Source organism: Providencia sp. Me31A (genome assembly GCF_050487165.1).
Lineage (GTDB): Bacteria > Pseudomonadota > Gammaproteobacteria > Enterobacterales > Enterobacteriaceae > Providencia.
Map to the genome: position 1 here is coordinate 1 of NZ_JBKQGZ010000023.1, position 54382 is coordinate 54382.

General features: G+C 38.8%; 67 protein-coding genes, 1 other RNA gene and 1 pseudogene (1 of these 69 cut by a window edge). 41 read left to right on the top strand and 28 right to left on the bottom strand.

The window, feature by feature from the left end; translation table 11 throughout:
* Positions 1 to 93, top strand: a pseudogene (locus tag ACLPIE_RS17580) (IS481 family transposase); the annotation flags it as partial.
* A gap of 171 nt (positions 94 to 264) precedes the next feature.
* Here the strand turns inward: ACLPIE_RS17580 and ACLPIE_RS17585 are convergent.
* Together ACLPIE_RS17585 and ACLPIE_RS17590 are read right to left on the bottom strand one after the other, a co-directional pair.
* Complete coding sequence (locus ACLPIE_RS17585; RefSeq protein ID WP_430263077.1) at positions 265 to 576, bottom strand: helix-turn-helix domain-containing protein; 312 nt, start codon at positions 574 to 576, stop codon at positions 265 to 267.
* On the bottom strand, positions 569 to 913 hold the full coding sequence (locus tag ACLPIE_RS17590) for a toxin (RefSeq protein WP_430263078.1): 345 nt from the start codon (positions 911 to 913) through the stop codon (positions 569 to 571). Before ACLPIE_RS17590 ends, ACLPIE_RS17585 begins: the two co-directional genes overlap by 8 nt.
* A 205-nt stretch (positions 914 to 1118) precedes the next feature.
* Between ACLPIE_RS17590 and ACLPIE_RS17595 the strand changes: the two genes are divergently transcribed.
* From ACLPIE_RS17595 to ACLPIE_RS17610, 4 genes are all read left to right on the top strand, one after another.
* Positions 1119 to 1754: a recombinase family protein gene (locus ACLPIE_RS17595; protein WP_430263009.1), complete on the top strand. Its 636-nt coding sequence runs from the start codon at positions 1119 to 1121 to the stop codon at positions 1752 to 1754.
* A 137-nt stretch (positions 1755 to 1891) separates the two neighbouring features.
* Positions 1892 to 3036, top strand: a protein-coding gene (locus ACLPIE_RS17600; RefSeq protein WP_430263010.1) for an IS3 family transposase whose coding sequence is annotated in 2 segments (ribosomal slippage) — positions 1892 to 2138 and positions 2138 to 3036 — 1146 coding nt in all. Because the reading frame shifts where the segments join, the coding sequence is not laid out codon by codon here.
* Positions 3008 to 3454, top strand: coding sequence for a hypothetical protein (locus ACLPIE_RS17605; protein ID WP_430263011.1), 447 nt, complete (start codon positions 3008 to 3010; stop codon positions 3452 to 3454). The genes ACLPIE_RS17600 and ACLPIE_RS17605 overlap by 29 nt, the downstream gene beginning before the upstream one ends.
* Positions 3455 to 3533: 79 nt before the next feature.
* Positions 3534 to 4646: a DUF3800 domain-containing protein gene (locus tag ACLPIE_RS17610; protein WP_430263012.1), complete on the top strand. Its 1113-nt coding sequence runs from the start codon at positions 3534 to 3536 to the stop codon at positions 4644 to 4646.
* Positions 4647 to 4804: 158 nt separating this feature from the next.
* Here the strand turns inward: ACLPIE_RS17610 and ACLPIE_RS17615 are convergent, their stop codons facing one another.
* Positions 4805 to 5602: an AraC family transcriptional regulator gene (locus ACLPIE_RS17615; RefSeq protein WP_430263013.1), complete on the bottom strand. Its 798-nt coding sequence runs from the start codon at positions 5600 to 5602 to the stop codon at positions 4805 to 4807.
* A gap of 119 nt (positions 5603 to 5721) precedes the next feature.
* Between ACLPIE_RS17615 and ACLPIE_RS17620 the strand changes: the two genes are divergently transcribed.
* Positions 5722 to 6441: a type 1 glutamine amidotransferase gene (locus ACLPIE_RS17620; RefSeq protein WP_430263014.1), complete on the top strand. Its 720-nt coding sequence runs from the start codon at positions 5722 to 5724 to the stop codon at positions 6439 to 6441.
* 221 nt (positions 6442 to 6662) lie between these two features.
* Here ACLPIE_RS17620 and ACLPIE_RS17625 read toward each other — a convergent pair whose 3' ends face one another.
* From ACLPIE_RS17625 to smpB, 3 genes are all read right to left on the bottom strand, one after another.
* Positions 6663 to 7871 (bottom strand): integrase domain-containing protein, encoded by a 1209-nt coding sequence (locus tag ACLPIE_RS17625; protein ID WP_350025198.1) that lies wholly within the window; start codon positions 7869 to 7871, stop codon positions 6663 to 6665.
* Between the two features lie 165 nt (positions 7872 to 8036).
* Positions 8037 to 8400: a transfer-messenger RNA gene (ssrA, locus tag ACLPIE_RS17630) on the bottom strand.
* 48 nt (positions 8401 to 8448) lie between these two features.
* Positions 8449 to 8931: an SsrA-binding protein SmpB gene (smpB, locus tag ACLPIE_RS17635; protein ID WP_004265004.1), complete on the bottom strand. Its 483-nt coding sequence runs from the start codon at positions 8929 to 8931 to the stop codon at positions 8449 to 8451.
* A gap of 153 nt (positions 8932 to 9084) precedes the next feature.
* On the opposite strand from smpB, the gene ACLPIE_RS17640 reads away from it, so the two are divergent.
* Together ACLPIE_RS17640 and ACLPIE_RS17645 are read left to right on the top strand one after the other, a co-directional pair.
* Complete coding sequence (locus ACLPIE_RS17640; protein ID WP_430263015.1) at positions 9085 to 9519, top strand: type II toxin-antitoxin system RatA family toxin; 435 nt, start codon at positions 9085 to 9087, stop codon at positions 9517 to 9519.
* Positions 9503 to 9814, top strand: coding sequence for an RnfH family protein (locus ACLPIE_RS17645; RefSeq protein WP_430263016.1), 312 nt, complete (start codon positions 9503 to 9505; stop codon positions 9812 to 9814). Before ACLPIE_RS17640 ends, ACLPIE_RS17645 begins: the two co-directional genes overlap by 17 nt.
* Before the next feature lie 148 nt (positions 9815 to 9962).
* Here the strand turns inward: ACLPIE_RS17645 and bamE are convergent, their stop codons facing one another.
* From bamE to nadK, 3 genes are all read right to left on the bottom strand, one after another.
* Positions 9963 to 10355 carry an outer membrane protein assembly factor BamE gene (gene bamE, locus ACLPIE_RS17650; RefSeq protein ID WP_430263017.1) on the bottom strand — a complete coding sequence of 131 codons (393 nt, stop codon included), beginning with the start codon at positions 10353 to 10355 and terminating at the stop codon, positions 9963 to 9965.
* A gap of 112 nt (positions 10356 to 10467) precedes the next feature.
* Positions 10468 to 12129: a DNA repair protein RecN gene (recN, locus tag ACLPIE_RS17655; RefSeq protein ID WP_430263018.1), complete on the bottom strand. Its 1662-nt coding sequence runs from the start codon at positions 12127 to 12129 to the stop codon at positions 10468 to 10470.
* An 85-nt stretch (positions 12130 to 12214) separates the two neighbouring features.
* Entirely contained in the window at positions 12215 to 13114 is a 900-nt protein-coding gene (nadK, locus tag ACLPIE_RS17660) for an NAD(+) kinase (protein WP_430263019.1), read from the bottom strand.
* A 101-nt stretch (positions 13115 to 13215) separates the two neighbouring features.
* Here nadK and grpE point away from each other — a divergent pair, with 101 nt between their 5' ends.
* Entirely contained in the window at positions 13216 to 13809 is a 594-nt protein-coding gene (gene grpE, locus ACLPIE_RS17665) for a nucleotide exchange factor GrpE (protein WP_430263020.1), read from the top strand.
* 114 nt (positions 13810 to 13923) lie between these two features.
* On the opposite strand, the gene ung is transcribed toward grpE, so the two are convergent.
* Positions 13924 to 14604: a uracil-DNA glycosylase gene (gene ung, locus ACLPIE_RS17670; RefSeq protein WP_430263021.1), complete on the bottom strand. Its 681-nt coding sequence runs from the start codon at positions 14602 to 14604 to the stop codon at positions 13924 to 13926.
* A gap of 379 nt (positions 14605 to 14983) precedes the next feature.
* On the opposite strand from ung, the gene grcA reads away from it, so the two are divergent.
* Together grcA and ACLPIE_RS17680 are read left to right on the top strand one after the other, a co-directional pair.
* Positions 14984 to 15367, top strand: a complete 384-nt coding sequence (grcA, locus tag ACLPIE_RS17675; protein WP_430263022.1) for an autonomous glycyl radical cofactor GrcA — start codon at positions 14984 to 14986, stop codon at positions 15365 to 15367.
* A gap of 159 nt (positions 15368 to 15526) precedes the next feature.
* Positions 15527 to 16972: an ankyrin repeat domain-containing protein gene (locus tag ACLPIE_RS17680; protein ID WP_430263023.1), complete on the top strand. Its 1446-nt coding sequence runs from the start codon at positions 15527 to 15529 to the stop codon at positions 16970 to 16972.
* 33 nt (positions 16973 to 17005) lie between these two features.
* Here ACLPIE_RS17680 and srmB read toward each other — a convergent pair whose 3' ends face one another.
* The 4 genes from srmB to ACLPIE_RS17700 all read right to left on the bottom strand — a co-directional run bounded on the left by srmB (position 17006) and on the right by ACLPIE_RS17700 (position 21684).
* Complete coding sequence (gene srmB, locus ACLPIE_RS17685; RefSeq protein WP_430263024.1) at positions 17006 to 18346, bottom strand: ATP-dependent RNA helicase SrmB; 1341 nt, start codon at positions 18344 to 18346, stop codon at positions 17006 to 17008.
* Between the two features lie 176 nt (positions 18347 to 18522).
* Positions 18523 to 19728, bottom strand: a complete 1206-nt coding sequence (gltS, locus tag ACLPIE_RS17690; RefSeq protein ID WP_430263025.1) for a sodium/glutamate symporter — start codon at positions 19726 to 19728, stop codon at positions 18523 to 18525.
* A 304-nt stretch (positions 19729 to 20032) separates the two neighbouring features.
* Positions 20033 to 20950, bottom strand: coding sequence for a formimidoylglutamase (gene hutG, locus ACLPIE_RS17695; protein WP_430263026.1), 918 nt, complete (start codon positions 20948 to 20950; stop codon positions 20033 to 20035).
* Between the two features lie 2 nt (positions 20951 to 20952).
* Positions 20953 to 21684, bottom strand: a complete 732-nt coding sequence (locus ACLPIE_RS17700) for an IclR family transcriptional regulator (protein ID WP_430263027.1) — start codon at positions 21682 to 21684, stop codon at positions 20953 to 20955.
* A gap of 159 nt (positions 21685 to 21843) precedes the next feature.
* Here ACLPIE_RS17700 and trmN point away from each other — a divergent pair, with 159 nt between their 5' ends.
* Positions 21844 to 22578, top strand: coding sequence for a tRNA(1)(Val) (adenine(37)-N(6))-methyltransferase TrmN (gene trmN, locus ACLPIE_RS17705; RefSeq protein ID WP_430263028.1), 735 nt, complete (start codon positions 21844 to 21846; stop codon positions 22576 to 22578).
* A gap of 32 nt (positions 22579 to 22610) precedes the next feature.
* On the opposite strand, the gene nadB is transcribed toward trmN, so the two are convergent.
* Positions 22611 to 24206 (bottom strand): L-aspartate oxidase, encoded by a 1596-nt coding sequence (nadB, locus tag ACLPIE_RS17710; protein WP_430263029.1) that lies wholly within the window; start codon positions 24204 to 24206, stop codon positions 22611 to 22613.
* A 391-nt stretch (positions 24207 to 24597) separates the two neighbouring features.
* Between nadB and rpoE the strand changes: the two genes are divergently transcribed.
* From rpoE to acpS, 11 genes are all read left to right on the top strand, one after another.
* Positions 24598 to 25176, top strand: coding sequence for an RNA polymerase sigma factor RpoE (rpoE, locus tag ACLPIE_RS17715; protein WP_430263030.1), 579 nt, complete (start codon positions 24598 to 24600; stop codon positions 25174 to 25176).
* Positions 25177 to 25238: 62 nt separating this feature from the next.
* On the top strand, positions 25239 to 25862 hold the full coding sequence (gene rseA / locus ACLPIE_RS17720; protein WP_430263031.1) for an anti-sigma-E factor RseA: 624 nt from the start codon (positions 25239 to 25241) through the stop codon (positions 25860 to 25862).
* Positions 25862 to 26812, top strand: a complete 951-nt coding sequence (rseB, locus tag ACLPIE_RS17725; RefSeq protein WP_430263032.1) for a sigma-E factor regulatory protein RseB — start codon at positions 25862 to 25864, stop codon at positions 26810 to 26812. The genes rseA and rseB overlap by 1 nt, the downstream gene beginning before the upstream one ends.
* Before the next feature lie 3 nt (positions 26813 to 26815).
* Positions 26816 to 27283: a SoxR-reducing system protein RseC gene (gene rseC, locus ACLPIE_RS17730; RefSeq protein WP_430263033.1), complete on the top strand. Its 468-nt coding sequence runs from the start codon at positions 26816 to 26818 to the stop codon at positions 27281 to 27283.
* Positions 27284 to 27679: 396 nt separating this feature from the next.
* Entirely contained in the window at positions 27680 to 29473 is a 1794-nt protein-coding gene (lepA, locus tag ACLPIE_RS17735) for a translation elongation factor 4 (RefSeq protein ID WP_430263079.1), read from the top strand.
* Positions 29474 to 29490: 17 nt separating this feature from the next.
* A complete protein-coding gene (gene lepB / locus ACLPIE_RS17740) occupies positions 29491 to 30456 on the top strand; it encodes a signal peptidase I (protein WP_430263034.1) in 966 nt (321 codons plus the stop codon).
* 306 nt (positions 30457 to 30762) lie between these two features.
* Positions 30763 to 31443 (top strand): ribonuclease III, encoded by a 681-nt coding sequence (gene rnc / locus ACLPIE_RS17745; protein ID WP_430263035.1) that lies wholly within the window; start codon positions 30763 to 30765, stop codon positions 31441 to 31443.
* Positions 31440 to 32348, top strand: coding sequence for a GTPase Era (gene era / locus ACLPIE_RS17750; protein ID WP_430263036.1), 909 nt, complete (start codon positions 31440 to 31442; stop codon positions 32346 to 32348). The genes rnc and era overlap by 4 nt, the downstream gene beginning before the upstream one ends.
* Positions 32349 to 32359: 11 nt before the next feature.
* Positions 32360 to 33088 carry a DNA repair protein RecO gene (gene recO, locus ACLPIE_RS17755; protein WP_430263037.1) on the top strand — a complete coding sequence of 243 codons (729 nt, stop codon included), beginning with the start codon at positions 32360 to 32362 and terminating at the stop codon, positions 33086 to 33088.
* A 298-nt stretch (positions 33089 to 33386) separates the two neighbouring features.
* Positions 33387 to 34118 carry a pyridoxine 5'-phosphate synthase gene (gene pdxJ, locus ACLPIE_RS17760; RefSeq protein ID WP_430263038.1) on the top strand — a complete coding sequence of 244 codons (732 nt, stop codon included), beginning with the start codon at positions 33387 to 33389 and terminating at the stop codon, positions 34116 to 34118.
* Complete coding sequence (gene acpS, locus ACLPIE_RS17765) at positions 34118 to 34510, top strand: holo-ACP synthase (RefSeq protein ID WP_430263039.1); 393 nt, start codon at positions 34118 to 34120, stop codon at positions 34508 to 34510. The genes pdxJ and acpS overlap by 1 nt, the downstream gene beginning before the upstream one ends.
* Before the next feature lie 245 nt (positions 34511 to 34755).
* On the opposite strand, the gene ACLPIE_RS17770 is transcribed toward acpS, so the two are convergent.
* On the bottom strand, positions 34756 to 35202 hold the full coding sequence (locus ACLPIE_RS17770; RefSeq protein ID WP_430263040.1) for a hypothetical protein: 447 nt from the start codon (positions 35200 to 35202) through the stop codon (positions 34756 to 34758).
* A gap of 333 nt (positions 35203 to 35535) precedes the next feature.
* Positions 35536 to 35796: a YfhL family 4Fe-4S dicluster ferredoxin gene (locus ACLPIE_RS17775; RefSeq protein WP_430263041.1), complete on the bottom strand. Its 261-nt coding sequence runs from the start codon at positions 35794 to 35796 to the stop codon at positions 35536 to 35538.
* 216 nt (positions 35797 to 36012) lie between these two features.
* Between ACLPIE_RS17775 and ACLPIE_RS17780 the strand changes: the two genes are divergently transcribed.
* Positions 36013 to 37413 (top strand): tyrosine-type recombinase/integrase, encoded by a 1401-nt coding sequence (locus tag ACLPIE_RS17780; RefSeq protein ID WP_211889595.1) that lies wholly within the window; start codon positions 36013 to 36015, stop codon positions 37411 to 37413.
* A 204-nt stretch (positions 37414 to 37617) separates the two neighbouring features.
* Here the strand turns inward: ACLPIE_RS17780 and ACLPIE_RS17785 are convergent, their stop codons facing one another.
* The 10 genes from ACLPIE_RS17785 to ACLPIE_RS17830 form a co-directional block, all read right to left on the bottom strand.
* Entirely contained in the window at positions 37618 to 37857 is a 240-nt protein-coding gene (locus ACLPIE_RS17785; RefSeq protein ID WP_430263042.1) for a hypothetical protein, read from the bottom strand.
* Positions 37858 to 37929: 72 nt separating this feature from the next.
* Complete coding sequence (locus tag ACLPIE_RS17790; RefSeq protein ID WP_374447350.1) at positions 37930 to 38103, bottom strand: hypothetical protein; 174 nt, start codon at positions 38101 to 38103, stop codon at positions 37930 to 37932.
* Positions 38100 to 38270 carry a hypothetical protein gene (locus ACLPIE_RS17795; protein WP_430263043.1) on the bottom strand — a complete coding sequence of 57 codons (171 nt, stop codon included), beginning with the start codon at positions 38268 to 38270 and terminating at the stop codon, positions 38100 to 38102. Before ACLPIE_RS17795 ends, ACLPIE_RS17790 begins: the two co-directional genes overlap by 4 nt.
* Positions 38264 to 38857: an HNH endonuclease signature motif containing protein gene (locus ACLPIE_RS17800; RefSeq protein ID WP_430263044.1), complete on the bottom strand. Its 594-nt coding sequence runs from the start codon at positions 38855 to 38857 to the stop codon at positions 38264 to 38266. Before ACLPIE_RS17800 ends, ACLPIE_RS17795 begins: the two co-directional genes overlap by 7 nt.
* Positions 38854 to 39084: a hypothetical protein gene (locus ACLPIE_RS17805; protein ID WP_430263045.1), complete on the bottom strand. Its 231-nt coding sequence runs from the start codon at positions 39082 to 39084 to the stop codon at positions 38854 to 38856. The genes ACLPIE_RS17800 and ACLPIE_RS17805 overlap by 4 nt, the downstream gene beginning before the upstream one ends.
* Before the next feature lie 25 nt (positions 39085 to 39109).
* Complete coding sequence (locus tag ACLPIE_RS17810; protein WP_374447358.1) at positions 39110 to 39289, bottom strand: hypothetical protein; 180 nt, start codon at positions 39287 to 39289, stop codon at positions 39110 to 39112.
* A 45-nt stretch (positions 39290 to 39334) separates the two neighbouring features.
* On the bottom strand, positions 39335 to 39835 hold the full coding sequence (locus tag ACLPIE_RS17815) for a siphovirus Gp157 family protein (protein WP_272576962.1): 501 nt from the start codon (positions 39833 to 39835) through the stop codon (positions 39335 to 39337).
* Positions 39835 to 41874, bottom strand: coding sequence for a hypothetical protein (locus tag ACLPIE_RS17820; RefSeq protein WP_430263046.1), 2040 nt, complete (start codon positions 41872 to 41874; stop codon positions 39835 to 39837). Before ACLPIE_RS17820 ends, ACLPIE_RS17815 begins: the two co-directional genes overlap by 1 nt.
* Before the next feature lie 12 nt (positions 41875 to 41886).
* A complete protein-coding gene (locus tag ACLPIE_RS17825; RefSeq protein WP_430263047.1) occupies positions 41887 to 42171 on the bottom strand; it encodes a hypothetical protein in 285 nt (94 codons plus the stop codon).
* Positions 42172 to 42182: 11 nt separating this feature from the next.
* Positions 42183 to 42515, bottom strand: coding sequence for a hypothetical protein (locus ACLPIE_RS17830; RefSeq protein ID WP_430263048.1), 333 nt, complete (start codon positions 42513 to 42515; stop codon positions 42183 to 42185).
* A gap of 556 nt (positions 42516 to 43071) precedes the next feature.
* On the opposite strand from ACLPIE_RS17830, the gene ACLPIE_RS17835 reads away from it, so the two are divergent.
* Positions 43072 to 43272, top strand: a complete 201-nt coding sequence (locus tag ACLPIE_RS17835; RefSeq protein ID WP_004912086.1) for a hypothetical protein — start codon at positions 43072 to 43074, stop codon at positions 43270 to 43272.
* Between the two features lie 48 nt (positions 43273 to 43320).
* Here the strand turns inward: ACLPIE_RS17835 and ACLPIE_RS17840 are convergent, their stop codons facing one another.
* Positions 43321 to 43995 carry an XRE family transcriptional regulator gene (locus tag ACLPIE_RS17840; RefSeq protein ID WP_166264695.1) on the bottom strand — a complete coding sequence of 225 codons (675 nt, stop codon included), beginning with the start codon at positions 43993 to 43995 and terminating at the stop codon, positions 43321 to 43323.
* 101 nt (positions 43996 to 44096) lie between these two features.
* Between ACLPIE_RS17840 and ACLPIE_RS17845 the strand changes: the two genes are divergently transcribed.
* The 16 genes from ACLPIE_RS17845 to ACLPIE_RS17920 all read left to right on the top strand — a co-directional run.
* Positions 44097 to 44306 carry a helix-turn-helix domain-containing protein gene (locus tag ACLPIE_RS17845; protein WP_004912081.1) on the top strand — a complete coding sequence of 70 codons (210 nt, stop codon included), beginning with the start codon at positions 44097 to 44099 and terminating at the stop codon, positions 44304 to 44306.
* 67 nt (positions 44307 to 44373) lie between these two features.
* Entirely contained in the window at positions 44374 to 44829 is a 456-nt protein-coding gene (locus ACLPIE_RS17850; protein ID WP_226693446.1) for a toxin YdaT family protein, read from the top strand.
* 17 nt (positions 44830 to 44846) lie between these two features.
* Positions 44847 to 45071: a hypothetical protein gene (locus tag ACLPIE_RS17855; RefSeq protein ID WP_226693447.1), complete on the top strand. Its 225-nt coding sequence runs from the start codon at positions 44847 to 44849 to the stop codon at positions 45069 to 45071.
* 1 nt (position 45072) lies between these two features.
* On the top strand, positions 45073 to 46017 hold the full coding sequence (locus ACLPIE_RS17860; RefSeq protein WP_413242854.1) for a hypothetical protein: 945 nt from the start codon (positions 45073 to 45075) through the stop codon (positions 46015 to 46017).
* Complete coding sequence (locus tag ACLPIE_RS17865; protein ID WP_430263049.1) at positions 46007 to 47419, top strand: replicative DNA helicase; 1413 nt, start codon at positions 46007 to 46009, stop codon at positions 47417 to 47419. The genes ACLPIE_RS17860 and ACLPIE_RS17865 overlap by 11 nt, the downstream gene beginning before the upstream one ends.
* Before the next feature lie 12 nt (positions 47420 to 47431).
* Positions 47432 to 48121: a gas vesicle protein GvpD gene (locus tag ACLPIE_RS17870; RefSeq protein ID WP_226693449.1), complete on the top strand. Its 690-nt coding sequence runs from the start codon at positions 47432 to 47434 to the stop codon at positions 48119 to 48121.
* A 54-nt stretch (positions 48122 to 48175) separates the two neighbouring features.
* Positions 48176 to 48379, top strand: a complete 204-nt coding sequence (locus ACLPIE_RS17875; RefSeq protein WP_430263050.1) for a palmdelphin — start codon at positions 48176 to 48178, stop codon at positions 48377 to 48379.
* Positions 48380 to 48381: 2 nt separating this feature from the next.
* Positions 48382 to 48612: a hypothetical protein gene (locus tag ACLPIE_RS17880; protein WP_004912060.1), complete on the top strand. Its 231-nt coding sequence runs from the start codon at positions 48382 to 48384 to the stop codon at positions 48610 to 48612.
* Entirely contained in the window at positions 48609 to 49412 is an 804-nt protein-coding gene (locus tag ACLPIE_RS17885; protein WP_226693451.1) for a DNA adenine methylase, read from the top strand. The genes ACLPIE_RS17880 and ACLPIE_RS17885 overlap by 4 nt, the downstream gene beginning before the upstream one ends.
* A gap of 18 nt (positions 49413 to 49430) precedes the next feature.
* Positions 49431 to 49886 (top strand): hypothetical protein, encoded by a 456-nt coding sequence (locus ACLPIE_RS17890; RefSeq protein WP_430263051.1) that lies wholly within the window; start codon positions 49431 to 49433, stop codon positions 49884 to 49886.
* A 9-nt stretch (positions 49887 to 49895) separates the two neighbouring features.
* Entirely contained in the window at positions 49896 to 50777 is an 882-nt protein-coding gene (locus ACLPIE_RS17895; protein WP_430263052.1) for a DNA cytosine methyltransferase, read from the top strand.
* Between the two features lie 14 nt (positions 50778 to 50791).
* Positions 50792 to 51130 carry a hypothetical protein gene (locus tag ACLPIE_RS17900; RefSeq protein ID WP_430263053.1) on the top strand — a complete coding sequence of 113 codons (339 nt, stop codon included), beginning with the start codon at positions 50792 to 50794 and terminating at the stop codon, positions 51128 to 51130.
* Positions 51131 to 51206: 76 nt separating this feature from the next.
* Positions 51207 to 52568 (top strand): PIN-like domain-containing protein, encoded by a 1362-nt coding sequence (locus tag ACLPIE_RS17905; RefSeq protein ID WP_430263054.1) that lies wholly within the window; start codon positions 51207 to 51209, stop codon positions 52566 to 52568.
* Between the two features lie 88 nt (positions 52569 to 52656).
* Positions 52657 to 53250 carry a DUF1367 family protein gene (locus ACLPIE_RS17910; RefSeq protein ID WP_430263055.1) on the top strand — a complete coding sequence of 198 codons (594 nt, stop codon included), beginning with the start codon at positions 52657 to 52659 and terminating at the stop codon, positions 53248 to 53250.
* 14 nt (positions 53251 to 53264) lie between these two features.
* Positions 53265 to 54128, top strand: a complete 864-nt coding sequence (locus tag ACLPIE_RS17915) for a phosphoadenosine phosphosulfate reductase domain-containing protein (protein WP_430263056.1) — start codon at positions 53265 to 53267, stop codon at positions 54126 to 54128.
* Positions 54129 to 54139: 11 nt separating this feature from the next.
* Positions 54140 to 54382 carry the 5' portion of a Ref family recombination enhancement nuclease gene (locus ACLPIE_RS17920; RefSeq protein WP_430263057.1) on the top strand. Its footprint extends 72 nt past the window's final position, so only the first 243 of its 315 coding nucleotides appear in the window; the start codon lies at positions 54140 to 54142; its stop codon lies beyond the right edge, outside the window.

A 54382-nucleotide genomic window follows, 5' to 3' on the forward strand; every position in this document is an offset into this window, starting at 1 on the left:
GAATGGGAGGCATTTTATAATTGTCATCGCCCCCACTCAGCTCATGCTGGTAAAACACCGTATGAAGTGTTAAAAAATAAGCTTGGTCTTTAAGACTAAACGTCAGCCGAGGTTCTGAGTGACACACGTTATAGATCCGTTAAACTATTCATCCATTTTCCTAACCATCAAGATAAGGCAAATGACTTAGTCAGGCTAGTAACACATAAAAAACTTAATATGATAAAAAGGAAAAACCGTTGCCACAGTCCTTCCTTTTAACCATTATAATCCAGCTAATTCATTTAAAGTATCAGGTCTTTTTTCTACCATTTTGAGCAGCAAGACAGCTTGTTTATTAGGTTTTGCAAGCCCTTGCTCCCAATTCTGCAATGTCGTAACCCCTGTATGTAAATACTGAGCGAAGACTGCTTGAGATAATTTTAATTTCTCTCGTATCGCTTTTACTTCGGTAGGTGTCATAGACAAAGGTTTCATGTTGATACGATGAGTCTTTAAGGTTTTCTTTCCTTTGTTAAACTCACTCCAAGCTTCCATTCCTTCTTGGAGCTCAGAAAAAATATCACGTTTAATCATCATTACTCCTTTTTTTAATCATATCTAACATCTTACTTAATTGCTCACGCTGGCTTTTTGTTAGATCATCTGCAATGTTTTTACTGTAAATAGTGAATAACAAAAATTGTGATTTCTCTAAATACCAATAATAAATTATTCGGGTACCTCCACGTTTTCCTTTATTTCTTTTTGAATCAGAAAATCGAACTTTCCGTAAACCACCTGTGTGTTGAATAACATCACCACATAATGGATTTTTTAATAACATATTTTGAAAGCTGCGAAACTCATCATCTGTTAGATAACTTTCCCTATATCGCTCAAAAGCGGGTAATTCGACAAACAACGCTTTCATACTTGTACCTAGATTTGAAATTACCACCATTATATCCCCATAATGGGGATAGTCAATATTTGTGTTGCACTTTATGCTAATTTACCTATAGCTTTAGGGTATACCCCAAAGCGATAACCTAAAATGCATCAAATCACTATCAATGCAATAACCTATATGCGATACTTTTTATGAGATAACTTAAATGCGATAGATAGGTGAAAAAATGTTCATTCGAGCTTACCTTCGAGCATCTTCTGAAGATCAATATGCAGATAGAGCAAAAAAGATGCTAAATGACTTTGTTGAAGAACGCGGTGGGCGAATTGCGAATTATTATCGCGAACACATCAGCGGAACACAATTAGAACACCCCGAACTTGCTCGTTTACTCAGTGACAGTCAACAGGGTGATATTTTGCTCGTTGAACAAATTGATCGACTGACCCGATTAAATAATGCTGATTGGTTAAAACTGAAAAAACAAATTGAGCACCATGAATTACGCATTGTGAGTTTAGATATCCCGACATCCTGGCAAGCTCTAAATAATCAAGATCTCACACAGAACGATCCTATCACTCAAGCCGTCCTTTCGGCAATTAACACCATGTTAATTGATTTAATGGCCGCCATGTCCCACAAAGATTGGATAAGCCGTCGGGAACGCCAAAAACAAGGTATTGAACGTGCGCAATCATTAGGTAAATACAAAGGAAAGCAGGCGGATAAAGAACGTCATGATAAGGTGATTTATTATCGAAAAATCAAGGGGCTGAGTATTCGTGAAACCGCTGAAGCGACTGGCTACAGTCGTTCTCAAGTGTGCCGTATTCAGTTAAATGACAAACAAAAATCATAAAGGCAATCTATCTGATTTTCTGTTAGTCATGAGGGCGTTCGCAGTACAGTGAATACTGCGAACAAAAATTGTTGTGCTTTAATAAATGTGGACACTTTGATAAAGGAATATATTCACCTTTAAAATAAGATGTCGATATGAAACGAAATTCACCGAAGCAATATACTGAACGTTTTAAGAAAGAAGCGATTAACTTAATACTCGAACAAGCCTATACCGTTCAACAAGCAGCTGATGCACTCGGCGTCACGACCAAGCTGCTTTATGCTTGGCGAAAACATCATGAAGCGGGCAATAAGCCCAGTGCATTAACCCCTCTTGAACGACAGGAGCTGTTGGCGCTGCGCAAAGAAGTTAAACAATTGAAAATGGAGAAAGAAATCCTAAAAAAGGCGAGTGCCTTCTTTGCGAAAGAGCTGCTATAAGATGCTGGTTTGTCCAAGAGCATAAGACACACTATCCTATTAAGCACTTGTGTCGAGTGATGAGACTCAGTCGCTCAACGTTTTATGCTTGGCAAAAGCCCCCTGTTAAGCCACTTAATGAAGACACGCTTGAATTACATCAAAAAGCGAGCGACCTCTTCAAAGAAAGCCGAGAGAGCTTGGGTTATCGCATGTTAGGCGCTCAATTACGCCAAGAAGGTTACGCCATCAGTGACTATCGAACCCGAAAGTTGATGAAACAATTAGGGTTAGTGGTTAAGCAAAGAAAAAGGTATCGAGGGACTTCGAAAGGCAAAGTGATTGCCACAGCTGACAATTTATTGAATCAAAACTTTAATCCGGTTGCGGTTAATGAAATCTGGGCAGGTGATATCACCTATTTAAAAACGCCAGAAGGTTGGCTCTATCTGGCTATCGTGATGGATTTATATTCTCGGCGTATTGTGGGTTGGCACATGTCATCGAAAATTGATAGCACATTAATAAGCAAAGCCTTAATGATGGCGTATAACTTACGTTCTCCCTCAAAAGGCTGTGTGTTTCACAGTGATCGCGGGAGTCAATATACGAGTGGACAATATCAAGCGTTACTAAAAAGTTATGATATGCGCTCAAGTCAAGGCGATGTGGGTGCCTGCTGGGATAATGCGGTTGTTGAACGTTTTTTTGGCAGCTTAAAACATGATTGTTTATTTAAAAGACCGCATGCCAATCGCTCGGAAATGAAACAAGACGTACTGGATTATCTTCGTTATTACAATTTAACGCGATTACACACGGCTAATCATTATTTATCGCCAGTAGCGTATGAAAACTCCTTCAGAAAAGTGTCCTAATTTTGTTGTGCAGAACAGGACAAAAGCAGGAACGAAATATTTTTTGCAATTCGTTGGGCATGGATGCAGAGATGGAATTGAAGTTGGAAGTGAAATTGTGGCATGGAAAGATCTTGCTGAACATCTTGAAGAAGTGAATACCCTTAGTAATAATACCTTACTGTTAAACATGAGTACTTGCAAAGGCATAAATGCTGTAAAAGTAACTGCATCTGATGGGGGTTATCCTTTTTTCGGCGTTATTGGTGCAACTGAAAACCTTTTAGTTACACATGCGATACAAATAAATGAGAAGCTTTATAAAAAAATGATGGAGGGAAAGTCACTTCAAAACATAATTCCAGAAATAAATACCGAATTAAACAAAGAAGTCCTATTTATAATTTCTGCAGAAGGTTTTAGAATGCTAAATAAATGAGTCGTAAACGACTATTTAACTTGATTGCTTATATGATAATTACTGAAACTGACCTTCTTTTACAAAAATTAAGGAAAAAATGGATATCAAAGAACTTAGAGAGGTTATCATTCAGCTTAATAGACTTCAAAACACTGATAAAGTTTATACATTTTATTATGATGAAACGAATAATATCCGAAAGCTATATTTAAAAGATTCTGGCTTTAATGTTAACAAGGTTGATAATTTCATCCTTGCAGGAATATTACATGAAGGATTAAACAGTGGTAGTGATTTTTCAAGTCTATTTCAAATGCTTAATCTTCAAAAAAGTGCCCATGAACTAAAACTCAAGCATATTGCTAAGGGTGGTTTTTTAGATATGCTTAAATCTGATAAGCTTTTAATTATTCTAAATTGGCTCATCAAAAACAAATTCTATATCCATTATTTTAATCTTAACGTCACATACTGGTCTGTTATTGACATTATTGATTCTATTATTGGTGAGTTACATCATCCTTTTTATATCATGAATCACATGTTACTTAAGAGTGATTTTTATGAGCTTGCCAATAGCAATTCTGATGTTTTCCTGAATGCTCTACATAAATTTAACTACCCAGATATTCCAGAAGAAAAAGTTCATGAGTTTTGCCTATGGCTTATTGATTTTACATGCATGCATAGTTGTATGCTGTCGGATTTTCGAGCAAACACACTCGAAAATTTGGTTAAAGAATCTCTGAAAATCGAAGAACTGCCGTTCATATCGGGATTTCGTGGTCGAAAACTGATCGGTAGCTTTATGGAATTTTATTTAAGAAATTTATATATATTTAAAAATTCCATTCACATATTTGATGAAGAGAAAAGCATTCAGGATGAAATTAAAGATTATCCGTTACCTGAAAATAGTATGTTAATAAAGAATTATGAATTCGTTAAATCCCACAACTCAGAAGCTGTTCAATTATCTGATGTTATCGCAGGTTTTTTGGGGAAGTATTTTTCTTATTTAAAAGATGTAAATGACGAGCAATTAGTGCTTGATAAGGCAGGCTTAACTGGCCAGCAAATTAAGACACTTTCTGCATTAAAGCAGATTATTGATGTTTCTGGTGATGTTAGCAGAGGATTTTTTAATGCAGTTAGCAGCGAGGGAGAGCAACGAAGAAATAACCAGTTTTTACATGGTGTAAAATTGTAAGGATTAAAGTCTGCTTTTGGCACTAAGCTATCGTAGGTCAGGCCAAAGAACAGCTTTGAGCGAACAGCGGATATTCAGATTCAGTTTGAATTAACATTCGTTGCTGATTAGTTTCCTTGATCACTTTCCCTAAGAGATTATACATACTTGATTGGTGCTTATAGTTCTCTCTTTATGCTAACTGGGTTAGTAAAATCACGTGGCGTTGAACCCAAAATAGAGCGAAAAGCAGCAGTAAATGTGGTTGGACATGAGAAACCTAGCTGGTAAGCAACTTGTTTAATTGGAATACTGTTCGCTAGAAGATCTAATGACACACAAATTCTGGCTCTCTGCTTCCAGGTTCTATAAGTGAAGCCAGTATCCTTAATAAATAATCGGGAGAATGAACGTTCAGACATGTTTGCTATAAATGCCAGATCACTCAGAGATACTTCCCAGCGTTGATTAACTAGTAATTCTCTAACCGCTCTAAATAATCTCTCATCATGTGGCATTGGAAGCTCCGTAGTTAAAGGTGGAGCTTCGCTGAGAATTTCTAGAAGCAACAGTGCCATTTTCCGCTTGCTCGGTCTGTGGTAATTCTCGCTGAATAGTCCGGCTATCAGCTCTTTCACCAGTACTGTAGCAGTAATTACATGCACCTGGTTATTCTTTGTAAAGTTCGTGCATTCAGCGATAAGGCTGCTACTGAAATAGACAGCTCGTAGTTCTGTTTGAGAAAGAAGATTGTAACTATGTATGTGAAGAGGTGGTAGCCACAATGCACGCTGAGGAGGAATAACCCATCGGTTACTCTCTGTTTCAACCAGCATAACTCCTCTGGAGGCAAACAGTAACTGTCCTTCAACATGATGATGAGGAGGGTCTGTATCTCCACGTTGATAGCTAATCGCTGTGCTTGACCAGCCTGTTGCTTCATCATGTCTTGGCGCCTTATCTATATTAATTGGCATTTCAGATTCATCCTCTGCAATTATGATATCGAAGTTAGAGCTACCAGCAGTATAGCCTTAATAGATAGGTGAGTGATTCATAATTCAAATTATCATAGATATTATAGGAGAATAACCTAATGCGAGTTCATTTTATCGTACATGAAAGTTTCGAAGCCCCAGGAGCTTATGAAACATGGGCAAAAAATAAAGGACATCATGTGACTTATTCACGCATGTATGCTGGTGACTTGCTGCCAAGAGATACCGAAGGCATCGATTTCCTAATAGTTATGGGCGGCCCGCAAGATCCAGCCACTACTCTAGAAGAATGCCCGCACTTTGATTCCAAAGGTGAACAGGCTTTGATTGCTTCTGCAATTCAGACTAATAAGGTCGTGATCGGTATCTGCCTTGGCTCACAGCTAATAGGCGAAGCGCTGGGCGTATCATTCGCACACAGTCCCGAAAAAGAGATTGGTAAATTCCCAATCACACTGACCAAAGATGGCCGAAAGGATGCGATGTTCTCTCACTTTACGAACACTGTTGAAGTCGGCCACTGGCATAACGATATGCCGGGCCTAACCCAAGATGCAAAAATTATTGCTTATAGTGAAGGTTGCCCACGACAGATCGTTGCATATTCAGATCGCATATTTGGTTTCCAATGCCATATGGAACTAACACTGGAAGTAGTTGAACTGCTGATTGCACATTCTGAAAAATATTTAAGTCGTGCAGCAGAATACCGTTTCGTTAACACTTCTGAAGAACTTCGGGCGCATGATTACAGCGAAATGAATCAGATATTGTTTGGTTTCCTAGATAAGTTAGAAGCACGTTATAAATCCGCTTAAGCACAAATCGTTGTTCGGGAACATTTATCACCAGGCATTCTTGATTAAATCCATAAAAATTCAGGATAACCCTCTGATGTATCCTTCAATCAGCGCTCACTGAGCTCTGTTAAACATCCTCGTCGCTTGCTACATCAAATACTGATGGAATAACCTTTAAGCTATTACGAACTTCAACGTCTGCAATTGGCACAAAACAGACAATTAAATTTAATTGTACACTAATGCTTATTGATCGCGTTATTAACAAACTCTCCCCACCAATCCATCATTTCGCGCCTTTGTTCAAGATAAATAGCTCGGTTATAAGCACGTCGTACCTCATTGCTATCGATATGGGCTAAAGCTGCTTCAATCACATCAGGTTGAAATCCATGCTCATTTAATGCAGTTGATGCAATTGAACGGAATCCATGTGCTACAAGGCGACCTGCAAAGCCAACACGCTTGATAGCCGCATTAACTGTTTGGCTATTCATTGGTTTAGTGTGTGGTGATTTCATACTAGGAAAAATGTATTCCCTATGACCGCTTATAGGTTTCATAGTTTCTAATATTGCCAATGCTTGAGGAGAGAGAGGAATGATATGTTCTCTTTTCATCTTCATTCGTGCTGGTGGGATAGTCCAAAGCTTATTATCGAGATCGATCTCACACCATGCCGCTTCGGCTGCTTCGGCTGGGCGAGTCATAGTTAATAATTGCCATTGCAGTAAACAATAAGTTTGTCGCTCAATGTTGACCCCTTGGATTGCAGCCATCAATTCAGGAAGCTGATCAGGTTTTAATGCAGGTAAGTTTTTTACAACTGGGTTTTCAAAAGCGGCGGTAATTTTTGCAGCAGGATTAGCATCAAGATAGCCCACATTCACAGCATAAAACATCACTTCATTAATGCGTTGCGCTACTCGTTTAACTGATTCTAGTTTGCCTTGTGCTTTTAAAGGTTCTAATGCGCTAATAAAGTGGCGAGCTTTTAAATCAGCTATTGCTATATCACCAACATGAGGGAGGACATGTAACTCAAGAGAACGCCAAATATCTTTCAAGGTTGATTCTTGTAAACTAGATTTACTTTTGATTTCGAACCACTGTTGAGCTATTTTTTCAAAGGTATTATTTTTTTCTTCAAACAGGCGTTGTTCTTCAGCTTTTTTGTGTTCTTGTGGATCTATATTTTTAGCTAGAAGCTCTCGCGCATTTTCACGTTTAAGCCTAGCATCTAAAAGACTAACCGTAGGGTAGCTACCAAAGCTAATAAGTGCTCGTTTTTTGGTTATAGGGCGGTAGTAGTTAAAGCGCCATATTTTTGAGCCAGTTGTTTTGATTAGCAGATATAAGCCATTTCCATCTTGCAGCGTATAATCTTTATCTTTGGGTTTTGCTGATTTAAGCTTGGTATCACTGAGTGGAACTGTTGTACGCGCCATATAGTTATACGCCTTTTAGTTATACATAAGGGATATAACTAATGATATAACTAAAAATTTTGCTTGTCACTGAGCATAACTGACCATTAATACATATAAAAAAAGCCTTCAACTATGAAATTGAAGGCTTTTTTAATCATCACTGAACATCAATGATACTATATTTGGTGGAGCTGGCGGGAGTTGAACCCGCGTCCGAAATTTCTACATCCTCGGTACTACATGCTTAGTCTAGTCTTTAGATTCATTTGCCAGCTGCGGACAGACACGCCACTAACAAACTATCCTGATTAAATTTAATGCTTCAACCCCAGGCAAGGCATCCACACGAGTTCTTTTGGGTTTGACCTCTCTTGATCCCCGTCCTAAGAACGGAGGCTAGGGAGAGAGGGCTCTATGCAGGTTATTAAGCTGCTAGTGCGTAGTTTTCGTCGTTTGCGACTATTTTTTTGCGGCTTTTTACGAGGCCAACCGCCCCTCGGCATGCACCTTGGGTTTCGCAAATCCCGTCGAATCCAGAATCAGCCCCAAGTTGTTGAACACAGTATAACAGAAAATTATTCTATAAAGCTAGGGCTTAGCGATTAGAATGTTTCATTATCCGTGCTTTATCGAGTTGCCATTCGCGTTCTTTAATGTCAGAGCGCTTGTCATGGGATTTTTTACCCCTAGCAACACCAATTTTAACTTTACACCACGCATTTTTCCAATAAAGGGAAAGTGCAATTACAGTGTACCCTTCACGGTTGACTTTTCCATAAAGGGTATCTAATTCCCTTTGATTAAGAAGGAGTTTACGGCTACGCGTTGGGTCACATACCACATGAGATGATGCTACCGTGAGTGGTGTGAAGTTAGCACCAAACAAATAGGCTTCACCGTCCCGTAGTAAAACATAACTGTCACCGATGTTGGCTTTGCCAGCTCGGAGAGATTTAACTTCCCAACCTTGTAGGGACAAACCCGCCTCGAACTCCTCTTCGATAGAATATTCGTGGCGAGCACGCTTGTTCATAGCAATTGTTGCTGAACCGGGTTTATATGGTTTTTTCTTTGTCATAGTGCAATCATTATACTGTAAGCTGAGTTGAAAGAAATCTTTCTAAGCTGATATTTTTCTGATTGTGCAAATCTTGCCCTATATGGGTTTTGTTTTTTGTTTAACCAGTCAATGATGGTATTATATGCCCAGTTTTTGGGGATAGGAATTGATATGCCACAGATTAGTCGCTCTGCTTTAGTCCCTTTTAGTGCAGAACAAATGTATAAGCTCGTAAATGATGTTATTTCATACCCAAGTTTCCTACCTGGGTGTGTCGGTAGCCGTATTATTAGTCATAGTGCTGAAGAGATGACTGCTTCCGTTGAGGTTTCGAAAGCAGGGATCAGCAAAACCTTCATAACAAAGAATGTACTTGAGGATAATAAGTGCATTCATATGCAATTGGTTGAAGGGCCATTTAGTAAGCTGTCGGGCGGATGGAAGTTTATTCCTTTGAGTGCGGATGCCTGTAAAATTGAGTTTCATCTTGATTTTGAGTTCACTAATAAGTTGATTGAATTAGCATTTGGCAAAATTTTCAAGGAATTAGCTAATAATATGGTTCAGGCTTTTACTTTGAGAGCCAAGGATGTTTACAGTGTCTGAATTTAATATTGAAGTGACATATGCATTGCCAGAAAAGCAATTTTTGCTATCAGTTAAGGTTGAAGAGGGGACTACAATTGAAGGTGCGATACTTGCATCGGGTATTTTAGCTCTTCGAGATGACATCGATTTAAAGAAAAATAAGGTGGGTATTTATAGTCGCCCAGCTAAGTTGACTGATCTGGTACAAAATGGGGATCGAATTGAAATTTACCGACCTTTGATAGCTGATCCTAAAGAATTACGCCGTAAACGCGCTGAGAAATCAAAGGAAACAAAAAAGTCCTTGAGTTAAGCGGTGTCGTCAATCTCGTGATTGTGAGGCTTTTGGTTTTATTTAGCCCCAGTTATTGCCATTTATATATGAAATAACTGGGGTCAAAAACAAGCTTTACCTGCCAATTTAGTTTCATAGGTGTACAGCTATGAAATCACATTGTTTTTTATTCAGCGGCTTTAGTGTCTGAAGCTTTAGTTTCACTTGCTTCCATAGATTCCTGCGCGGAAAGATTCTTCTCATTTTTGATGTCAGTTAAAATACCATTACGATCAAATGTCAAAGTTAAAGTTTCTTGTTGAACTGGGTCATGCCCAAGTTCTTGGCGGAACACATAATACCAAGTCTGAGTACCAAACGGGTCGGATAACATTGGTGTGCCCAAAGTATAAGCGACCTGTTGCTGTGTCATTCCTTTTTGGATCTTAGCAACATCTTTCGCTGTGAGGTAATTACCTTGGTTAATGTCTGGGTGATAGACAAGACGTTCCATCATTGAACAGCCCGAGGACATTAATGCGAGTGATAGTGCAGCAGCAGTTAACAATTTATAACGCATGGATATCTCATTCCTTTTGGAGTCAGAACATCAATGATAATCGACATTGATACATTTTAAAACCTTCCTTATCGACTCTAAGACCACAAGAGAGTAAAAAAGTTGTCAAAAATTATGCTGCAAGAAGCTCTTTTGCATTTGCAAGTGTGTTTTTGGTGACAGCTGAACCCGCTAAAAGGCGTGCAAGCTCTTGTAATCTAGATTTTTTATCTAATAACTGCATATGAGTTTCTGTTTCAACGCCGTTTGTTTCTTTGCTAACATAAAAATGATGATGCCCGCAGCCTGCAACTTGGGGTAAGTGCGTTACGCACATAACTTGGGTTGATTCACCGAGTTCTCGTAATAATTTACCAACAATAGCGGCAGTAGGGCCGCTAATACCAACATCTACCTCATCAAAAATTAATGCAGGGGTATCCATCTTTTTAGCAGTAATGACTTGAATTGCTAACGCAATACGCGATAACTCTCCCCCTGAAGCAACTTTAGCAAGTGCTTGGTGCGGTTGGCCTGGGTTCGTCGTAACATTGAATTCAATTTTGCAGGCACCATCAATTTGTAGTTGTTCAGGGTTAAATTTAACATCAATAGTAAATAATCCATGAGGCATGGATAACTGATGCATACTGTTGGTAATTAAAGTACTTAATTCTTGTGCATAATGGCACCGCACATGGTGCAGACGTTCGGCACAATCTAATGCTTTTTGGTGATTGAAAACAACTTGCTCGTTTAAGGCATCACAATCTTCATTTTGGTTGGCAATTTGTTCTTTTTCAGCTAATAACTGTTGGAATAACTCTGGCAGTGCTTCGGGGGCAATGTGATGTTTACGCGCTAAACTAATTTGTTTCGAGATGCGCTGTTCAAGTTCAAACAAACGATTGGGATCAAGTTCGTATTGATCACAATAATGTTTTATTTCATCACTGACTTCACTGACTTGGATTGAAGCCTCTTCTAACATGTCCAGTAACCCTGAGAATTTAGGGTTGAGTGAAACTAAATCAGTTAACTCATTTTTGGCCATATTCAGTAAGCTGATAACATTAGCATCATCATTTTCTGACAGTATTTGTGCTGTTGTTTGACCGATCGTTAAGAACTGCCCATGATTAGCTAATTGTTTGTACTCTTGGTCAATTTCTTCAAATTCACCTTGTATAGGGAGGAACTCGTTCAATTCTTTTAAATGGTAATCTAATAGTTGTTGGCGAGATTCACGCTCTTGTATTTGTTTTTGAAATATCGCGAGTTGCTGGCAGGAGTTATGCCACGTCTGCCATATTTGCTTCATTTGGGTCAATAATTCTTGCTGATTTGCATAAGCATCAAGTAATGATTTTTGATGTGAATTATCAAGTAGTAATTGATGTGCGTGTTGCCCATGAATTTGAATTAGCAAAGCGCCTAGCTCTCTAAGTTGGGACAGCGGTACAGAAATACCATTAATAAAGCCGCGGGAGCGTCCATCAGAGGCTATTGTACGGCGTAATAGGCACTCATTATGGTTATCAAGTTGATGTTCTGCTAACCAGTTTGCCGCAGTTTGTGCATCTGTAAGTGAGAATCGTGCACAAAGGTCAGCACGTTGTGCTCCTGGTCGAACCATATTGGCTTCACCACGGTTCCCCAAACACAAACCAAGCGCATCAATTGCAATGGACTTACCCGCCCCAGTTTCACCGGTAATGGTGGTCATACCGCTACGAAAATCAATTTCTAACTCACGAACGATAGCAAAATTGCTGATGGTTAATTGGGTAAGCATTTGCACTCTCCTGTAAAAATACACAACTGTGTTTACATACAGTTTAAACTGTTTTTTTATACAGTAAAGAGGTAGAGTGAAAAATTTAAAAGGTTTTTTTAGCCCATCCAAGTTTAGAGCTTAACGTATTGAAATAATTATAATCTTTGGGGTGAACTAAATTAAGGTTTTTGTTGCTACGCTTGATAATCACCTCTTCACCGTCTAGGATAGGTAGCATTATTTGGCTGTCGCAGCTGACTTCATACTCAATATTAGTACGTAAGAATTTTAATCGAATGCTGCTATCACTACTGATAACTAATGGTCTTGAGGACAGGGTGTGAGGGAACATTGGCACTAAGACTATGGCATCCAAATTAGGGGTTAAAATAGGGCCTCCAGCGGAAAGTGAGTAGGCGGTTGAACCTGTAGGGGTCGCGATGATTAATCCGTCCGAGCGTTGTGAGAATGCAAATTTCTCATCAATATAAACTTCAAACTCAATCATGTGAGCAACTTTCCCTGGATGCAAAACAATTTCGTTGATTGCGCTGCTTTTCCGAGCCTTTTGGTTTGCTTTAATGACTTGGGCTTCCAATAAAAAACGCTGTTCTTCTCGGTACTCTCCATCTAGAACGCGAGAAAGTTGTTGGAGAGCATTATCGGGGTCGAGGTCAGTTAAAAACCCCAAATTACCGCGATTTACGCCGATTACTTTATTGTTATAGCGCGACAAAATTCGCGCTGCACCTAGCATGTTACCATCGCCTCCAACGACGACGACTAAGTCAGCCTGTTGACCTATTTCGGTTAATGTTCCTGTATTGGCATTGATTAACTTCAAATCTTTAGCGACTTGCTTATCAATAATCGCATGGTAATTTTTGGAAATTAGCCAATGATAGATGAGTTCATGAGTTGCCAATGCTTCAGGATGCCTTGGGTGTCCGACAATACCGATTGTTTTGAAATGTGATTGTGATGTCTTATTGTCCTTTCGCATACTTTTTTGACCTCTCATTGTATGACTTCCCTTGAATCCCCGTTTTAGATCCCCATAATACTCTCATATATGGGATTAATGCTAAATACGCGGAGATATTCATGAGTAGTAAAGACCAAAACATGCATGATGAGCAAGCTTCTGAGCAAAATGAATCACAAAAAGTTCAAGCAGAGCAAGAAACTGATATTCAGCAAGCAGATGAAATGCAAGCAAATGAACAAGCGTTAGCTGCGCGTATTGCTGAGCTTGAACAACAATTAGCCGCTTCACAAAAAACTGAACGTGAAGCGATGTTGCGTGCACATGCAGAAATTGAAAATATTCGTCGTCGTACGGAACAAGATATCGAAAAAGCACATAAATTTGCTCTCGAAAAATTCTCTAACGAATTATTACCCGTTATTGACAATTTAGAGCGAGCTATTGATGCGGCAGATCGCGAAGATGAACAATCTAAAGCGATGCTAGAAGGATTGGATTTGACACTAAAAACATTCTTAGATGCTGTCGCTAAATTTGGTATCGAGCCGGTCGGTGAGGTGAATGTGCCATTTAACCCTGAAGTTCATCAAGCGATGACGATGGTTGAATCACCTGATCATGACGCTGGTCACGTTATTAATGTTATGCAAAAAGGCTATACGCTGAATAACCGTCTGTTAAGACCGGCGATGGTAATAGTCTCTAAGTAAGAAAGTAAGAGAAAATAAATAAATTAAAATGGGATGTAAATGCATCCCATTTTTCTGTCACCGTTGAAAATCAATCAATTGTTTTTGTGCTTTTAATCCATCTTAACCTGTCATTTACTCAGCGATTACAGGATTCCAATCAATCGGTGTTTTGCCTTCTCGTTCTAAAATAATATTTGCCTGTGAAAAATGACCACAACCAAAAAAGCCACGATGCGCGGAAAGTGGTGACGGGTGAGGGGCTTTGAGCACGTGATGGCGCTTGCTATCAATTATTTTGCCTTTTTTCTGCGCATGGGAACCCCATAAAAGGAAAATGACGCCTTGAGTATTCTCATTGATGGCTTCTATCACTTTATCTGTAAAAGTTTCCCAACCCAGATGGGCGTGAGAGTGAGCATTACCTTGTTCTACAGTCAATACAGTGTTAAGTAATAGAACGCCTTGCTGAGCCCAACTTAGCAAATAGCCATGATTGGGGCGCTCAAAGCCAGCGATATCTTTTTCTAGCTCTTTATACATGTTGACTAAAGATGGTGGCGGCTTGATACCTGGAAGTACAGAAAAAGAAAGCCCATGAGCTTGACCTGGACCGTGATAGGGGTCTTGCCCGAGGATCACCACTTTGATATCTGCAAGTTCGGTATAACGAAAAGCGTTAAACACATCATCTTGTGGTGGGTAAATAACTTTACCGTTTTTGCGTTGCTCAGCAACATAGGCAAGTGTTTCTTTGAAGTAAGGTTTTGATTTTTCGGGGCCAATGACATCGTGCCACGTAATGGATGTTGACATAAGGTATTCCATAACAATGAATTTATGACGATACAATGTATAACTGCATCAATTACATGTCTAAGCTTACTGGTTCAAGGGTAAGAGATAAAGCTCTGATATTCAGCATTTATTTAAATTATTTTTTATTTTTTGAAAAATATTTGTAATGTGCTGTATGGGAATTTTGATTTAAATCATAAAGTTGAGCCGGTTTGATTGATTACTGCACGAAATAATTGATAAATATCAAAGAAAGTGAGGGAGCTAGCTGGTATAAAATAACCATAAACATTGGTTAGACCAAATATCCAATTACGCAATTTTTATAAGATTGATGGTTTGTGTAGCTTCGATTGATAATAGTCGAATGCAATCAAGTTCGAACGTGGAGGTCGACATGATTACTGGTATTCAAATTACTAAAGCAGACAATGCTGCATTATTAAATTCTTTCTGGTTACTGGATAACGAGAAAAATGAAGCGCGTTGTGTTTGTGCAAAAACGGATTATAACGAAGGCCAGATCGTTGCTAAAGACGAATTAGGGGCTTTTGAGTATCGTGAAGTTCCTCTGGAAATGAAACCAACTGTTCGTGTAGAAGGCGGCCAGCACTTAAATGTGAACGTATTAAGTCGTGAAACATTAGAAGATGCGGTGAAAAATCCAGAAAAATACCCGCAATTAACCATTCGTGTATCGGGATATGCAGTACGTTTTAATTCATTAACGCCTGAACAACAACGCGATGTTATTACTCGTACTTTCACTGAAAGTTTGTAATAAAGATTAAAGCAAAGTATTTCTAATATAATTTAACAAACGCTAAAGCCATTGATATCAATGGCTTTTTATTTGTCACTAATAAAGTTGATTGTTTCCCCTCTTGCTTATTTATATTTCAATATTCCTCCAACATAACGTATTTGTTAGGGAGGATTCATGCCTTTATCAACACGACAGATATCACTTTCAGATAATGAACTTTCTTGTGCTTGGGAAGGTTTAGATGTTTATTTACAAAATCAGAAAGTTGAAAACCCACTCTATGAAATAGACCTGTGGCCTAAAAATATATTAAAAGAGGATTTTTTAGGTCGAAATTCACAACAAAAAGATTATATTTTAGCGCTACTCTCTCATGGTGCTTACCATAAAAATGAGCCTAAAATCCAAGGTATTGAAAGATTAACTAATACAGAACTGTCTGCATTAGGAATTAATGCAGAGTTACTGAATGATGAGTTGACTGGCTTTCAAGCGAATATTTGCCGATTTAATGATTTATATATTTTGTGTTTCGCGGGTAGCAACGACCTAACCGATTTTTATGCGAATGTTCGACAAGGTTTGGGGTTATATGAGCCACAATACTTTCAAGCGGTTGCTTTAATGAATATTTTATTCAACTCTGTGAATGGAAATACGATATGTACTGGGCATTCATTAGGCGGGGGCCTGTCATCAATAGCGGCACTGGCGAGCCAATCCCCTTGTATTGCTTTTAGCCCAGCAGGTTTAGCGGAGAGCACATTGAATAAAGTCGGTATTGATTATCAAATTGCTGAAAAAACGGCGCAGGAAGGCATGATACGTTTTTACTCAGTAGAATATGACTGGCTTGATGCATTGCAAAATTCTTTACCTATCCCCACCGCACTGGGAAATCGTATTAAAATGGCTTACAGCGAACATCGTTCTTGGAAAAATTGGTTGCCGCATCGTTTATTAACAAGAAGTTTTATTGCACATACAATGGTTAAAATCATTCAGGTAATGCATAAACAGAAACCATGGAATAACTGGAATGCAATTACTGGTGAATATAATGAGATGCAAGAAATACCATTAGCAGTATTTCCACCCCATGAAGAACCGCAGGACAAAAATTGGCAAGAATGTTGTAAAAACGTAATTAAAAGAGGAAATATTGCTGAATTTTCAACACTTTTAGCATTGCATGATAAATCTTGTGATATTGACTTTTTAGCTCATCAATCTGTTCGAGCGATGAATGGGCAATTTATGCAAATTTTAATTGAGTCCAGCTATGGGCGAACAATTAAAAATATACAATCCAAAGAACAAAAAAGTATTCTGCATTTAGCTGCTCAAAGTGGTCGATTTATGCAGTCTCAACTTTTATTGAATAATGGCCTTGCTGTAAATATTACAGATAGCTTGGGTAATACACCGTTACATGATGCTTTAAATAGTCATGCATTAGATGTGGCTGAACTATTACTGCTAAATGGTGCTGATTGGCGAATTAAGAATAATAGGGGGTTAAACTGTAAAGATATTCTCAGTAACCATGTCCTTAAACCAGAAGTATTAACCTTAGAAGGGAAACAAAAGCGTGAAAGTATTTTTAGTCTGATGAGCTAAATGAGAAAAACGGGTCGAAACCCGTTTACTTTATTATTTTGTTTTATCGCTAGTTGTAGATTCAACAGCATTAACTGGAGTACGGCGTTTCCCTATATTTTTTTTATCACGATGGCGTACTTTTTCTTTCTTTTTAGCTTGTTCTTCTTTTTTCTTTTCTTTACGTTTAGCTAAGACTTTCTTCGATGGCTTTGGCTTGTTTAGCATCGCATCGGAAGGCGCTTTTGTTGTTGGACGTAAAGAATCAACCACACGGATTTTGATTGGGTCTTCGATATAGCGTGTAATTTTACCAAATAGCGGGAAGTCGTGGGCTTCAACTAATGAAATCGCTGTACCTTTACGACCCGCACGACCCGTACGGCCAATGCGATGTAGGTAAACATCTGCTGTGCGTGGCAAATCAAAGTTAAACACATGGCTTACGTTATCAATGTCTAAGCCTCGAGAGGCAACATCGGTAGCGACTAAGACTTTAACTTGCCCGCTAACTAAGCGACGAACGGCTTCGTTACGCTTAGCCTGTGGCATTTCACCTTCTAAGTAGCAAGGCTCAATCCCCGCTTCTCTTAGCCATTGAACGACTTCACGTAAACGTTCACGCTTGCGAACAAAAACAATCGATTTAGTAACGTCTTCTTGCTTCAATAAATGACATAGTAAAGCGGTTTTATGCTCTAAAGTATCAGCTCGGTAATGAAATTGCTGAATTTTTTTGCGTTCACGACGAGACGGATCAGCATCAATTTCAATAGGATCTTCTAATAATCGCTCCGCAAAATCCCGGATTGCTTCACCCTCAAGGGTGGCAGAGAAGAGCATGGTTTGTTTGCGCCAGCGTGTTTCACCTGCAATCGTTTCGATATCATTGGCAAAGCCCATATCTAGCATGCGGTCAGCTTCGTCAAGGATTAAAATTTCAACTGCACGACAGTCAAAGTTTTCTTCTTTAATGTATTGCAGCAGGCGGCCTGTCGTTGCTACCACGATATCTTGATTCTCGCTGAAAACCTCAGCGTGGTTCATATAAGCAACACCACCCGTGATAGTTGCAATGTCTAGGTGATTATGCGCACATAATTCTTTTGCTTGATCAGCAACCTGCATAGCGAGTTCACGCGTAGGTGTTAAAACCAAAACGCGAGGGGGCCCTGATTTTTTTCTTGGGAAGTCAAGTAAGTGTTGGATAGCTGGCAATAAAAATGCCGCGGTCTTACCTGTTCCTGTAGGGGCTGAACCTAGAACATCACGGCCATCCATTGCAGCAGGGATCGCCGCAGCTTGAATAGCGGTTGGGCGTTGGTAGCCTTTATCTGAAAGCGCATCAATAAGGCTCTCGTCAAGTTCAAGTTCAGTAAATGTGGATGCAGTCATGATATACCTCTATTTGGGGCGCTGATTATAAACAGGTTAGCAAAATTGTTCACCTGAAAAATCAGCTTTCATCAAGTGTAACGGTTTTCACGCAAGACTGGGAGTGATAGAACGTAGGAAAATGATAGAATAAATAGGGCAAATAAGAGGGAAGCATTCACTCCCCTCTGTATATTTTAACTGAGCATGTTAATTAACCATGTGTGGTATGGGATACCAACTAAGTCAATTAATACAGCACCACTGAGAGGAACTATCATAAAGGCCTTCATGGAAACTTGTTTATAGCGTTCACAAACGGAAGACATATTTGCCATCGCATTGGGTGTCGCACCTAACCCATGACCCATTAAACCTGCGCACATTACCGCGGCATCGTAGTTTTTGCCTAATAAGCGGAAAATGACAAAAACAACTAACAAAATCAAAATAACCACTTGAGCCAGTAAAATCGTGAATAGTGGCAATGCAACTGCTTTTAATTCCCAAATTTTCAATGACATCATTGCCATTGTTAAAAATAGGCCAAGGGATACCTCAGATATTAGGTCGATTGATTTTTGATTGATACGGAATAACCCAACTTGGTCATTAATATTGCGAATAATAATAGCAATGATCATTGCTCCAACATAGCTTGGTAATGAAAAGCCTGTTGCTTTCGTGAATTGAGCAGAAGCTAATTGCCCAATAACCATGATCCCCAGTACCAGTGCTAACATTTTTAAGAAAGCATGCGCATCGATAGATTCAATTTTACCTGCTATGGTTTCTGGCACTTGAATATGTTCAACATTTTCATCTGCTTTTATTTGAACGTTAAATTTTTTAATTAAAAATGTGGCGATAGGGCCGCCAAGTAGGCTCCCAGTGATTAAGCCAAAAGTGGCTGCTGCAATAGCCGCCACTGTGGCTGATTGTACGCCTAGCCCTTCAGCCATGCCACCAAAGGCAGCTGCACCGCCATGCCCTCCCGTTAGCGAAACACCACCAGCCATGATACCGATGACAGGATCGATTCCTAATAAGTGCGCAAGCCCAGCGCCAAAAGTATCTTGGAAAATAACCACAAACCAGCAAATGAAAAGGTAGATAAATAGTAGCCTACCGCCAGTTTTCAAAATTCGGAAACTACCGTCTATACCAATCGTAGTAAAGAAGGCGACCATCAAGAAAGTTTGTAAACTGGTATCAAAATTAATTTCAGCTAGGTTAAATGATTTGAGTCCCCAAATTATTAAGCTAACTAAAAAGCCCCCAATAACGGGAGATGGGATGCAAAAACGTTGTAGCCATTCGATGCGCTTTTTTAAGTGTATCCCCATAAGTAGGCAGATCACGGTTAAGAAGAGGGTGGAGAGGGTGTCTAGGTGTAGAATCATATATTTCCCTTTGTGTATATTACCTTTATCTTTCTAGCTATAGCGTTGTTGGCTACACTGGTTCACCCTCGTCATATACTCCAGTATGCTCCTAGGGATAACCCAGCTTGCCGCCTAGCTGTAACTTGAAATCTAAAGGTATAAAATTCTTTAAAATCAAGTAACAGCATTGGCTTACAAACTAGCTATGACACAAAGTCATCATATCTACCCAACTCATAAATATATTATTTTTATGGTACTAATGTTGAGTTGTAATAATAAAGGTATTTTGGTTTATCAGTCGAATTGTTGTGTTGTTTTATTAGAATAAGTATTGGTAAATCAAATAAGCCGCGAGTTTTGCGGTATGGTTGTCAATATCAAATTCAGGGTTGCATTCCGCAATGTCAAAAACAGCAATTTTTTGGCTATCTTTAATCACAGCAAACAGTTCATCAAATATCTCAGTGGAAATCCCTTTTGGTGCAGGGGCACTGACACCGGGCGCAATAGCAGCGGAAAATACATCTAAATCCACCGTGACGTATAAATAATCTACGGTATCAATAAATTTTTGTATTTTTTCAACCACTTGGGATAACTTAGAATAAGTGAGTTCTTTATCGCGAATATATTCGCAACCTAATGTATCGGCGGTATCAAATAACACTTTGGTATTGCCGTGATCTGCGATACCTAAGCATAAATATTGGAACGGACGTTGGTGCTGTTGGCATAACATGGCAGATTGTAGGAATGGTGTACCAGAAGTCGCAACAGGGGCTTCGCGTAAATCAAAATGCGCATCAAAGTTGATGATACCAATTGTTTTACCTGATTGATGTTGTTCAACGTAGTCAAAAAGACCTTGAAAACTGGCGAATGCAACTTCGTGACCTCCACCTAGGACAATCGGTTTTTCATTTGCGGCGAGTAGGGCTATTAATTGGTCAGATAAATGGCGCTGTGCCGTTTCGAGATCGCCATCATCACAACTAATTGTCCCAGCGTCTTTGATAGCCAGTGGTTGATGGATAGGTAATCCTGCAAGCTGACGGCGGATTGCGTCTGGGCCGGCTTTCGCTCCTTGGCGGCCTTTGTTACGTTTAACGCCTTCATCAGAAGCAAAGCCAATCAATGCGAACTTGGCGGGGGAGTGTTTGTTGATCACTTGATGGATGCGCAAATGTTCTTGTGTTTCACCATCAGTGCGCCCTTGCCATTGGAAAGGTTGTGTCATAGTTACTCCAAGTTAATTAATTTAGTGATGTTATGCGCCGTTTGGCAAGTGTGCGTGATGAATTCATCAACACGATGTATGGAACGAAATTCAGGAGCCATGACCGAGACCACAGCTAAAACGTCATTCCCTTTAAAAATAGGAGCAGACACCCCTAGCACGCCTTCATCGATTTCACTGACTGACATGCCGTAACCTTGTTTATGTATCTGTTGTAAATCGTGTTGCAGCTTCAATTTTTGTTGCAAAGTGGCCAACTGTTTAGCGTGAACCTCAAGTACTTGGTTTTGATATTCTGCATGGCGAAAAGCCAATAGAGTTTTTGCACTCGCACCTTTGATTAAGGTATTGCCGCGTCCAATAATAAAAGAGCAACGTAGAGCTTGCTCACTCTCAATCATGTCGACACAAATGGTTTCACGTAAATTAGCAGTGATAATTGCCACGGTTTCTTGGGTTTTTTTCGCTAAAGTTTGCAGCTCTTGTTTAGATGCGCTCATCAATAAACTGTGGTGATAGTATTTTTCTTGATTTTTGATACTCTGCGAGCCGGCGCAGTATGTTCCATATTGTTTGGCATGAGAGACAAATTCCCAATCTATGAGAATTGTGAGTAATCGATAAACCGTCGACAATGGGATCTCTAATGCTGATGAAATAGCGTGTGGCGTCACAGGAGATGCGCAACTTGTTATATAAGATAAGATGTCTAAGGTTCTATTTATACTGTTCATGGCATCTCCTTTTTTCTCGAACTTAGCAGTAAATTTTTTTTGTCACAAATATAATTCTCGTAATATGAGAATTATATTGTAGCAATTAGGTTAAATTATCACTTTTATTTGCTTAAAATGAGAATAATGGAATCAATATTGGTCAATTAGAGTATTTGTATGTGCTTTCAAAAAAAGAATTACCGCAAAGGCGGCTTTACGTTTAAACAGTTTTTTGTAGCTCATGACCGATGTGCTATGAAAGTGGGTACAGACGGTGTGTTATTAGGGGCTTGGGCCCCTGTTGAAGGCGTTCAATTTGCATTAGATATTGGTAGTGGTAGCGGATTGATTGCGTTGATGTTAGCGCAGAGAAATATAGCATTGCGTGTTGATGCAGTTGAATTAGACAGTGATGCAGCATCCCAAGCACAGGAAAATTTTGTTGAGTCACCGTGGGCGGAGCGGTTGAAGGTAATAAACCAAGATATTATTAGCTACAGTCAGAAGTCGCCAATTCAATATGATTTGATTGTGAGTAACCCCCCTTATTTCGAACCTGCTGTTGCGTGTCGGGATGAAAAGCGTGACCAAGCGAGATATACCGCAACATTGACCCATGATGTATTACTCGCAAGCGCGAAGTGTTGTTTGGCACCCCGAGGCCTATTTTGTTTAGTCTTACCTTATGACGCTGGGGAAAAAATGCAGAAAATGGCCGAAGGTTCTGGCTGGTTTACCGCTTTTCGTGTCAATGTAAGTGATAAACCAACGACGGATTATCATCGCTTGCTATTAGGATTTCAATTACAAGAGATACAGACACAGGTCACATCATTAGCACTTAAAGAGGAATGCGGTGAGTATACTGATGAATTTCGAAAACTCATTCAGCCATTTTATGTGAAATACTAAAGCCGACATCAAGGTGCCGGCTTTTGTTGGGTTTATTCAGGCTGTAGAATAGTGGGACCTGAATTGGGGAGTGGCTCAGGGTAATCTAGGGTGTAATGTAAACCACGGCTTTCTTTGCGTTCCAATGCGCAACGAACCATTAATTCAGCGACTTGAACAAGGTTTCGCAGCTCAAGTAGGTTATTTGAAATACGGAAATTTGCATAATAGTCATGGATTTCTTGCTGCAATAAATGGATACGGCGCAACGCACGTTCAAGGCGTTTTGTGGTTCTTACGATCCCCATATAGTCCCACATAAATAGACGTAATTCATGCCAGTTATGTTGAATGACAACCTGTTCATCTGAGTTGTGAACTCGGCTTTCATCCCATTCAGGTAAATGAGGGATCTTATCGATCTGTTTTATCGTTTTATTGATATTCTCTGCAGCTGACCAGCCATACACTAGGCACTCTAATAAAGAATTAGATGCCATTCGGTTCGCACCATGTAAGCCCGTATAGCTAACTTCTCCAATGGCATACAGATTTGGGATATCTGTCATACCCGTATCATTAACAATAACACCACCACAGGTATAGTGAGCAGCAGGTACGATAGGGATCGGATCTTGGGTGAGATCTAACCCTAAAGTCATTAATTTTGCATAAATGGTTGGGAAATGGTTTTTAACGAAATCATTAGGTTTGTGACTGATGTCTAAATACATGCAATCAACACCAAGGCGTTTCATCTCATGGTCAATGGCGCGAGCGACGATATCACGAGGAGCCAGCTCGGCACGCTCATCGTAATCTGGCATGAAACGGCTACCATCGGGGCGCTTTAGATATGCGCCTTCACCTCGTAATGCTTCAGTTAATAAAAAATTACGGGCCTGTGGATGAAACAAACATGTCGGATGAAATTGATTAAACTCAAGGTTGGCAACACGACAGCCTGCCCGCCATGCCATTGCAATGCCATCACCAGAAGATATATCTGGATTAGTCGTGTATTGATAAACTTTAGCCGCGCCCCCTGTAGCGAGAACAACGGTTTTTGCTCGGATCGTTTCTACTTGTTCTTTTTGACGATTCCAAACATAGGCACCTAAAATACGTTTAGGTTCTGAAGCCTCTGGAAGAATAAGATCAACGGCGTTATAGCGTTCCTTGATATGAATGTTAGAGTGTGCAAAAGCGAGATCAACTAACGTGGTTTCGACCTCTTTACCTGTAGCATCTGCATGATGTAGGATTCGACGGTGACTGTGTCCACCTTCACGAGTTAAATGGTATTGTGTTTCACCACTTTGTGTCACTTCGGTGTCAAAGAGTACCCCTTGGTCAATTAGCCATTGAACACAATGTTTAGCATTTGAAGCAATAAATTCAACCGCTGTTTTTTGGCAAATACCCGCACCAGCAATGAGAGTGTCTTCAACATGGGATTCAATACTGTCGGTGTCATCGAAAACTGCGGCAATGCCGCCTTGAGCATAGTAGGAAGCGCCTTCACTGAGACTGCTTTTACTCAGGATAGTTACTTGATGAAAGGGGGCGAGCCGTAAGGCAGCTGAAAGTCCTGCGACACCACTCCCAATGATTAAAATATCAGTGTAATGCTGTGTGGATTCGTTCATAAATGTTTGCGTGTATATAATAGTATGTAGTGAGTTTTTTATGTTAGCCTATCGGATTGTCTATGGCTATTAGTGGATTAATGTCAGTTATTATGTGTTGATGTAAATCTATTTACTTATTGATGTTGTTTAGTGTGATAGCAATGGCATTCAGCTATAAAATTGGTATGCTGTATTATTTACAGGCGAGAAAGTTATACGCAATTGTTTTAATAAGGATCTTTTAGATCTTCAAAATAAAAATCTTAGTAGTTTTGTAAATTTTTGACTATTTTTTTAGATTAAATTGAACTTCAACGGGTTCTACTACTCAAAGTAGTGCTTGCTTAGGAAGGGAGAACATGATCAAGTTAACATATTATCGGCCTGAATTCGGGAGATACTTCCTGGAATGAGCGAGCAACTGACAGACCAGTTATTGGTTGAAAAGGTACAAAAGGGCGATCAGCAAGCATTCAATTTGCTGGTAATTAAATACCAACATAAAGTTGCAAGCTTAGTTTCTCGTTATGTACCGCAAGCGGATGTCCCTGATGTTGCTCAAGAGTCATTTATAAAAGCGTATCGGGCTATTGGTTCATTCCGTGGTGATAGTGCATTTTATACTTGGCTATATCGTATTGCGGTCAATACAGCTAAAAATTATTTAGTAGCACAGGACAGGCGTCCTCCTGCTTCAGATTTAGAAGCGAGTGATGCAGAAAACTTTGAAACCGCTGGCGCATTAAAAGAAATTTCGAACCCAGAGAACTTAATGTTGTCTGATGAATTAAAGAACGTCGTTTTCCGGACTATTGAATCATTGCCTGAAGACTTAAGAATGGCAATTACGCTTCGTGAACTGGATGGTTTAAGTTACGAAGAAATCGCAGAAATTATGGATTGCCCTGTTGGCACCGTACGTTCGCGAATTTTTAGGGCTAGGGAAGCGATTGATAATAAAGTACAACCTCTGATTCAACAGCACTAACCGTATTGTTAAATCAGGAAATTAACTATAATTGTGATGCAATTAACTGAAGGTAATTGAGCATGCAAAGAGAGAAACTTTCCGCAATGATGGATGGCGAAGTTCTTGATTTAGAACTTGTAAATGCCATTTCATGTGATTCAACGTTAAAGCAACGTTGGGAGAGCTATCATCTTATTCGTGATACTCTGCGTAACGATACAAGTGAAGTCATGCATTTTGATATTGCAAGTAAAGTTGCGGCAGCATTAGAGAATGAAGCAGTGCGTATTAATCCTCAGGTAGTTGTCGAATCGCAGCCTGAACCTGCGACTTGGGGGGCTTTCCCTTTCTGGGGCAAAATTCGTCCTTGGGCAAGCCAGTTGACTCAAATTGGTGTAGCAGCTTGTGTTTCATTAGCCGTCATTGTTGGGGTTCAACAGTATAACCAAAGCGATGTTACTGACTCAGCTTTAGATGAGCCTATATTCAATACCATTCCTGTTGGAAGTGGAGCACCGGTTAGTTTGAATATTTCAGATAACCAATTGTTTGGTAATGAGCAACAAATTCAGCAAGTTGAACAACAAAACCAACGTATTAATGCTATGTTGCAGCAATATGAAATTGAAAGACGCTCAATGATGAATCAGCAGTATCAAGAACCTGCTGGACCCGCGTCTTCAGCGGGAGTTAAACTGCAATAATGAAAAAATGGTTATCCGTCATCTGCCTGACGGGCAGCCTGATTATTTCTAATCAAGCTTCGGCATCTGAACAAGGTGCCGATGTTCTTTTTAAAGAAATGGGGAATGCTGCCCAGAACTTGTCTTATGAAATGTCATTTATGACATTCAGTCCACAATCAATAATCCCAGTTCGTTATCGACATGCGATCATCAATGGTGAATCAGTTTCTCAGATGATCCAAATGGATTCATCACGCCGTGAGATAGTCCAAAAAGGTAATAACATCAGCTATTTTGAGCCTGGGTTTGATGCATTTAGCTTAAATGGCAATAATATTGTTGATAATATACCGTCAGTCGTTTTTGCAAATTATGAACAAATTAAACCTTACTACAATTTTATTGATGCAGGACGCACCCACATTGGTGATCGTCCAGCATTGGTGATCCGCATAATATCGAAAGACAATTCACGGTTTAACTATGTAGTATTGGTCGATGAGGAAACGAAATTGCCATTACGTATTGACCTTCTCGATAATAATAGCCAAACGTTAGAACAATTTCGTGTGATCTCGACGGTACTGGATAGTAAAACGGTGAAAGATTCATTACTCGCATTAAGCAAGGTAAATATGCCACCATTATTGATTTCTCCGAAAAATGGAAATCCTTCTTTTAAATGGCAAGTTGGCATGTTGCCTCCCGGTTTTGAAGAAATATCCCGTTCATCACGTCAATTATCTGAAGATGATGTGGTTGAAACCGCTATGTTTAGTGATGGTTTATTTACCTTTTCAGTAAACGTGACTAAATCGGCGAAAGGCCCGTTACTTGATCAGCCTCTGCAAAATGGGCGTCGGACAATTTACACCATGACGCAAAAGCAAAATGTCATCACTGTGATTGGTGAGTTACCCTTAGCAACAGCAGAAGTGGTCGCAGCTAGTATTCAAGTTCGGGAGTAAATTATGGTAAAAGAATGGGCAACTGTGATCCGTTGGCAAAATGGTAGGGCACTATTGCGCTATGGTTCTTCAACAGGTGGTTGTGGAAGTTGCAGTGCTCGTAAAACGTGTGGCTCTTATGCATTAAGTAAAATAGGGCCAAATACAGAACATGAATTAGAAATTGTGATTGAACAGCCGCTGGTGGAAGGGCAAAAAATTGAAGTCGGTATTCCTGAAGGAAGTTTGATTCGTTCTGCTCTATTAGTTTATTTAACGCCGATTTTAGGGCTTTTTTTACTCGCTGGATTGGCTCAATCATTGGATTTTGAACAATTTTGGATTGCAGTTTTAGGTGTGTTTGGTGGCATCATTGGTTTTTTTGTTGCCCGCAATTTAGCATCAAAATGGCGCGATGATGAAGCTTTTCAACCAGTGGTACTACAAATAGGGTTGCCACCTTCAGAGCTATCTGTTCAGGTGAATTGCTAAGTTTCAACGGCGTGTATTCAATATATAATTTGATAGTATCGATAAAAGGGAAACACAGCGTTTCCCTTTTTGTGGTTTAACTATTCATTTATTGGTACATGATACTGATTCAGTGATTTTACTTTTCTATTTTGGCTATAAATAACAAAATAGCTGGAGTATAGCTATAAAAGCGGTTTATTTTAGTCGGGAGTTTGCACAAAATTGTTTCGGCTAACGTATTAACCTGATACAGGTTTACAGTTGTTTTACATTGAATCTTTGTGTTAGTGGGTTCTTATATGTAAAATGCTGCTAATTAACAATCTTGTGATAATCATAGCATTTTAGTTTTGTCGCAATATTTGCACAAAACTGATTTTGTAAGGCAATTTAAAAGAAGATATTACCTTGAAAATCAATAATATAAGAAATTTTTCTATCATTGCTCATATCGACCACGGTAAGTCTACCTTATCAGATCGCATTATTCAGATTTGTGGCGGTTTAACAGATCGTGAAATGGCGGCGCAAGTTTTAGACTCGATGGATTTAGAGCGTGAACGTGGGATCACTATTAAAGCACAGAGCGTAACGCTTGATTATAAAGCTTCAGATGGTGAAACTTACCAATTAAACTTCATTGATACACCGGGGCACGTCGATTTCTCTTATGAAGTCTCTCGTTCGTTAGCAGCCTGTGAAGGTGCTTTATTAGTCGTTGATGCAGGGCAAGGTGTTGAAGCTCAAACATTAGCAAACTGCTATACCGCGATTGAAATGGATTTAGAGGTTGTTCCGGTTTTAAATAAAATTGACTTGCCAGCTGCCGATCCTGAACGTGTTGCGGAAGAAATTGAAGACATTGTCGGCCTTGATGCACATGATGCGGTTCGTTGTTCTGCAAAAACAGGGATTGGTGTTCAAGATGTCATTGAACGTCTTGTTAAAGAAATTCCACCTCCAGAGGGGGATGCTGATGCGCCATTACAAGCACTGATTATTGATTCATGGTTTGATAACTATTTAGGTGTTGTTTCATTGATCCGTATTAAAAACGGTACATTGAAAAAAGGCGATAAGATTAAAGTTATGAGCACTGGACAAGTGTACAATGCTGATCGTCTTGGTATTTTTACACCGAAACAGATTGATCGTGATGTGTTAAGTTGTGGTGAAGTAGGCTGGTTAGTGTGTGCGATTAAAGATATCACTGGTGCTCCTGTTGGGGATACATTAACAGGAGCTCGTAATCCATCAGAAAAAGCGCTGCCAGGGTTTAAGAAAGTTAAACCACAGGTATATGCAGGTTTATTCCCTGTGAGCTCGGATGATTATGAAGCATTTCGTGACGCATTAGGCAAACTAAGTCTTAATGATGCCTCTTTGTTTTATGAGCCAGAAACGTCTTCTGCACTAGGTTTTGGTTTCCGTTGTGGTTTCCTTGGCTTATTACACATGGAAATCATTCAAGAGCGTTTAGAGCGTGAATATGATCTTGATTTGATTACCACTGCACCAACAGTAGTGTATGAGGTTCAGCAAACCAACGGCGATATCGTATATGTTGATAGCCCATCTAAGCTACCGGCATTGAATAATATTGAAGAATTGCGAGAACCAATCGCAGAGTGTCATATGTTGATGCCTAAAGAGTATTTAGGTAACGTGATTACACTTTGTATTGAGAAACGTGGCGTTCAGACCAATATGGTCTATCATGGTAATCAAGTATCGCTGACGTATGATATCCCAATGGCAGAAGTGGTATTGGATTTCTTCGATCGTTTAAAATCAACATCTCGTGGCTATGCTTCGTTAGATTATGCATTTAAACGCTTTCAAGCATCAGATATGGTTCGTGTTGATGTTCTTATTAATAATGAACGTGTTGATGCTTTGGCTCTAATTACGCACCGTGCGAATTCTCAATATCGCGGCCGTGAATTGGTTGAAAAAATGAAGGAACTGATTCCACGTCAGCAATTTGATATTGCGATTCAAGCGGCGATTGGTAACCATATTATTGCTCGATCTACAGTTAAACAACTGCGTAAAAACGTACTGGCCAAGTGTTATGGTGGTGACGTTAGCCGTAAGAAAAAACTGTTACAGAAGCAAAAGGATGGTAAGAAACGTATGAAGCAAGTTGGTAACGTTGAGCTACCACAAGAAGCGTTCCTTGCTATATTGCATGTTGGAAAAGACTAAGTTTACAAGGAGTCGCAATGGCTAACACCTTTGCCTTGATCCTAACACTGGCAACATTAATCACTGGGATTATATGGTGTTTAGACAAGTTTAAATTTGCACCTGCGCGAAAAGCAAAACTCAAGCAGTTACAGGATGCAACAAATGGCGCTGTGAGTGAAGCGGATGTGGCGAATGCGGTTCGTCGCCCATCATGGCTGGAGACAGGGTCATCTATTTTCCCTGTATTGGCTATTGTACTGATTGTTCGTTCATTTATTTATGAACCATTTCAGATACCTTCTGGGTCAATGATGCCAACGCTGTTAGTTGGCGACTTTATGTTGGTTGAAAAATTTTCTTATGGGCTAAAAGACCCTATTACCCAAACGACATTGATTGAGACGGGTAAACCAAAGCGTGGTGATATTGCGGTATTCAAATATCCATTAGATCCCAGTATTGATTATGTGAAGCGCGTTATTGGTCTACCGGGAGATAAAATTGTTTATGATTCGGATGCTAAAGAGCTAACGATTTACCCAAATTGTGCTGACAACAAGTGCACAGAGAAATTACCAATCGTTTATGGCCCGCTGGCGCCGAGTGAATGGACGATGTTCCTTGATATCGGTTCTGTTGTTGATAACCAAAAAGGAAATTATGAGATTCCGTTAGACCAAGCTTTGCCAAGGAATGCGCTACGTCAGTATGAGCGCAGTGAAAAGTTAGATACGGTTGAACATCAAATTCTAATTATTCGCCAAGCAATTACTGAATCAAAATACATACAACCTGGTATGCCTAGAAATGAATGGATTGTTCCTGAAAAACATTATTTTATGATGGGTGATAACAGGGATAACAGTTCAGACAGTCGTATGTGGGGCTTTGTACCTGAGGAAAACTTAGTGGGTCGAGCCGTGTTTATCTGGTTAAGCCTAGATAAACAAGAAAATGAATGGCCTACAGGTATTCGTTTTAGTCGAATTGGTCCACTATAATATAGCTGGTTGGGTTGACTGATATTGCGAAGATGCGGGGTTTCATTTGAAAGTCCGCATTATTCGAAGCATTATTATTTTACTCAGTGTACAATATAGTTTAATTAATATTTATTGGCTCCTTCAATTATTAACCCTCCTTTTTAGCTTATTGTAACTAATCGAATTGTATAATTAGTACTACTGAGCTGTAAAAAAATATGGGTATTTGCGGAGTCAGTGCAAACGCAACAGTTTTGTAAAATGCTTTATTTTACAGGTCTGTTGCGTGTGCTTTTTTATCAAATAAAAAATGGTTGGGCGCACATGAATCCCTCTTTATTAGAAAGATTACAGCGTAAGCTTGGTTATCAGTTCACACAAAATGATTTATTAATCCAAGCATTGACACATAGAAGTGCAAGCAGTAAGCATAATGAGCGTCTAGAGTTTCTAGGGGACTCAATTTTAAGCTTTGTTATTGCAAATGATTTATATCACCGTTTTCCCAAAGTGGATGAGGGGGATATGAGCCGCATGCGAGCAACGCTTGTACGTGGAAATACACTAGCAGAAATTGCACGTGAATTTGAACTCGGTGAATGTTTACGTTTAGGACCGGGCGAGTTAAAAAGCGGTGGTTTTCGTCGTGAGTCTATCCTTGCTGATACAGTTGAGGCGCTAATAGGTGGTATTTTTTTAGATAGTGATATTCAAACAATCGAAAGAATTATTTTAGATTGGTATCAAAGTAGACTAAATGAAATTAGTCCGGGTGATAAACAGAAAGACCCGAAAACAAGGTTACAAGAATATCTGCAAGGGCGTCATTTACCGTTACCTAACTATTTAGTTGTTCAGGTAAAAGGTGAAGCTCACGATCAAGAATTTACGATCCACTGTCAAGTGAGTGGTATTGAACAACCTATTCATGGCGTTGGTTCAAGTCGTCGTAAAGCAGAGCAAGCTGCTGCGGAACAAGCATTGAAAATTTTGGAGCTTGAATGAGTGAATTACAATCCCACTGTGGCTTTGTCGCTATAGTTGGGCGTCCCAATGTTGGTAAATCGACGTTGCTGAATCAATTACTGGGGCAAAAAGTCTCGATTACGTCGAGAAAGCCACAGACGACTCGCCATCGTATTATGGGGATTCATACAGAAGATAATTATCAAATTATCTATGTTGATACCCCTGGGCTGCATATTGAAGAAAAACGTGCAATCAACCGTTTGATGAATCGGGCTGCATCTAGTTCGATTGGTGATGTTGAGTTAGTCATTTTTGTTGTTGAAGGGACTAATTGGACACCAGATGATGAAATGGTATTAACGAAGCTATCTAGCTTACGTTGTCCAGTTATATTAGCAATTAACAAAATTGATAATGTGACGGACAAAACGATACTGTTGCCGCATATCAGTATGATTAGTCAGAAAATGAATTTTTTAGATGTTGTCCCTATTAGTGCCGAAAAAGGTACGGGTGTGGATACAATTGCTAAAATTGTAAAACAACATATACCTGAAGCTATACATCATTTTCCTGAAGACTATATCACTGACCGCTCTCAACGTTTTATGGCATCTGAAATCATTCGTGAAAAGCTGATGCGTTTTCTGGGTGATGAACTCCCTTATTCTGTGACAGTAGAAATTGAACAATTTAAAGTTACAGAGGCTGGTATTTACCATATCAATGGATTAATACTGGTTGAGCGAGAAGGCCAGAAAAAAATGGTCATTGGTAACAAGGGCAGCAAACTAAAAACGATTGGTACTGAAGCGCGTATCGATATGGAAAGAATGTTTGATAATAAAGTGCACCTTGAGCTTTGGGTTAAAGTTAAATCAGGCTGGGCAGATGATGAAAGAGCATTGCGTAGTCTAGGTTATGTTGATGATCTAAAATAGTTGGTGGCGAAATGAGTGGCTGGCAACGTGCGTTTGTACTCCATTCAAGACCTTACAGTGAAACAAGTCTATTGTTAGATTTTTTCACTGAAGGGGAAGGGAAGATCCGCTTACTTGCCAAGGGGGCTCGTCGCAATCGCTCAGCGTTAAGAGGTTGCTTGCAACCTTTCACACCTTTGCTGATCCGCTGGGGAGGCAAAGGTGAAATCAAAACCTTAATCAATGCAGATCCTGTTTCTTTAGCGCTTCCTCTAACGGGTACTGTCCTATATAGCGGATTATATCTTAATGAGTTAACGGCTCGTGTGATCGAGTTTGGTACACCTTATTCTGCATTATTTTTTGATTACCTGTCTTGTTTGCAGGTGCTTGCAGCAAGTGAACGAACGCCAGAGTTCGCATTGCGCAGGTTCGAGTTAGCGCTGCTTTCTTACCTTGGCTATGGTGTAGACTTTTTACACTGTGCAGGTAGCGGAGAGCCTGTTGCTGACACGATGACTTATCGGTATCGAGAAGAAAAAGGTTTTATTGGTAGCTTAGTTACCGACCAGCTTAGCTTCACAGGAAAACAGCTTAAAGCACTCGCTAGCCGTGAGTTTCCTGACTTAGATACATTAAAAGCCGCTAAGCGTTTTACGCGTATGGCTCTTAAGCCTTATCTAGGTGGTAAACCTTTAAAAAGCCGAGAATTATTTCGCCAATTTGCCTACTCACCTGCCCCAAAAAATAAACTAAGTTAAAAGTGTTTTAATTTTATTTCTTACTTACTTGCTTAGTTTGTTTATTTGTAACTCGCTTACTCCCCGTACATCCTTTTTCCCTATGTTTTTATCTAAATAAATTTTATCTGGCAATACTATTTTGTTGTCTATGCAAAATCTTACGAAGCGCTTCGCAAAATTAAAATATACATACTGAAATAGAGGATTTGGGTTGGAATTTTTATTGAATGGTGAGAGATTTATTCCCTCAATGGAGCAAATTACAGTAGGATAGAAGGCTGATAAGATTGTCACGTTTATTAATTGGGAGTGAAAAATGGCTGAGCTTTTGTTAGGTGTAAATATTGACCATATTGCAACTGTAAGAAATGCAAGAGGAACCCAATATCCTGATCCAGTACAAGCCGCGTTCATTGCAGAACAAGCGGGTGCTGATGGTATCACCATTCATTTACGTGAAGACCGCCGTCATATTACGGATAGAGATGTCACACTACTAAATGAAACCATTCAAACTCGAATGAATCTTGAAATGGCAGTGACAGATGAAATGGTGGAAATTGCATGTCGTATTAAACCTGCATTTTGCTGTTTAGTACCTGAAAAACGTGAAGAAGTGACTACCGAAGGTGGCTTAAATGTCGCAGAGCAAAAACAAAAAGTCGCGGATGCAATTAAACGTCTCTCTGACGCGGGTATTTTAGTTTCATTGTTTATTGATGCAGACCATACGCAAATTGATGCCGCACAAGAGTGCGGGGCTCCGTTCATTGAAATCCATACAGGAGCCTATGCAGATGCGAAAACCGAGCAGGAGCAAGAAATTGAGTTTCGCCGTATTCGTGATGGTGTCGCTTATGCAGCGAGTAAAGGTATCAAGGTAAATGCAGGGCATGGTTTGACCTATCATAATGTGCAGCGTATTGCTCAATTACCTGAAATTTATGAGCTAAATATTGGTCATGCGATTATTGGCCGCGCTGTATTTAGTGGATTAGCACAGGCCGTTGCTGATATGAAAAAAATTCTGTTAGAAGCACGTAAATAATGGCGATTATTGGGTTAGGCACAGATATTGTAGAGATTGCTCGTATTGAGGCGATGATTGAACGTACAGGAGACAGTTTTGCAAAAAGAGTTTTAACAGAGACTGAGCTTATCCAGTATCAACAACAATCAAAGCCAGCTCGTTTTTTAGCAAAGCGTTTTGCAGTTAAAGAGGCGGCAGCAAAGGCACTTGGTACAGGGTTCCGCAACGGCTTGGCGTTTAATCAATTTGAAGTGACAAATGATAAGCTTGGAAAACCTTTATTGAGTTTGAGTGATAAGGCATTAAAATTAGCTGATAACCTACATGCGACACATTTTCATGTTTCGATTACAGATGAACGCCATTATGCGGTAGCTACTGTGATAATTGAAAGTGGTATTAAAAATTAATATATTTGTAGTTAATAGAGAAATATAGGTTATTTGCTGCTTGTTTTATTCGGCAACAAATAACCTATTAAAAGAAATAAGATGTTATAAAATGTAAAAATACAAAACATTACTATAATTTCTTATTATTCTGGTTATAAAAGAAAATAGACTCTCAGTCAGAAAATAAAGTCATTGACTGGCTAACAATATAATGTTTTGCAATTAATTTAGTTAGAGACTATTTTTCTATAGGTAATTTCTAATTATTCCTTTATGAATTTTCTAATTTCCCATTCTAAAGTACGTTTAGATTGTTCGTAAAAGTAGAAAAAGCCATTTGTAGTATAAATAGCTGTTCCTTGTTTAGAATCCCGTTTATAGCTAAGAGAGTCGAATACTTTTATCGAACCATTTGCATAAATAGTATATATATCTAACGTAGACTCAGCAATGTTTGTGCATACTAGGAACTGTTTACTATTTTTAGGGTCATAAACAACTTGAAGGTCATCGTGGAAGGTTGTTAATACGCCATCTTGGACTGGCTTGCTTAGGTCTATTTCTCCATCTTTTGTTATTTCATAAATAACAAAAGACTTGTTTCTCGCGATACCAATAAAGTAATTATAATCTTTTACGGTATAAACTAAACTTGTTGGGTAATAATCGGTAAATTTACTTTTTTGAACACTTTCATTTGACTTTGTCATAATATACCTCATTTGGTTATTGATAAACTTGAGGTGCTAATATATCTGAAAATTTTAATTTTAATAATAATAAATATTGTTAGAGCCTAATGAACATTAGTTTGGTTTTATCAGAATAATCGTTCTTATATTTATAGATAAATTGAACGAAATGAAAATTATAATATCGTCATTTTTATTACATAATACTGCTACTCATTAGTGATAGATTGCATAAATTAAAATTTATACAATCTTGAACGGATAAAAACCATTATAGATACTAAAATATCGATAAAAAATATCGAGTTTTATTCTTTCATAAACTAGAATCCCTAAAATAATATTAGAGATTTAAATTTTATCTGCGTGGTGAATGATAACAAATTTATCCCATAGTTGGTCTTGAGACTCAATATGGTTAGGATCAGTAATGATTGTATTGTTTATAGGACAAACCGATTGACAGGTCGGTTTATCATAATGTCCTACGCATTCTGTGCATAGGTTTGAATCAATCTCATAAATTTCGTTACCCATAAAAATTGCATCATTTGGACATTCAGGTTCGCACATATCACAATTGATACAGCGTTTTGTAATTAATAAAGACATATCAGTAATTTACATTCTATTAAGTTAAAAATCAGTAACTTATATCTTGCACTTATTCGTTACGTTCGTCTATTACTTGTATTTTTATACAGTATGCATTACATTGAAAAACTCTAATCCGTAACACAAAGCAGCAACACATACTGAAATTTATGCTCTAAAAACGCTTAATGTGAGAGCTTAAAGTATAGTGCTTTGTTATATAGGGGTATTTCAATGTCAGGTAAAGCAACACAAAGCTTAAAGTCACCATCATCTGATGAATATTCGGATGCTTTACTGCGCTGGGAGTCATGCAAGCCCCCTTATACAAGTACACACATGAGGGTTTGTGTTACTGCCGCTAAGATCATTTTAAATCATCTCAACAAGCCACGTCGATCTAAATACGAAAAAGAGCATTATCTACGCATTGATTTTAGCAAAGCGGGTAAGGTTACTATATATGCTGAGTTTCCGAAACAGATGGATTTAAAAGGTAGCAAGTTAGGTGAATGGCCAGAGCTATCGTTGCCAATTGCGCGAGAAAAAGCAAAGGAGCTAGCTGAATATGGCTTGCGAGCTGAATCTGTTCACCAATTGATCGAACTTTATGAACAAGACTTGGAAGGTAAGGTTAGTCGTTCAAAGCTTAGTGCAAATAGTTTTGCTACATATTGCTGTAGAACAAAGCAATTAAGAGAAGCTTTCGGCTCCCGTGAAATTTTTAGTGATATGAAGTATCAGCGACTTATTGAGGTTATTGATACATGGATACAAACTAAGTCTAATAACCATGCTTTAGAACTATTTGCAGAGTTGCGTAGGTTTTGGAAATTTGCAGCGCCTATTTACTGTAATGGAATGAATATTGCTGCAAGTATCCCTGATGATTATGTTTCATCTCGCGTGCAAAAACCAATGCCAACGAAGCGGTATACAGATATAGAGTCGATTGCAACGCTTTGGATGAATGTTGCTGTATGTACATCAGTTCATCAAAAGAATGCTATCCGATATATGATTTTAACGGGTGTTAGGCCTGTTAATGTTATTAATTTAAAATGGGAATATATTCATTTCGATAAGCAAGAGATAATTTACCCTGCTGGGTTAATTGGTATGCGTGGAGCAATGAAAACGCAAAAAGAATTTAGAATGCCAATCACACCAGGAATATCGACAATATTAAAAGAGCAAAAGGCATGGCAGGAATCAACGCTTGCTTGTAATCGAGAGTATGTATTTTTGCAACCAAGAGATCCTATGCAACCATTTGCAAAAAGGTCACTTGATAAATTAATTAAAACGTATAGCCCTGATGGTGCGGTGAAAGGGGTTGTTCACGAAGGTACTATAAAAGGGAAGTCTGGTGCATTTAATACTATGTGCCGTAAGTTTTTTAAAAGTAATATTATTGCTCAGATGAGAGCAAAAGGTTATTCGCGTTCTGATACTAAAGAGATAAGTATTCTATGTTTACACCATTCAGATAAACGTGATGATCCAATGGCGGAACATTACGATTTTTCAGATGAAATTATGCAGGAAGAAATAGCGCTAAAGCGTCAGGCGTTTGAGGCCCATGAAAATAGTATTCTGACTCAAGTAGCGCTATTACGTAGAAAGATGGGTTAGTAAACTTTTCGGCATTTTTCAATGAATGCTTTAACGTTTTTATACTCGTATCTAACGACTTTATCGGTAAAACAAATAGGTGCGAGCGTTTTTCTATGTCGATGAGTATTATTCCAGTCGGCTAAAGTTTTTGAACTGATGCCTCCTATTAGCGCACATACCTCCTGAATAGTTAACATATCATCATCGTCGTATACTTTCTTTTTAGGGGTATTCGTCTCTTCTTTTTTTGTTTTGCGTTCTACGCAAGCGCTTTCTGTTGCCATTTTGGTCTTGCCTCATTATCGATAAAATAATCTTATCTGCAGTATCACAAGCATGTTTTATTTCAGCTTCAGTGCATGGTCTATTTTTTACACTTGCAGCTAACTTGCCTAACTTAATATCAAACTCAGTTAATAATTTTCCCTCGGGCATCCAAGGGGTTAATTGTGGCTTTCTCATGGTGGTTACTCATTGGTTTTGAATAAACCACCATGCTAATAATAAATATAAAATAAAACTGATTATGCTTAATCAATTATTGGCTCGAATAATCGTATCAACTGGGTAACACTCAGACAGAATACCTTGTTGGGTTAGAGTGTCTTTATCAATCAAACAGTTTTGCTCATCGGGGTATGTATAGCCGTATGGTTTATACAAACAGTCCGCACCGCTGCAAATTAACAGGAACAAGGCATACATCATAATACTTTCCCTTTAGGCTGAGATTCTTTTACAGGTTCAATTTTGATGTTTTTGGGTAAGTCATAAACAACATAGCAGCGGTCGCTTGTTGTTATAAATCCTACAGAACCATCAGGCATAGTTAATTTAATAGTCGGTCGTTGGTTACTATGAAAATGTCTTAGCATTGGTCTTGCCTCTTAGTTTCTATACCTCTAATCGCAATCTTTATTCTGGCCAATTGTAAGATTGCATCTTTGTATTCAGGGGAAGCACCTGAGAAAAAACGATTAATAACTCCATGTTCTGATCTTGTAATAGCCATCAAATTATCAATGCTGCAATTCAATGGATTGCAATCGATGAATTTAATAACATGTCCTTTTGGAACAGGGCCGTTATGTTCCTCCCATACTAGAATATGTTTATGTTTCCATTTTCTAGGGTGTCCGATTTTGACTTTAATGTATCCATCAGTAGTAATAACCTCGGTACCAATAGGTTGGTAATTATGAGGTATATTGTTCTTTTTGAATGACCCTGCGTTAGCACCCTTTAATCCTTTTTTCCCTTTATTTGCAGGAGTGTGGCCTTTAGTGAATACTCCGGAACGGCCTGTTTTTAATTTCAGTCGTTTGCGTAGCCCGTTTATTGCATCCTTTGATCGTGATGTGCCAAATTTGTTATTGAAACTAATTGTGAGTTGGTCTAGTGGTAATAAATAGTTTTTACGCATCCAATCGCACATATCATCAGTATAGGAAAAGCGCTTCATTCTTTAACCTCTAAATACTTTGGTGCATCTCTTATGTATCCTGCGCGAGCCATACGTTTGACATTAATTGCCAATTGACCATTACTGACGATTTGAGATGCAATTGCGGACATTGCTTTCGCTCGGCTTATTTCCTCTTTGAGTTCATCACCCTTAATGCTTTCATCTGAAAGTCTTTCAAGTTGCATGAATAGGTGGTTATGTAAATCCTCTAAATTATTTTTCATAATTAATCGCCCGTGACATGTCACACTAGTGAATAACGGCTATTGATGTTGGGTAACCAAGTTGCAGTAAGACTGCTTTTTTAACCATAGATAACGTTTTTTCTTCTTGGCTGGTGGTGTGTTCGGTTGTATCAACAGACCACTCAACGCTGCATTTATTGTTAGTTTCATCGTGAATAATGATGACTTCTAATTTCATGGCCATAAAAATATCTCCTGATAATGCGCCCATTACTGGGCGCTATAGTTATTAACGAACCATTAATGAACGGTCACCAATTTCTAAGTGCGCACCAGGCACTTCAATGCCGTTTTCAATTGCTTCTTTAATGCGTTTTTTATCAGGTGCAGTAATAGTTTGAACATCAACTAATTCGTTAGGGAGAGCATCTTCATTATCAATAATGACCCGAACGACACCTGCGCGAGCGGTGAAGGTGTTTTTCGTGGTTTTTAGCTTATCCATGCCTGTGGTTAACAAGCAATCTAATGCGTATTTTTTCAGGCTTTTAACTTGGTTTTCGAATGATTTTTTACGGTCAGCTAAACGCTTAGATTCTTCATCTAATGTTTTTGCTTGCCCTTCTAAATTACGAGCATAGAGCATGATTGCATCTAGTTTATCGCCTAACTCACCTTCAATACCTTGAAGCGTATCGGCGATATCTTCGGCGGTAAATTCACCATTTTCGACGAGTGATTGTAATTTGCTGTAGTCAGCAGCCATTGCAATAGCAGTTGTTTTGGTCATTAGATTGCCTCTTCTTTTTGTTTCAGTTGGTCTAAACACTCATTTTCAATTTCTTTTAATCGACGCAGACGGCCGTTTAAATATTTTTCATATTCACTGTCGCCACGTTCTTTGGCTAATTTTGCATGCGTTGCAATTTCACGGGTAAGGGCTGATGCAATGCCACGTAATTCATTCTGTGTGACAGCACTACGCATGGTTTCAGTGTGCTTAGTGAATTTCTCATCTAGCTCTTTACGAATGCGAGTGACATCTTCTGCGTTGTCTGTGGCCGCTTTGATTTCATACTCAAGCTTATTACTTGCTACATATTCAGGGTTATCATGCATGCCCATAAACACATCAGAGCTAAAGCCAAGCATAGAAAGGGCTTTTTTGATTGCATCGGTGAGTGATTTTTTAATCACTTCGCCATCAGTTTTAAGACCATACTGTGTTTGATATAGGTATGGAGTGGCGCCATAGCTTTCGAATTCTGCACGTGTGCCATTTGGTGTTATGTACCAGAATTTGATTTTTACGGAATGGTTTTTCTCACAAAATAATGAGCCGTCTCCGTTTCGTAGAAATCGTGTTGCAACCTGTTTATTGCGTTCATCAAGAACTGGCTCAGTAAGGGGTTTACCGTCTATTAATTTCTCTTCAATAACTTCATAGTTCCAGCCAGAACCAATAGGACCAAATATCTCCGTTGCACGCATGATCATATAGGTTCCGTTGATACTAGTACCTATAAAGCCCATTCCCTCAATTGGTTTTGTAAATCGAGAGTCAGTGCGTTGTACGCGCTTCCAAATGCTAAGGTTGTCGTTATGATTCCCTAAAACCTCCTCGAGTACAGTTGCGCGTTGTTCAAAATCATCTTGTTGAACATTGGCAATCTCAACTACCGGCTCAACTGGATGGTTGACAACAGGCGCTTGAGCTTGTTCGGTTTCTACAACAACTTCCTTCACTGGTTCTTTTTCTGTTTTAGCCGGCGAATCTTTTTTCTTACTCGAGCGTTTTTGTTTTTCTGGTTTAACCGGTTCAGCTTCTTCTTTTGTTGTTTCATCATTAGCCGGCTTAGCATCTAAATTATCAACAGCAAAACGACCACTACCGAGTGAGGTTACTTTAGGGCTATTGGTACCAAGTTTTGAATCAATAAACGCTTTACGGGCATTAGCATCATCGAATAGCTCTGGTTTCTCTCTTGCTTCGGTCACTAGTGCAAATATGTTTTCACGAGGGATATCTAGAACACTAGGGAATGTGCGCAAATCCATTGATAAGCGTTTCCATGCTTTATCATCGGTGTTAATAAGTTCTTTGGCTTTACGGACGTCTGCACTTTTAACTTGGTTAATATCAACATCACCTAATAGTGCGAGGGCGATTTCTATATCAAGTTCGGCATAGTCGCGTTTAAGCACTGGTGCTTCTTCAATGATTTCTTTGGGAGGTAAAGAATCAACCTTGGGTTCATCCTCCAACCAGCTTTCACCAAGAGCTTTTGCATCTTCAATCGTGACTTCATCGTCAGCATGTTCATAAACAGCTTGAGCGATCTCCATAGTTGCATCGGCATCCATTAGTGAAACCTTGGTGATTTCTGCAAGGCCAGTAGCAATATTTCGAACTTTTGGGTCCTCTGTACTTTCATTGAGATACTTCAGTGTGAAAGTGTATTCTTTATCAGTAATTTGAGTTTTACCGAACATCAGTAAAGCAGCTACGCGAGGTTTAGTTGCAAGCTTTTTAAATTCTTTATATTTAATGGGTTGCCATTTTTCACCGTCAAATTCATTTTCAATAGCAAATTTTTCATCGAACTGATCGAGTGCAGGGCGGGGGGAGCCTACGGCGTCTTCACAAATGATAGGTTCATCAACGTTGAAGTTATCCATCGAATCAGGAAAAACCTCAGATAGTTTAATCATTGCAGTCGCTGCAGCAATTTTAGCATTAGCGGCATTTAGTGCGATTGTTAACGACACCGCGCCGTTGTTAGTGCGAGCCTCGGTCGTAGGCTCAAATACACAGATAAAAGTTGTCATTGGTCTTGCCTCTTATAAAATTCCGTTACGGTATTCTTTTTCTAGGTATGTTTCTTTTCCACTAACCTCAATACTTCCTTTAAGAAGCTCGCGGTTAGCTTTACCTATAGGGTTATCAGGTCTAATGTCTAACCCTTTTAATGGACGAGACATTGAATCGTGTCGAGTGATAATATCTTGTCGTTTGCTGTCAACTCGTTCGATAACTTCATCAAAGTGATCTCCGCAGGAAATGAAGCCTCTGTATTCATAAGCCTCGTTATCTTCTAATTCTTTTGTGCATAAGGAGCATTTCATAATGTTTCCTCTTAATAAGGGATTTCTTCATCAATTTTAGAAATAGGCTTGCCCTCTAAACAGAGAAGCATTTGGATCTGGTCTTCAAGTAAACTTGATTGAACTTGTGCATCAGCAAGAATTTTGTTTTGCTCAGCTTTGAGCGCGTCAATTTCTAACTGAACAAGTTCTGCATTGGTTGGTTCTGTAAAAGGAATTTCTATAACGTGTTCAGCAATAACAAAGCCAAAACCTGACTTCACATCAGACTTAAATGCGTATGTATTATATTGATAAGAACCGTCAAATTGCTTTTGTGCGTGGATATATAGAGTAACGCTTAGGGTTTTAGGTTGTGCTTTCATAGCAGCTCCTTTAAAATAGTGGTGATCAGTGATTTATCATTGGTCTTGCCTCTTCTAGCGTTTGGTCGCGCTAGTAGAACTCTCGGTTAGCTTTGGTCGGCGACCCGAGGTAAAGGAACCCACTTAGGTGGGTTTTTTTACGTCTATAATTTGTTGCCCGTCTTTCCGAGCTGTCATGGTCTGGTCTTGCCCTTCATTCTGTAAAAATAAGCTTTCCCTGGTACTGCTAAAAATTTGCCGTCATGTCGTGGTAATCATGAAAGGTCGTGATGAGAGCTTTGGTTCTCCTTCGACATAACAGCAAAACTAAATTTGGTTTGAACACCTATCAAAACACTTGCTGTATTTGTTTCGATGCATGCAATGATATGCATTAAACGAATATGCGTCAAGCGCATATTTGCGTGATAGGCATAATTAATTAGGGTTTTATTCGCATCGATATGATTCTTATATAAAAATATTTTCCTTTTGGACGGTTAATATTGTATTTTTACTATTAATTGAATGAAAATTAATCTTAAATAACTAATGGGAAATTTAATCGAGGTGGTATATGAACTTGGATGAAGAAAAAATAAGACATGTGGTATCTGAGGTAGGTCAGGCAACTATTCGGTTACTAATGAATAGTGAAACTATAACTAAAGAAATGTTAATTGATGAACTAGAACGCTATAGAAAAGAGGTGACAAACACCTTACATAAAGGTGCGTTACGCGACGCAGCTCAAGTAGTTAGAAGTATTAAATCATAATGAACAAAACAAAGCCCTCGGTACAATATGCACGGAGGGCTAGAATGCTTATTTAACTAAAGGAGGGACAAGGGTTAGTGGTTGTTCTCTATCACATTTGTCTATATATTTCGTGGGCTTAACTATGGCCGAAACGTAGTGCATTTTATCTACTTGGCTAGGCTCTAGTGTTATTGGTTTGTGAGCATTATTAATACTAGTGAATTGGTAGTCACCGTCTCTTGTTTTGTTAAAAATCTTTATCATGTTATGACCTTCGACAGTTCTAACAAACACTTCATCACCAGTCCTGACATTTGTATTTGGCTCAACAACGACATATTCTCCCGATTGTATCCGAGGCCACATACTATCACCTCTGACTTTTAGTCCATAAGCTTCCTTGTCATCGCTGTATATCTTTAACCAGCCATTATGGGATTCAATCATATCCACTGCGCCATCAACACCAAGAAATGCCTCACCTATAACTTGGACCATCCCTGATGGAACTTTGCCAATATATTCAATATCATCTGATTGAGTTGGGGTTTCAGAAAAAAGTTCTGAAACAGTAACTCCTAATGCTGATGCAATTTTTACCAAGGTGTTTTCGCTATAGCCTTGAACATTTCTTTCGAGCCGAGAGATATTGCCCACATCGCTATTAATAGCGGTGGCTAAATCAAGGATTGTCATTCCTTTACTTTTGCGAATTTCTCTGATCTTTGTTCCAATTTTCATTCTGTTATTCAACTTTATTTATGCGTATCACACAAAGCGTATTGCGCATATTTGATTGTGTGTTAATATGCGCAGTACGCATTAAAAATTAAGGGGCGGTTATGCAAACACCATTAAGAAGAATTCGTATTGAAAAGCAGCTGACTATTTCTGAAGTTGCAAATGCAATTAATTGCGATGTGGGAAATTTAAGCCGATTGGAGCGAGGTGCTCAAGCCGCCTCATTAGAATTGGCTGAAAAGCTTGTAAAATTTTATGGCGAAAAAATCACAGAAATGCAAATTCTATATCCTAAACGGTACATGAAATAACATTACCAAATAACGATTTTAAAAACTGATTCTTAATAATCAATTTTGCGACAGGAGACGCGAGTAGATGAATTTTGATATCGATATTGTCCGATCCGAAATTGAGGACTGGGCGGCGGAGCAAGGTCAAGAGCATGTAGCTATTGAAGTTAGCCGTGCTTATTCACGTATTGTAAAAAACAGGTCACAAGGGCGTTTGCATGTGATTGAAGACGAATCGGGTAGGGCTGATTGGAAAGCGATTAATAATAACCGGCAACAGATATTTCGTTGGTTGCGTGGTGATTCCCCCGCATCTATCAGAAAAATAGTTGAGTTAATGCCGGCAATAGAAATTGCATTACCGGCTTCACGACTCGCCCGGGTTCGAGGTGATACGAAAAATTACTTAGCTTCAATTGCAATACAGCGATTTGCCGAGGCAATTAGCGAGATTTTATTAGAGGGTCGTGACATGTCACACCATATTAATAATGCAGTCATTGCGTTAAATGCGATACCACGCCAGACCAGCGTGCATTAATTCAAGAGGCAAGACCAATGTTAAGAACAATTGAGAAAATAACCTATCGCAATGGTTTTTTGTTGAACGGAAAACCTGCTGACAGAGAGAAAGTCGAAGACGTTTTCGAAGGTAGAAGAGCAGCTGCGCTAAGCGTTTGGGAACAGTACGAACAACAAAAACAAAAGCTGCTCTCAAAAAAGCTGACGCCTGAGCAATACCGGAACGCTTGTCGCGACATTGCACGCGCACTGGGGGTATAAAGTGAATAATTCATTGATGACAGAAACCGTTAATCAAATAGGGCGCATGAACATAACGGGTAATGTGATCCCTGCAAACTGGTGGCATCACATCAAAATGCCAAGTGGCAAGCCTGATAATATTGGGATCATATTGCTTTCAGAAATTATTTACTGGTACCGGCCAGCGGAAATTCGGGACGAGTTTACTGGTGAACTTCAAGGGTGGCGAAAGCGGTTTCAAAGCGATAAGTTGCAACGTAGTTATCAATCATTCGCGGATCAATTTGGTTTTACAAAGCGGGAAGTTACCGAAGCGATAAAACGGTTGAAGGCAAAAGGTGTTATTACGCTTGAATTTCGCACCATAAATACAGTAAGTGGTCCGTGCAACAATGTGGTATTTATTGAGCCAGTTGTTGAATGTATTCATGAAATAACAAACTCTATCCCATTGATTAATAATCAAACAAAAATAGAGCCTGTTTCTGTGACAGGTCTCACTTCTAAACGTGATAGGGGGTACGTTGAAACGGGACAGCCCCCACATACAGAAGTGATAGCCCCCACTTCTAAACGTGAGACAAATACAGAGATTACTACAGAGACTACTACAGAGATTATTGATGGTACGTCAGGTGAACCTGACGACAACAAACCATCGTCAAAAATTAAATTGAACTATGAAAAAATTATCGATTCATATCACGAAATTTTACCAGATATGCCAGCTGTCAAAGTTCTGACTGATGAGCGTAAGCGAAAACTGAAAAGCTTCTGGATTAAATTTAAATTTAATCAGGAACGCTGGGTAAATTATTTATCGTACATTGGGAGCCACTGTCGGTGGATGATGGAAGATCGAGACAATGGACGTGGTGGAACATGGCGCCGTAAGAATTTGGATTACCTGATTACTGAGCGTTGCTACGTTGCAGTCAAGGAGGAACGCGCTAATGACAAATAATATCTTTGCTCCACCGAATAGCGCCGAGGCTGAGCAAGCTGTGCTAGGTGGCCTTATGATTAGCACTGACGAAGATAAGCGTCAGCGAGTTATTTCTCTGATAAAACCCGAGTCATTTTATCAATGGGCGCACAACCGAATTTTTTCGGAAATCGTAAGGCTAATCAAAACTAACCAGCCTACTGATGTAATTACAGTGAGCGATGCGCTAACAGCAAATGGTGATTTAGACAAAGTTGGCGGTTTCGCCTATGTCGCTGAGCTTTGTATGTTACCAACAGCAGCAAACATAGTGAATTATGCACGGATCATCCGTGACAAGGCTATACAGCGTTATGCGATTAACAATCTCAACACTTGCGTCGAAATGTTGATGGCCAATGATGGCCTTGAAGTAAATCATAAACTGGCCAATGTCCAGCAGGTGGTATCAAGCATCATTGAGCATGCTAAAACAGGTAAGAGTAAGGGGCTTAGACCAGCTCGTGATGTAGTAGGAGACTGGGTTGAGGAAGTTGAAAGGCGTTTTGATGATCCGACGAATGCCGCTGGTTTTACTTTAGGTATCGAATCACTTGATGGCTTAATGGCTCCCAAGCAAGCACTAAGAGGATCTCTAATTGTCGTAGGTGCTAGACCTAAAATGGGCAAAACCGCGTTCTACAACCGTGTAGCGACTCATTTTGCTTTAAATCACAGATTACCTACATTGTTATTCAGCCTTGAAATGACTGACAGAGGGATCATTGAGCGCATGATAGCTCAAGAGGGTGGTGTTTCAGCAGATATATTCTATACCGGTGCGCATGATGATATGGAAATGGCTCGAGCATTAGCAAGAGCTGAAGAAATTGCAGAATCCAATATGTATATCGATAGCACTCCTGGTGTTGATTTGCACCATATTATTGCTGAATGTCGAAAGGTAAAAAGAGTTAAAGGGAAAATTGGGCTCATTGCTGTGGATTATCTGACATTAATCAAAGCTGCCCCAGCAGAGCGCCGCGATATTGCCTACGGTGACATTACAACGGGTTTAAAAAACTTAGCCAAGGAAATGGATTGTGTGGTCCTGTTACTTACTCAGCTTAACCGTAAGCTGGAAGAACGAGCAGACAAACGACCGACACCTGCAGATAGCAGAGATACAGGACAAATTGAGCAAGATTGTGATGTTTGGATAGGTTTATACCGTGATGCGGTTTATAACAACAATGCAGATAAATCGCTGATGGAAATTATTCTTCGTTTAAATCGTGATGGCAACACTGGCACAGCTTACGGGCAACTGGTTAATTCGTATATTAAAAATATTAGCCAAAGCGAAGCAGAAAGACTGTCATTTAAAGGAAAGAGTAGTAATAAACAACATAGAGCTCAAGAGTTAACAAGTTCATTTTAAAAGGAAATCATTATGGATTTTAATTATATCAATAAAAAGTCTTTAGTTTCACTGGACGATATTATCAATGAATTTCAAGGTAAAAGCTTAATTACAATTACTGGGTTGCCATCATCAGGAAAAACAAGGTTAGCTTTGAGAATTACTGAAATGGTAAGTCGTGATAATAGTGTTTTATATGTGACGCTTAGTGAAACAAAGGAACAGCTCATAAAATGTTTCACATCTATGATTACTGGCGTGTCATATAAAGATATTAATAAAGAGTTATCTAAAGAAAAGATAGACGATATTAAGAAAACACTCGGAAATTATAGTAATAATAAAATACTAATCGCTGATAACTCTGATTTAACACTGGAACAGTTAGATAAATTATGTACTGACACTAAGCTAAAAAACAAGGATTTGAAACTTATTGTTATAGATAAACATGGTTCGCTCAATGTAAATGAGTTTAATAGTTTTTCGGAAAGAACGACAGCGATATTAGATAAGTTAAATAACATATCTTGTAATTTAAATGTGCCTATCGTAATGATTTACAATACCAGAAGAAGCGTGCATAGCGTGCCTAACGATGATGATTTGCATATCTTAATACAACGCTCTGATATTGTAATAAATACTGTAAATTTGGATGGGAACTTTGAGATTTCTGTAGATAAAAATAACCTTGGGGCTACAGGAATAATTAAATAACAGCTGAAATTTTATTTATAAAAACGACCAACGTTATCGGCAACGCACGACCATATGCCGATGATATGCGCTAAAGAGGCAGACCAAATGACAATTAAAGACCCAATCACCGGCGAGTCACTCGTCCGGAGCAATCACCCCATATTGCCTGATGATGGTTTAGACCATTCTCCGTGCCACATTGAACGCTTTAATTCTGCAGCAAGGGCAAGAACAAAAGCACCCTATCAACCAGAGCCGAAACCCCAAAAGAGGTAGTTATGTCAGGTAAATATTTACCTGATGGACTTCCTCATAACCGTGCTTTATGGCCAGAAGAATATCGCGAACTGGAGCAACTTGATTTATTCGCTAGCCGGCTAATTCGGCAACTGAAAAATCGAAAAATTCATAGGGAACGAATACTGGTTGAAATTGAAAAAGCACCTGAGGTACATCGGGAATTTTTTAGAGATAGGTTAAATCATTGGCGTGAGGTGATGAAGGTATGAGTAAGCTTAAAATTAAGCATCCTGTGATCCGGTACCACGGTGGAAAATTCCGTTTAGCAAAGTGGATATTAAGTTATTTTCCTGATCACCGCTGCTATGTAGAGCCATTTGGCGGAGTTGCTAGTGTATTAATGCAGAAAGATCGTAGCTATGCGGAAGTATATAACGATCTAGATAGTGAAGTTGTAAATCTATTCAAGGTACTGCGAGACCCTGAATTAAACATGAAGTTACAAGAAGCTTGTTTGCTTACAGCTTATTCTCGCGACGAATTTATGTTAGCAAAAGAGTTCACCGAAGACCCATTAGAGAGAGCTCGACGCATGGTTGTTCGTGCTTGTATGGGATTTGGTTCTGCAGCCGGTTTAAACGGTAATTCAGGGTTTCAATCTGACAGTAAGCGTGAGTATTCAATATATTCTCATTTATGGGCTAAATATCCTAAAAACTTGTCTTCCGTTTGCCAGCGTTTACAGGGGGTAATTATTGAAAATAAGCCAGCATTGGATTTGATTAAAAAGCATGATACGGCTGACACATTGTTTTATCTAGACCCGCCATATATGCCTGAATCACGAGTAGCTGGTAATCGATATTACAACTTTGAAATGACGAATGATCAACATAATGAGTTATTGCAAACACTTAAATCAGTTTCGGGGAAAGTGGTTATTAGTGGATATAACTCAGATTTATATAACGATGAATTATCAGGCTGGCGAAAGGTAACCAAAGAGGCCCGTATTTCTGCAGGTCGTGGTACCGGAATTCGAACAGAATGTTTATGGATGAATTACTGAATATAAGGCAATAGACCTATGAAAGATTATAGCGTAACACATGACCGTTTTAATTTTAAAGATATCAAATGCTCACTTCATGGGCTGAATGAGCATTGCCAGTCATCAAATAGCCTTATTGCCGTTATCGATGGAGATACACAACAAGTGGTCATGATTGAATGCCACCCTGAAGAAACTAACGAGGTAAGCATGAAAAATAGAATTCCACTAATGACTAACCCTTTAGGGAAACATTGGGCACAACCTAATCATGAAAACATTTTAATTGATGATACTCACGTAATAATGAGTAGCAAAGATTTTAATTCACTTGCTGAATATTCAAATTCAATACCATCTGGTGTTTATGTTGGGAAAATGTGGAAAGCGGTAGCTCAGGATGGGCGTGTGTTTTTGCGCTGGTTTAGTTTAGTCGAAGGGCGTGATGATTTATGTAGCAACAATCAGCGTGAAATCATCATCATTGATTAGGAGGCAGGGATGAGCATTACAGTAAATTCTTACTTTAGTGGTGCTGGCCTAATGGATATAGGCCTTTTGCAAGCAGGACTGAATATAGGGCAAGCTTTTGAACTGGATAAATCTGCATGTAAAACATACCGCCATAATTTAGGTGGGCATATTAAAGAATGCGATATAGCACAAGAGTTGGTTTTGGAACAAGATTCATGTGATGGAATGATATTCACATACCCATGCACTAGGTACAGCACCATTGGTGATATTCATGGGGTTCGTACTGGTGATGAGTTATTTCTACATGCATTACGACATTTAGCGATTGCAAGGCCTGAATTCTATGTGGTTGAGAACGTTCCGGGGATGCGTGCTTTTCCTGTTGTAATGGAAGCTATGCAGAAAATGCCTGATTACTACGTTAATGTATTTTGCCCGATCAAATCTGAAACTTGGTTACCACAAAAGCGTAATAGATTAATTATTATTGGTACCAAAAAACATTTTTCACCTCAACCGCCTGTAAATCATAATCCTATTAAATTAGCAGACATTTTAGAAATTGAGCCAGATACAAGTATCCCTAAATCAGTTTATTCAAGAATGAACGGTGAATATAGGGACTTACCAATAGTTAGTAATCCCGACAATGGGGATCTGGCCCCAACTTGTGTCGCTCATTATGCGAAAGATAAAAGTACCCGACTAGTAGCAGATAAAAATTTTCCAATGGGAGTTCGGCCATATACTGTACGGGAATACGCAAGGCTCCAAGGCGTTCCTGATTGGTTTGAGTTTCCAGTTAGCCAAACAGATGCATATAGACAAATTGGTAACGGTGTTTCCGTTCCTGTTGGGATATGGATTGGCTATGAAATAAAACGATATATGAGTAAGTCAATTTAGAGAGGCAAAGACCAATGGCAAAAACAGCGGCAGAACGCAAAGCCGAGCAGCGTGAGCGTCAAAAGGAATCAGGTGTTACTAAAATAGAGTTATTTCTTGATGAGCAAGAGTTAGAAATGCTTCAAAGAAATTGCGCATTACGTAGACCAGGAAGAGAGCCTTATGATATCGCTGAATATATTTCAATGTTGATTAGAATTGATGACCGTTCAGTTATATCATTAATTACAGAAATAAATAGAAGGCACTGTAAAAAGTGTAATGAACAACTACCGGTAGTGGAATGTTGCCTCAGTGGTAGTTCCGAGTGTTGGAATACACAAGGCTGGCATGAGTTAAAACTGGTGATTTAATATTGATTATAATTTTTCTTTGAGGATAATATTAACTAACTTGAATTAACAATATAATTTTTTTGGTGAATTGATTATGCGAGATAAATTTAAAGGATTTTATGGTGTTTCAACTGAAGATGAAAAGAATGCATTTTTAAGTAATAAAACTATTTTTATTTTTGATACTAATTGTTTTTTAAATTTATATAGATGTGATGAAGATACTAAAAATGATTTTATTAATGTAGTTAATAACATAAAGGATAGAATTTGGTTCCCATTCCAAATTTGTTTAGAATACCAAAGGAATAGAATTAAAGTTATTAGTTCATCTATGAAAAACCTTAATGAAATTAAGCAGGAGTTAATGACTGCGACAAAAGTAATTGATGTTTTTTGTAATGAATCACAAAGGTCAATAAAGAATAGATACAGTCAATTGCATGTTGAACTTTGTAATCTTAAAGAGGAAATAGAGAAAAAAATTAATAATTTTATTTCTGAAAGCATAGATAATAGATTATCTAAATCTGATTTAATTAGTAAGCCTGATGATATTAGAAGCTGGATTGATACTGTATCTATGGGAAAAATCTCAGAGCCTTTAACACAAGAACAAATTGATGGGATTAATAAGAAAGGTGAGAGACGTTATAAAGTTAAGATAGGACCTGGTTGGGAGGATGAAAAAGATAAAAAAGAATCTGAGTCATATTTTGACGGGGTGTATTATAAGGATAAATATGGCGATTTATATTTATGGACTGAAATTTTAAATAAAGTGGAAAGTGATGAAAAAGTTGAAAACATAATTTTCGTTACAAATGATGTGAAGAATGATTGGTGGTATAGAGAGCATGGAAAAACTATAGGTCCATTAGAGTGTATCAATACTGAAATAAAAAATAAAAATATAAAATTTTTTAACATGTACACTCAATCATCTTTTTTATCTAAAGCTACAAGTTTACTAGATAAAATTCATGTAAATGACTCATCAATAGAAGAGTTGGAAAGGTTGTCAGATAATATATCAAATGATGATTTAAGTTATAAGTTACTTAATAGCATGAAAACCTATGATAATAACAATGTAATAAAAAATCCGGCTTTGGGTGTATACATAAAACAATATGAGGACATTAAAAATAAATACTCAGGCTTATTAGAGTCGGGGAAGGTAGCTTTGGAAATGGCTAGAATCTACAATACTTCAAAGGAAGAAAAAATCGAATATATTAATTCCTCTATAAATAGATTAAGGGAAAAAATTATGGAATGCTCAGAGCGTCGTGATGGATACATTGAAAGTTATGCTAGATTGCCTGATTCTGGAGCATTTGCAGAGGATGAAAGAGATGAATTGGATTGGCAAATAGGTCAATGTGATAATGAAATTAATACATTAAAACAGGAGATTCGTTCATTAACTGCTTATTTATATACTTTGCAATAACTTTGTTTTTTTGTGTTTTTGAAATATAATCGATTCATTGGTCTGAACACCCAATCTTAACACTTGCTGTGTCTACTGAGAGAAACGTATGGCACAGCATAGCTTTATCAAAATGTCTAACGACACTCTTGTACCGGCTAATCCCGCTGCGAGAGATTTTTTGCATTCCAAAATTAAATGTGGTGATGTACTTTCGGCTGATTTCAAGAAAGCTCGCAACCCACGTTTCCATCGTAAATATTTTGCTTTACTCAATCTAGGGTATGAATACTGGGAACCAACCGGCGGTACCATTTCGCCTGAAGAAAAAGAATTGGTGCGTGGTTATGTTAAATTTCTCGCTTACTACACTGATAACGACGATGCCCTCCAATCCGCTGCAGATGCTTACCTAGACGATGTAGCACAGAAACGAGTTCACAATATTTCAGCAACCAAATCCTTTGATGCTTTCCGCTATTGGGTGGTAGAGCAATCTGGCCATTATGAAACTTTTGAAATGCCAGACGGTAGCCTACGCCGTGTAGCCAAATCAATCAGCTTTGCTAAAATGGATGACCTAGCCTTTGGCGAACTCTACAAATCAACCCTCGATGTGCTTTGGAACTTCATTTTATTCCGTAAATTCCCCACACAAGAAGCTGCTGAAAATGCTGCAGCTCAGTTGCTCGATTTCACCTAATTGGAGCAAGGAATATGTTAGAAATTTTAAAAGATAAGAAGTATCACATTGTGAGTTTTTCAGGTGGCAGAACGTCAGCCTATCTTACTTATTTGTTAAAACAAATAGGGGAAAGAGAAAGTCTTAATGTGAAATTTTTATTTATGGACACGGGAGCTGAGCATCCTAAAACATATGAGTTTATTCGTAACGTGGCTAAGAATTGGAACATTGATCTTGTGTGTCTGCGACTTGTGATTGATCCGCAACTGGGGAAAGCGAATACATATAAAGTTATTAGCATTAATGAAATATGTCATGACCTACAGCCTTGGGTAGATGCTTGCAGCAAATATGGTACGCCGTACATTCATGGTCCATTTTGCACTAGAACAATGAAGCTAGAAACCTTTGAGCGATATTGCAGAGAAAACTTTGGTGATGATTATCACACATGGATTGGTATAAGAGCCGATGAACCCAAACGCTTAAAACATCGAGATCACATTTCTTACCTAGCTGACATCAGTAACTTTGATAAACAAGATGTATTGAACTGGTGGAAGAACCAATCATTTGATCTTGATATTCCAGAGCATCTTGGTAATTGCGTTTTTTGCATTAAGAAAGGCGTGAACAAGATTGCACTGGCAACTCGTGATGAGCCGAATTTAGCTAAGCAATTCTTAGATGTTATCACTAGTAAATCTGTAAGGACTGTAGAACGCAGGAAGCAAGAAAATAAAATTATGTACAGAGGAAACCTTTCTTTAGAAAACATCATTGAAATGTATTCAGCGCAAGAATATGAGGAGATTGCTGCAACTATAAGAGGAATGAAAGGGTATGAGTCAGGATCATGCTCGGAATCGTGCGAAATATCAGAGTTAATGAATTAGAGGCAAGACCAATGACCAAAAAATCAAAGACCAAAGAAGAGAAACAGTGGCTATCAGATGTAGCCGAACTTGGCTGCATTTGCTGCCGCAATATGGGTTATGGAGCATCGCCAGCAGAAATTCATCATACGCGAGCAGGGCAGGGTATGGCTCAACGAGCTAGTCACAAAGATGTATTGCCGTTATGTCCACCTCACCACCGTGCTAGCTATGACACTGGTTTTCATGCAGCGCCTAAAACGTGGCAGCAAATT

Excerpts from the sequence above, each read along its gene's own strand:
- ACLPIE_RS17585 (WP_430263077.1), bottom strand. The coding sequence starts at position 576 with ATGATTAAACGTGATATTTTTTCTGAGCTCCAAGAAGGAATGGAAGCT.
- ACLPIE_RS17590 (WP_430263078.1), bottom strand. The coding sequence starts at position 913 with ATGAAAGCGTTGTTTGTCGAATTACCCGCTTTTGAGCGATATAGGGAA.
- ACLPIE_RS17595 (WP_430263009.1), top strand. The coding sequence starts at position 1,119 with ATGTTCATTCGAGCTTACCTTCGAGCATCTTCTGAAGATCAATATGCA.
- ACLPIE_RS17605 (WP_430263011.1), top strand. The coding sequence starts at position 3,008 with ATGAAAACTCCTTCAGAAAAGTGTCCTAATTTTGTTGTGCAGAACAGG.
- ACLPIE_RS17610 (WP_430263012.1), top strand. The coding sequence starts at position 3,534 with ATGGATATCAAAGAACTTAGAGAGGTTATCATTCAGCTTAATAGACTT.
- ACLPIE_RS17615 (WP_430263013.1), bottom strand. The coding sequence starts at position 5,602 with ATGCCAATTAATATAGATAAGGCGCCAAGACATGATGAAGCAACAGGC.
- ACLPIE_RS17620 (WP_430263014.1), top strand. The coding sequence starts at position 5,722 with ATGCGAGTTCATTTTATCGTACATGAAAGTTTCGAAGCCCCAGGAGCT.
- ACLPIE_RS17625 (WP_350025198.1), bottom strand. The coding sequence starts at position 7,871 with ATGGCGCGTACAACAGTTCCACTCAGTGATACCAAGCTTAAATCAGCA.
- smpB (WP_004265004.1), bottom strand. The coding sequence starts at position 8,931 with ATGACAAAGAAAAAACCATATAAACCCGGTTCAGCAACAATTGCTATG.
- ACLPIE_RS17640 (WP_430263015.1), top strand. The coding sequence starts at position 9,085 with ATGCCACAGATTAGTCGCTCTGCTTTAGTCCCTTTTAGTGCAGAACAA.
- ACLPIE_RS17645 (WP_430263016.1), top strand. The coding sequence starts at position 9,503 with ATGTTTACAGTGTCTGAATTTAATATTGAAGTGACATATGCATTGCCA.
- bamE (WP_430263017.1), bottom strand. The coding sequence starts at position 10,355 with ATGCGTTATAAATTGTTAACTGCTGCTGCACTATCACTCGCATTAATG.
- recN (WP_430263018.1), bottom strand. The coding sequence starts at position 12,129 with ATGCTTACCCAATTAACCATCAGCAATTTTGCTATCGTTCGTGAGTTA.
- nadK (WP_430263019.1), bottom strand. The coding sequence starts at position 13,114 with ATGCGAAAGGACAATAAGACATCACAATCACATTTCAAAACAATCGGT.
- grpE (WP_430263020.1), top strand. The coding sequence starts at position 13,216 with ATGAGTAGTAAAGACCAAAACATGCATGATGAGCAAGCTTCTGAGCAA.
- ung (WP_430263021.1), bottom strand. The coding sequence starts at position 14,604 with ATGTCAACATCCATTACGTGGCACGATGTCATTGGCCCCGAAAAATCA.
- grcA (WP_430263022.1), top strand. The coding sequence starts at position 14,984 with ATGATTACTGGTATTCAAATTACTAAAGCAGACAATGCTGCATTATTA.
- ACLPIE_RS17680 (WP_430263023.1), top strand. The coding sequence starts at position 15,527 with ATGCCTTTATCAACACGACAGATATCACTTTCAGATAATGAACTTTCT.
- srmB (WP_430263024.1), bottom strand. The coding sequence starts at position 18,346 with ATGACTGCATCCACATTTACTGAACTTGAACTTGACGAGAGCCTTATT.
- gltS (WP_430263025.1), bottom strand. The coding sequence starts at position 19,728 with ATGATTCTACACCTAGACACCCTCTCCACCCTCTTCTTAACCGTGATC.
- hutG (WP_430263026.1), bottom strand. The coding sequence starts at position 20,950 with ATGACACAACCTTTCCAATGGCAAGGGCGCACTGATGGTGAAACACAA.
- ACLPIE_RS17700 (WP_430263027.1), bottom strand. The coding sequence starts at position 21,684 with ATGAACAGTATAAATAGAACCTTAGACATCTTATCTTATATAACAAGT.
- trmN (WP_430263028.1), top strand. The coding sequence starts at position 21,844 with ATGTGCTTTCAAAAAAAGAATTACCGCAAAGGCGGCTTTACGTTTAAA.
- nadB (WP_430263029.1), bottom strand. The coding sequence starts at position 24,206 with ATGAACGAATCCACACAGCATTACACTGATATTTTAATCATTGGGAGT.
- rpoE (WP_430263030.1), top strand. The coding sequence starts at position 24,598 with ATGAGCGAGCAACTGACAGACCAGTTATTGGTTGAAAAGGTACAAAAG.
- rseA (WP_430263031.1), top strand. The coding sequence starts at position 25,239 with ATGCAAAGAGAGAAACTTTCCGCAATGATGGATGGCGAAGTTCTTGAT.
- rseB (WP_430263032.1), top strand. The coding sequence starts at position 25,862 with ATGAAAAAATGGTTATCCGTCATCTGCCTGACGGGCAGCCTGATTATT.
- rseC (WP_430263033.1), top strand. The coding sequence starts at position 26,816 with ATGGTAAAAGAATGGGCAACTGTGATCCGTTGGCAAAATGGTAGGGCA.
- lepB (WP_430263034.1), top strand. The coding sequence starts at position 29,491 with ATGGCTAACACCTTTGCCTTGATCCTAACACTGGCAACATTAATCACT.
- rnc (WP_430263035.1), top strand. The coding sequence starts at position 30,763 with ATGAATCCCTCTTTATTAGAAAGATTACAGCGTAAGCTTGGTTATCAG.
- era (WP_430263036.1), top strand. The coding sequence starts at position 31,440 with ATGAGTGAATTACAATCCCACTGTGGCTTTGTCGCTATAGTTGGGCGT.
- recO (WP_430263037.1), top strand. The coding sequence starts at position 32,360 with ATGAGTGGCTGGCAACGTGCGTTTGTACTCCATTCAAGACCTTACAGT.
- pdxJ (WP_430263038.1), top strand. The coding sequence starts at position 33,387 with ATGGCTGAGCTTTTGTTAGGTGTAAATATTGACCATATTGCAACTGTA.
- acpS (WP_430263039.1), top strand. The coding sequence starts at position 34,118 with ATGGCGATTATTGGGTTAGGCACAGATATTGTAGAGATTGCTCGTATT.
- ACLPIE_RS17770 (WP_430263040.1), bottom strand. The coding sequence starts at position 35,202 with ATGACAAAGTCAAATGAAAGTGTTCAAAAAAGTAAATTTACCGATTAT.
- ACLPIE_RS17775 (WP_430263041.1), bottom strand. The coding sequence starts at position 35,796 with ATGTCTTTATTAATTACAAAACGCTGTATCAATTGTGATATGTGCGAA.
- ACLPIE_RS17780 (WP_211889595.1), top strand. The coding sequence starts at position 36,013 with ATGTCAGGTAAAGCAACACAAAGCTTAAAGTCACCATCATCTGATGAA.
- ACLPIE_RS17785 (WP_430263042.1), bottom strand. The coding sequence starts at position 37,857 with ATGAGAAAGCCACAATTAACCCCTTGGATGCCCGAGGGAAAATTATTA.
- ACLPIE_RS17790 (WP_374447350.1), bottom strand. The coding sequence starts at position 38,103 with ATGATGTATGCCTTGTTCCTGTTAATTTGCAGCGGTGCGGACTGTTTG.
- ACLPIE_RS17795 (WP_430263043.1), bottom strand. The coding sequence starts at position 38,270 with ATGCTAAGACATTTTCATAGTAACCAACGACCGACTATTAAATTAACT.
- ACLPIE_RS17800 (WP_430263044.1), bottom strand. The coding sequence starts at position 38,857 with ATGAAGCGCTTTTCCTATACTGATGATATGTGCGATTGGATGCGTAAA.
- ACLPIE_RS17805 (WP_430263045.1), bottom strand. The coding sequence starts at position 39,084 with ATGAAAAATAATTTAGAGGATTTACATAACCACCTATTCATGCAACTT.
- ACLPIE_RS17810 (WP_374447358.1), bottom strand. The coding sequence starts at position 39,289 with ATGGCCATGAAATTAGAAGTCATCATTATTCACGATGAAACTAACAAT.
- ACLPIE_RS17815 (WP_272576962.1), bottom strand. The coding sequence starts at position 39,835 with ATGACCAAAACAACTGCTATTGCAATGGCTGCTGACTACAGCAAATTA.
- ACLPIE_RS17820 (WP_430263046.1), bottom strand. The coding sequence starts at position 41,874 with ATGACAACTTTTATCTGTGTATTTGAGCCTACGACCGAGGCTCGCACT.
- ACLPIE_RS17825 (WP_430263047.1), bottom strand. The coding sequence starts at position 42,171 with ATGAAATGCTCCTTATGCACAAAAGAATTAGAAGATAACGAGGCTTAT.
- ACLPIE_RS17830 (WP_430263048.1), bottom strand. The coding sequence starts at position 42,515 with ATGAAAGCACAACCTAAAACCCTAAGCGTTACTCTATATATCCACGCA.
- ACLPIE_RS17835 (WP_004912086.1), top strand. The coding sequence starts at position 43,072 with ATGAACTTGGATGAAGAAAAAATAAGACATGTGGTATCTGAGGTAGGT.
- ACLPIE_RS17840 (WP_166264695.1), bottom strand. The coding sequence starts at position 43,995 with ATGAAAATTGGAACAAAGATCAGAGAAATTCGCAAAAGTAAAGGAATG.
- ACLPIE_RS17845 (WP_004912081.1), top strand. The coding sequence starts at position 44,097 with ATGCAAACACCATTAAGAAGAATTCGTATTGAAAAGCAGCTGACTATT.
- ACLPIE_RS17850 (WP_226693446.1), top strand. The coding sequence starts at position 44,374 with ATGAATTTTGATATCGATATTGTCCGATCCGAAATTGAGGACTGGGCG.
- ACLPIE_RS17855 (WP_226693447.1), top strand. The coding sequence starts at position 44,847 with ATGTTAAGAACAATTGAGAAAATAACCTATCGCAATGGTTTTTTGTTG.
- ACLPIE_RS17865 (WP_430263049.1), top strand. The coding sequence starts at position 46,007 with ATGACAAATAATATCTTTGCTCCACCGAATAGCGCCGAGGCTGAGCAA.
- ACLPIE_RS17870 (WP_226693449.1), top strand. The coding sequence starts at position 47,432 with ATGGATTTTAATTATATCAATAAAAAGTCTTTAGTTTCACTGGACGAT.
- ACLPIE_RS17875 (WP_430263050.1), top strand. The coding sequence starts at position 48,176 with ATGCCGATGATATGCGCTAAAGAGGCAGACCAAATGACAATTAAAGAC.
- ACLPIE_RS17880 (WP_004912060.1), top strand. The coding sequence starts at position 48,382 with ATGTCAGGTAAATATTTACCTGATGGACTTCCTCATAACCGTGCTTTA.
- ACLPIE_RS17885 (WP_226693451.1), top strand. The coding sequence starts at position 48,609 with ATGAGTAAGCTTAAAATTAAGCATCCTGTGATCCGGTACCACGGTGGA.
- ACLPIE_RS17890 (WP_430263051.1), top strand. The coding sequence starts at position 49,431 with ATGAAAGATTATAGCGTAACACATGACCGTTTTAATTTTAAAGATATC.
- ACLPIE_RS17895 (WP_430263052.1), top strand. The coding sequence starts at position 49,896 with ATGAGCATTACAGTAAATTCTTACTTTAGTGGTGCTGGCCTAATGGAT.
- ACLPIE_RS17900 (WP_430263053.1), top strand. The coding sequence starts at position 50,792 with ATGGCAAAAACAGCGGCAGAACGCAAAGCCGAGCAGCGTGAGCGTCAA.
- ACLPIE_RS17905 (WP_430263054.1), top strand. The coding sequence starts at position 51,207 with ATGCGAGATAAATTTAAAGGATTTTATGGTGTTTCAACTGAAGATGAA.
- ACLPIE_RS17910 (WP_430263055.1), top strand. The coding sequence starts at position 52,657 with ATGGCACAGCATAGCTTTATCAAAATGTCTAACGACACTCTTGTACCG.
- ACLPIE_RS17915 (WP_430263056.1), top strand. The coding sequence starts at position 53,265 with ATGTTAGAAATTTTAAAAGATAAGAAGTATCACATTGTGAGTTTTTCA.